This is a genomic window from Pseudomonas sp. NPDC078416, assembly GCF_050268485.1.
Lineage (GTDB): Bacteria > Pseudomonadota > Gammaproteobacteria > Pseudomonadales > Pseudomonadaceae > Aquipseudomonas.
Genome location: NZ_JBNNGV010000021.1, coordinates 1 through 57,671, shown reverse-complemented (window position 1 = coordinate 57,671; position 57,671 = coordinate 1). Strand labels below are relative to the sequence as shown.

Here is a 57,671-nt window from a genome sequence, read left to right as displayed (position 1 = left end):
TCAAGCGCCTCGATGTCCTGCGCGGCGCCGACTCGAATGGCTAGCGCTGGCTGATAACGCAGCTCTTTTACCTGCTGTTCCAGGCGCTTGAGCTGGGCGTCGAAGTTGCTGTGCAGGGTTTCGTCTTGCGCCAGAAAACTGCGGCTGACGATCAGCGAAGTGCCCAGCGCGGGAAACTTGAGGATGTTGATCGAGGCGTCCTGCAACGCGCTATCCGGCAGGGCGAACTGGAATTCGTTGATGCGGTACTTCATAACGGCGATTTCTCTCGAATAAGGTGTTTACTGGCCGGATTTCGGCTCGGGGAACATGGCTTTGACGGCTGCGTCGATACTGCCTTTTTCGCCTTGGCCGTCAGGCGTGGCACCCGGCCCGCCGCCGATGTTCAGGTGCAGATGGCCGCCCGTGTTGATCTCGGCGCTGCCCTCGGTGTTGAAGTTGAACTGCACGCCAGTGAGGTTGATCTGCCCGCTGGCATTGAGCTCAAGCACGCTCTTGCCGCAGACCAGACGCAGGTTTTCGCCGACCTCGATCAGGTAGCTGCGGCTAATGCTGTCGGTCTTGCTCGAACCCACCAGCAAAACATCGTCGTGCTGCACGGCGCGCAGTCGGTCGAGCCCAATCGTCACCGTCTCGGTGTTGCCGATGCTCTTGTTCCGGTCGTGCCCCACCGAGTGGCTTTCGTCCACTTCGACGACGATGTCCTGATTACGCTCGGCGTGGATGTACAGCTGCTCACTCCCTCTTTTGTCCTCCATGCGGATTTCGTTGAAGTTCGCAGGCGTGCCGCCCTTGCTTGACCGGCTTTTCATCCCGCTTTGCGTGGCATTGGCGGGTAGGTCGTAAGGCACGGTTTGTTCTGCGTTGTAAACGCGGCCGGTGATGATCGGGCGGTCGGGGTCGCCCTCGAGGAAGCTGACAATGACTTCCTGACCGATGCGCGGGATTTGCACCGAGCCCCAGTTCTTCCCCGCCCAGGCTTGCGATACACGAATCCAGCACGAGCTGTTTTCGTTGGACTGGTCGTGACGGTCCCAGTAGAAATGCACCTTCACCCGGCCAAACTGGTCGGTCCAGATTTCTTCGCCGCTGGGGCCGACCACCCGTGCGGTCTGCGGCCCTTTGACGATGGGGCGCACGGTCTTGGGCAGTGGCCGGAAGCTCTGTTGCGCGCTGATGCACGACATCGCGCTTTCGTACTGCAGGCCTGCGCCGCTGGTGCCGGTTTCCAGACTTTCCTGGCTGATCATGTAGCTGGCGGCAACGATCAGGTATTCGCGGTTTTGGTCCGGGCGGCTGAAGCCGGTCATGCTGAAAAGATGCCCCGATCCCAGTCCGCGTGTATTGCCGCTGAACTCGACGCGTTCGTGCAGGCTTTGAATCGCCTCGATGCGCGTGCGGGCGTAGTGCTCGCCGTCCTCGCTTTGCACGTACGTGCCGGGGTAGTCATACAGCGGATAATCGCCTGCCGCATGAGGTCGTGGCATGGCCGAGCGCACATCGATGCGAGCGCCGGGGCGCTGGAAGTCGTAGTCATTAAGCTCCAGAGAGCCCGGCTGGACTTCCTGCGCCAGCCGCCAGTCATTGAGGTGATCGCGCTCGCGGTGCTGACCGTCCGGTGGGTAGTAGGGAACAGACTCATAGCCAGGCGCCGGTTGATGCGCGCCATAAGCGTCAGCCAGGACCAATACGTGACGGTCTTTTTCATGACGGAAGAAATAGTAAATTCCTTCCTGTTCCATCAAGCGGCTGACAAAGTCGAAGCTGGTTTCCCGGTACTGAACGCAGTATTCCCACTCGCGATAGGGGCGGCTGAGGGCGTCTTCAAAGTCGGAGAAGCCCAGGTCGCGGAACACCTGTTTGATGATCTGCGGAATGCTCTGGTGCTGGAAAATCTTGCAGTCAGAGGTGCGCGTCAGCAACCACAGCCAAGGCCGCAGCGTGACCTGATAACTGGCGAACTGACCGGCATCGACGTTCTGGCTGCACCGCGCAACCAGCCCGTGGAAATAGCGCTCGTTGCCGTCAATCAGCTGCAGCGACAGGCTCATGGGCTTGCCCAGCAACTGGTTCAGGTCAATGGCCGCGTCGTTCGATGTCAGCTGCAATTCGTAATCGAACAAACGCCCCAGCTCATCGCCGCCGCTCATGTGTTTGAGCAGCAAAACGTCGGGCCCCAGCGGGCTGCTGACTTGGGCGAGGCGTGTGAGTTGCGTGAATTGCATGGGTTATCTCAATGACTTTATGGCCGTTGTAGGAGCGCGCCTGCCCGCGAATGCGCTGGGTCAGCGGATGCATTCATCTCATACCGATCGCATTCGCGGGCAAGCGCGCTCCTACATGGGTTAATAACGCTCAACCGACATCGCTGAACTGATAACCCAGTTGCTGATCGCGAACACCGATTCGTACCGCCGCCATTGGCTTGCCGTCGAGCATGCGCGTGAGGAACTCACGGCTCATGTCCGGCAGCAGGGTGTTGGTCACAATGGTGTCGATCATCCGCCCGCCGCTTTCGGTTTCGGTGCAGCGAGAAACGATCAAATCGACCACAGCGTCGTCGTACTCAAAGGCCACATTGTGCGTGCTTTCCACGCGCTTCTTGATGCGCTCCAGTTGCAGGCGGGTGATGGCCTTGAGCATGGTGTCGCTGAGCGGGTAATACGGGATGGTCACCAAGCGTCCGAGCAGCGCCGGCGGGAAAATCTCCAGCAGAGGCTTGCGCAGTGCGGTGGCGATGTCGTCCGGGTTCGGCACGTTGAGTGGATCTTTGCACAGGCGTGAAATCAGCTCTGTGCCCGCGTTGGTCGTGAGCAGAATCAAGGTGTTCTTGAAGTCGATCACGCGGCCTTCGCCGTCTTCCATTACGCCTTTGTCGAAGACCTGGAAGAACATCTCGTGCACGTCCGGGTGCGCTTTTTCCACCTCGTCCAGCAGCACCACGCTATAGGGTTTGCGCCTTACTGCTTCGGTCAGCACGCCACCTTCGCCATAGCCGACATAGCCGGGCGGTGCACCCTTGAGGGTGGAAACGGTGTGCGCTTCCTGGAACTCGCTCATGTTGATGGTGATGACGTTCTGCTCACCGCCGTACATGGCTTCGGCGAGCGCCAGCGCGGTTTCGGTCTTGCCGACACCCGAGGTACCGGCCAGCATGAACACGCCGATCGGTTTGCTTGGGTTGTCCAGGCCTGCGCGCGAGGTCTGGATGCGCTTGGCGATCATTTGCAGCGCGTGGTCCTGACCGATGATGCGTTTGCTCAGGTGCTGGTCGAGCTTGAGCACGGTTTCCAGTTCATTGCGCGCCATGCGCCCAACGGGGATCCCGGTCCAGTCGGCAACCACCGAGGCGACGGCCTGGTAGTCCACGGTTGGCAATATGAGCGGGCTTTCGCCTTGCAGGGCACTGAGGCGTGTTTGCAGGTCAACCAGTTTTTCACGCAAGGCATCGCCCTGTTCAGAACCGGTATCACTGTCCACCACACCAGCGCCTTCTCGCAGTTCGGCGCGGGTGGCGAGGAGTTCGTCTACCAGCGTTTTCTCTTCGCTCCAGCGGCCTTCCAGTTCGGCAAGGCGCTCGCGCTCAGTGTTCAGCAACGTTTCGCTGTGGCTGCGTCGTGTCCCGGTGGCGATGCCAATGGCGTGTTCACGAGCAATGATTTGCAACTCGGTTTCCAGCGCTTCAATGCGCCGACGGCTGTCATCGACCTGCGCAGGCACGGCATGCAAGCTCACGGCAACCCGTGCGCAGGCGGTATCGAGCAGGCTGACGGATTTATCCGGCAACTGCCGCGCAGGAATGTAGCGATGGGACAGCTTGACCGACGCCTGCAGCGCTTCGTCCAGAATCTGCACCTTGTGATGCTGCTCCATGGTCGAGGCCACGCCGCGCATCATCAGCAATGCTTTGTCTTCAGAAGGTTCTGCGACTTGCACCACCTGGAAGCGGCGGGTCAGGGCCGGGTCTTTCTCGATGTGTTTCTTGTACTCAGCCCAGGTGGTAGCGGCCACGGTGCGCAGGGTGCCGCGAGCCAGCGCAGGCTTGAGCAGGTTGGCGGCGTCGCCGGTGCCTGCCGCGCCGCCAGCACCCACCAGCGTGTGGGCTTCGTCGATGAACAGGATGATCGGCTTGGGCGAGGCCTGAACGTCTTCAATGACCTGACGCAGGCGCTGTTCGAATTCACCTTTCATGCTCGCGCCGGCCTGCAGCAGGCCGACATCCAGGCTGCGCAGCTCAACGTCCTTGAGTGCGGGCGGCACGTCACCGGCCACGATGCGCAGCGCGAACCCTTCGACCACCGCTGTTTTACCTACGCCCGCTTCACCGGTGAGAATCGGGTTGTTCTGCCGACGGCGCATGAGGATGTCGACCATCTGCCGAATCTCATCGTCGCGGCCAACGATCGGGTCAAGCTTGCCGCTGCGGGCCTGCTCGGTCATGTCGACGGTGAAGCGTTTGAGCGCTTCCTGCTTGCCCATGGCGCTAGGGGCGATGGCACCACTGGCTTCGCCCGGTGTTGCACCTGCCATAAAACCATCGTTTGCACTCAGGGCGTTTTCCGGGGAGTCACCGACGTACTCGTCAAAGCGCTCGCTCAAGGTCTCGGCCTTGAGCTTGCCGAACTCGGCCGACAAGGCCAGCAGCGCATTGCGCAGGCTCGGGGTTTTGAGAATGCCCAGCAGCAGGTAGCCCGTGCGCACTTGGCTTTCGCCGAACATCAGGCTGCCATACACCCAGCCGCGTTCGACGGCCTCTTCGACATGCGAAGACAAGTCGGTGATCGACGTCGAGCCACGCGGGAGTCGGTCCAGCGCTTCAGTCAGGTCGCGGGCCAGGCGCGCGGGCTCGACGTTGAACTGACGGATGATCCGGTGCAGGTCCGAGTCCTGCAATTGCAGCAACTGATGAAACCAGTGCGCCAGCTCTACATACGGGTTGCCCCGCAGCTTGCAGAACACGGTTGCGGCTTCGATGGCCTTGTAGCCGACGCTGTTCAGTTTGCCAAAAAGCGCTGCCCGACTGATTTCACCCATGTGCTGTGCTTCCTGCGTAAGAGTCTGAAGAGTGGGCCGACAGCGGCTGCGCGCAGCGCGTCAGGTCGGCGTAATGGCGGGCCAGAATCAGGTCCCGTGGGTCTCGTGCTGGCTGGCCCAGCCACGTGTTGAAACCCAGGCGAAACTGGCCGTTGAGTTGCAATTTGGGCACTTGGGGTTGTTCAAGAATGAGGTTCAGGTCCCAGTCCAGTTCATGCCCCAGGTATTCCGCAACCCAGGCGACCAAGTGTTTAAACGGTTCGCCATCGGGCAACATGCCCATGTATTGATCGAGCTTGAGCGGACCGACGCGGATACGGAATTTGTGTTGGCGGTCCCACACGTGGCTGCCCAGACAAAAATCGACACCCAACTGATTGGCGCTGACGGAGACGCGGCTGCGTTCGGGCAGCTCCAGCCATTGGCCCACATACTCCTCGATCTCCACCGGTAGACCAAAGTACGACTCAAGAATGGCTTTCAAGCCGTCGGGGTAGCGAGTCTGAGCCGCCAGATGCCCGCTGAAGTGCAGCTTGGCCGTATCAGGGATAAGCCCTTTGCGCAGCAGGCTCGGCATGCCGCGACCACTGAGCGCCGCCAGTCGCGCCAACCAGTAATCGTCGTCTGGCCGGTCGTGGCTAACGGTTGGCCTGGCTTCGGCCCACGCTCGGTAAAACAAACTCAGCAAGCGGTGATGGAACACGTCCAGAAAACGTTTGCTGGTGCTGTCAGCGTTATTGCGCTGACGATCGCGCACATACTCGGTCAGGTGCAGCGGCAGCGGACCGTTTGGCCCACCAAGGCCAAAGAAAAACTGCTCCAGGCGCGCGGCCTTGCCGTCTTCGGCAGGCGTCAGCGCCGCCAGTGTCGAGGGTGCAAACGCACACTCGGGCTGCTGTCCCAGCCGCAAAGGGTCATCGGCCAGTCGCACAGAATGGCCAAAGCGTGGCAGGTGCGGTGACTCACACTCGATCCGCCGCATTGCCTGGAAGAAGTCGTACTTCCACGGCGCATCGTGCATGTCCGTGAGCGTACTCACAGGGTCGGACGACGGCCGGGATTGGCTTTCCATCGCATGATCTCGCCGCGTTCGCTGGTACGAATCACGGTCTCGGTAAAGCTGTTGATGGACACATAGCGCGCCAGAAAGCGCTCAAAAACGGCGCCTAGGACAAACACGCCGGTGCCGCGGAAGGCGTTCTCGTCGAACTCCAGCGTGATCTCAAGACCACGCCCGAACACAATCGGCCCAGGCATCGGCAGACGGCGTGTGCAGGCTTTGCTGCGTACCTCGCGCAGGCCTTCTATCTGTAATTGCAGGGCGCTGTCGTTGCTGTCGCCGTACAGCCGCAGCAGTTCGCGCAGGGCTGCTGCGCCTTGGCCTTCTTCACTGAGCGACAGGTAGTTAAGCGACAACTGACTGATCAGGCGCCAGGCTTTCTGGTCGTGGGCATGGCTGGCACGCGGACGACTGGGTCCGGCCAGGCAGCGAATCGACGTCACCGGGGCGCTGTCGGCCAGCGTGAAGTCGGTCATGCCACCGCCCACGTTCATGAACAGCGGCAGGTCGCGGTTGGTGCACAAGGCTGTCACGCCGAGCTGGCGCAGGTCATGGCGATACGGCGCTTGCTGGGGGTCCACCAGGCTCACAAATGTTTCACTGCCGACGTAGTTGGAGCGCGTCCCATTGCGCCGCTGCTCGCTGGACAACACGCGCGGCTCGCGGCGCAGGGTGTAATAGGCCTGGTTGCGGCCATAGCGTGACGGGTCACGCACCGCGTAAAACGGCAGAAACGGTTGCTCGGGTCCCGTGCCGTGGCCGGTGATACTGGTCAACGAATGAATCTCGAAATCCATCGGCCTGGTGCGGTCGGCAATCACATGGTGCTCGCTGACCCGGTCTGACAAGTGAATCCGGTCGACTCGGCGTGAAAACAGGTTGATTGCAGGCGTGCAGAACGGCACAAATTGCTGCGGGCCAACGCTGCCTTCCAGACTTTGATCGAGGCGATCAAACAGCACGATCAACTCCAGCTCCTGGCCCGTGCAGCGTTGGACGGCGCGCCCCAGATGCGTGAAATCAACGAACAGGTAGCGCTGGGGCAGTGCGAAATATTCCTGCAGCAACCGATAGCCTTGAAACGCCTGCGCCACGACAGGCATGGCTGCTTCACGGTCATCGAAACCGCACGACTTAATAGCCTCGCCTGGCAGGCGTTCGACCCAGTCGGCACCGGGCTGGCGGGCATACACGGCGCAGGCATTGCCCAGTAACTGCTCGTAGAGGCGAAACGGCTGCTCATCGGCGCCGTTCAAGTACAGCGGCAGGTTTTCCAGGGTCAGGCTGTTGAACGGCGTTTCGGCGCCGCTGCGCAGGACAATGCGCAACCCGGCCTTGGCCTTGGGTTCGGCCGCCGCCAAGCGGCCCAATACGGTTGCGGGGTTGCCGAAGTATTCAGCCTGGCTGACTTTCAGCGGCCACAGGGTGACGTTGTGGGCACTGCGGTATTCGCATGGCGTCTGCGAGTCGCGACCCAGTGTGGCGCGCAGGACACTGCCACGTGGCAAGTTGAAGCCGCTGTTGAGCGAGCCCTCATCGGGATCGATCTGCATCTGCACCACGGTCATCGACGGCGTGGGCGCCAGGTAGTGCGGGTAGGCGATTTCCAGCAGGTTGTGCGTGAAGGTCGGGTACTCGGCGTCCAGCTTGAGCTGCACGCGGGCGGTCAGGTACGCAAAGCCTTCCAGGAGGCGCTCGACATAAGGGTCGGCGCAGTCGATACCTGACAGCGTCAGGCGCCCGGCAATCTTGGGGTATTCCTTGGCAAACTCTGCCGCGCTTTCGCGCACGTGTTGCAGTTCCTGGTTGTAGAGTTCCAGCAGGCGCGGATTCATGTGCGCCTCCGTTGCTGGGCAGGCACGACCTGAACATGCCCTGATTCCAGGTCCAGATCAGTGCGCAGTAACAGGGGCAAGGCCACAGGCTGGGCCCACAGATCGCCTTCAATCTCGAAGCTCAGCGCGTTGTGGTTCATTTGATCCGGCAAGGTCTGTGCTCGTACACGCAAGGTATTGCGCAAAATGCGCGGTTCATAAGTGGCAATGGCTTGGTAGATCAGGCCTTCCAGAACGCTCACGTCGATGCTCGACGCGGTGTTACCCGCCAGCGCAGGCAGGCCGTAATTGATCACTGACGTGCCCGCGGGCGTATTCAGTGTGGTGTCAGCGTCCAGCAATGACGTGCTGTTGAGCAGCCAGGTCAGATCACGCATGACCGACGCTTTCAGCTGGCTCAGCGACAAAACGCGCTTGTCGGTGCCTTCCTGAAGGTTGCCGGGCTCATCGTCCGTCAGCCGGTCGAGCAGCGAAGGTTGCAGGCGCTCGCGCAGGGTCAGGTCGTTCACCAGTCGAAATCCCAGATCAGAGCTTTCTGATCCCAATAGCCGGGTCCGCACGCAGCGATTTGACTCACGGGCGCAACTTCCACCCTGCCCTTGAAATAACGAATGGCTTGCAGATCTGTCGCACAGTCCTTGCTGGGTGGAGGTAGGTGCTCGCTACGTTCTACCATCAGCACTTGCGCTTGGCGGTAGGATTCCACTCGCACGTTTTTCTGTCGGTCTTCGCTGAATCGGCAGGGCCATATCATATCCAGCGCAATGGATTGCGCGGCGGAAAGGCTCAGAGCACAACGCCCGTTGTCGTTAATCAAACTCACGTTTTTTCCAGCGAAGCTCGCGTGAACAAGGCCTGGGCTGTCAGAGGGCGCGGGATCGGCGCAGGCTGCAATGCTGAATATGCCCAAGGCAAACAACGCACTCTTTTTCATCATGGCAGTTCCCAGAACCTTGCCCCGCCATCCCTGGCAGGGCGCGTGCGTCATATCAGCGTTTGGTGTTCGAACGGATGTTCCAGCCAAACTTGATCGGGCCGCCTTGTTTGGAACCGTCAGCTTTCTGCTCTTGGTACTCGACCATGACCTGAGCGAAGTTCAGGGTCACGTTCTCGGTCAGACGGTCGTCCGAGCCTGAGCCGCCGGTGTGCAGGGAGGTGATCAGCACTTCTTCCAGGTCGATTTTCATGTACTCGACCTGGCTTTCACCGCCGGCCTTGCGCACCACCAAAGTGACCTTGTCGACGTGCTTGCCGCTGGCGCAGTGCATCATCAGGTTTGGCGAGGATTTATCGACATACTTGGTGATGGTCAGGTCTTGAATATTGACCTTGCCAGCACCACCGCCACCGCCGACGTGCATGTTGCCGGACTGGGACATGCCCCAGCTCCAGTTCAACACATCGATTTCTTCCTTGTGGGCTTTGTCCATGGACTCGCCCTTGATGTCGCCGATCTTGATGAAGATATCAACAGCCATGTTTTCTCCTGAAGTGGCGGCTGCCACTGTTTGGGGTGCCGGGCTGCCTCGTCGTCGAGATCAGCCCGTTGAGCAAAGTGGATCTTTATGAGCGCGAGCCAGTCAGTGCCCACGATGAAAAGGTGATCAGGCGCCTTTAGCGGACGGCAGCTTGGAGACCAAACGCAACGACACCGTCAGGCCTTCAAGCTGATAGTGCGGCTTCAGGTAAAACTTCGACGTGTAATAACCCGGGTTACCTTCAACGTCCTCAACTACCACTTCCGCGGACGCCAGCGGGTGCTGGGCTTTGGTGGTTTCGGTGGAGTGCGCAGGGTCACCGTCGACGTAGTTCAGAATCCAGTCTTGCAGCCAGCGCTGCATTTCATCGCGGCCTTTGAACGAGCCGACTTTGTCCCGCACGATGCACTTGAGGTAGTGAGCGAAGCGGCAGGTGGCGAACAGGTACGGCAGGCGAGCGGCCAGATTGGCGTTGGCGGTGGCGTCCGGGTCGTCGTATTCGGCCGGCTTCTGCAACGACTGAGCACCGATGAATGCGGCAAAGTCTGTGTTCTTCTTGTGCAGCAGCGGCATGAAACCGTTTTTGGCCAGTTCCGCTTCGCGACGATCCGAGATCGCGATTTCGGTCGGGCACTTCATGTCCACGCCGCCGTCGTCGGTCGGGAAACTGTGCGCGGGCAGGTTCTCAACTTCGCCGCCGGACTCCACGCCACGAATCCGCGAGCACCAGCCATAGTGTTTGAACGAGCGGTTGATGTTGACGGCCATCGCATAGGCTGCGTTGGCCCAGGTGTACTTGGCGCTGTCGGCGCCGTCGGTGTCTTCTTCGAAGGCGAAGGCCTCAACCGGATCGGTCTTGGCGCCATAAGGCAGACGGGCCAGGAAGCGCGGCATGGTCAGGCCGATGTAACGCGAATCCTCGGACTCACGCAGCGAGCGCCAGCCTGCGTATTCAGGCGTCGTGAAAATCTTGGTGAGGTCACGCGGATTGGACAGCTCCTGCCACGAGCTCATGCCCATCACGGTCGGCGAGGCCGCAGCAATGAACGGCGCGTGCATGGCTGCGCACGTCTTGGACAGCTCGCCCAGCAGTTCCACGTCCTGTGGCGACTGGTCGAAGTAGTAGTCGCCTACCAGACAGCCGTAAGGTTCGCCACCAAACTGTCCGTACTCTTCCTCGTACATCTTTTTGAACAGCGGGCTTTGATCCCACGCCGTGCCCTTGAATTTCTTCAGGGTCTTGTGCAGCTCCGGCTTGGCGATGTTCAGCACGCGGATTTTCAGCTGCTCATCGCTTTCAGTGTTGTTGACCAGGTAGTGCAAGCCACGCCAAGCGCTTTCCAACTGCTGGAATTCGGGGTGGTGAATGACCTGATTGACCTGAGCGGTGAGCTTGGCGTCGATGGCGGCGATGATCGCTTCGATCGAGGTGATGGCGTCGTCGGAGACCAGATCGGTCTGTGCCAAGGCCTGCTCAGCCAAAGTGCGAACAGCCGTCTCGACGGCTTCGCGCGCACGGTCGGTCTTGGGTTTAAACTCTTGCAGCAGCAGCGAGGCGAACTCGTTGGCTTCTTCGGTACGGCCTGACTGGGCCTGATTATCACGCAGTGATTCGGTCATGATCGTTCGTCCTGATTAGGCTTTCGGCTCGGAGTCCTGGGGTTTTGGCGCACTGGCCAACGCCTTGAGCAGGGCCGGATCCTTGATCGCTTTCATGATGATTTCTTCTGCGCCGGTCTTGCCATCCATGTAGGTCAGCAAGTTGGCCAACTGAGTGCGCGCTTCGAGCAACTGCCTGAGCGAGTCGACCTTGCGCGCCACGGCGGCAGGGCTAAAGTCGTCCATGCTTTCGAAGGTGATGTCCAGGCTCAGATTGCCTTCGCCGGTCAGCTCGTTGGGCACGTGAAACGCGACTCGCGGTTGCATCGCCTTGAGGCGTGAGTCGAAATTGTCGACGTCGATTTCCAGAAACTTACGGTCCGCTACAGCGGCCAAAGGCTCGGCAGGCTTGCCGGCAAGATCCGCCATGACACCCATCACGAAAGGCAGCTGGACCTTTTTCTCTGCGCCGTACAGCTCAACGTCGTATTCGATCTGAACCCGCGGTGCGCGGTTGCGCGCAATGAATTTCTGAGAACTGGTGTTCGCCACGTTGCTCCTCCTGGTCGCTGCTGCGACGTAATTGGCGTCATCGGTATTGGCCGGTAACGGGGTTGCGGGGTCCTGGCCGGGGCGGGCTCGCGATGCAGGCGAGCAGCGTTACTCGGCGTCGGGCCCTCGCAGGTTTTCGAACTGGGACATACCGTCGGGAATCAGGTTGCGCACGATCGCTTCAAAGTCAGCGTTGACCAGCTGTTTGGCGCGGCCAAGCAACATCGGCAAGGGGCTTGAAGGCTCATGACGTGCGTAGTAGGCAAGGATGCGATCAAGGCTGCGCACGACATCGTCGCGGTTACCGATCTCTGCATTGCCCCGCGCAGCGACGGGGGCTGCTGCCGTTTGGGCCTCAGGCTGAGCGTCGATAGTCTCTGGGGAAGGTGAGTGGCCTTCAGCAAAGGCCGGTGCGTATTCACTCAGAATATGCAACGCCTGTTTAAGCGGCTGCTTGAGGGGGGAAAGATCCACGCCTTGTGCCGAGCCCACTTGTTGCGAGACGTACTGTTCGATGGCATCTGCAGCGTCGTGAGCTTCCTGCAACGCTGCGCGAAGGGCGCTCAGTTGCTCGGGGTCACTGTCACGCAGCGCGCCGGCCAGCTCTTCGGGTTTGAGGTGCTCGTCACTGAAGGTCTGCAAACCACTGGCATTCAGGGCTGCGCGCAGTCTGATCGAACCGAAGGTGCGTGAACGGACCAGCAGGCTCTCGCGCAGCAACCGAACGTTGGCTTCGCAAGCGATACCCGCCAGCGCATTGATGCGCACGGTGGGATCGTTATCGTCTTGGGCGTCGAGTTGCGGATGCAGGGTGGCCCAGTATTGGCCGAGCAGATCATTGATCAGGGTCAGTACGTTGGCCAGCCCGGCAAAGCCGTCCAGGGCCAAAGCGCTCTGTAGCAGGAAATGAGTGACGCGAAGGTCTTTGCTGCGCTGAAGAAGGGTGGTGCTGGACTGTTCGATCAGTCGCCAGTTCGGCGGCTCTGCCTGTTGCACGGCGTCGCCCATGGAGCGCTCAGGCTTCCCTTGAGCGTCGCGTTCCAATTGCAGGAAATCAGCGTCGTATTCCAGGTCCTCGCCACAGGGAGAGTCCGCAGACACAGCGGCGAGCAACAACGGAACATCCACCAAAATCGATCTCCTTATCGGTCGCATGCACATCAGAGCAATAAAAATTTTAATTAGAGCAAGGGGGGAGCAAATGCGGCGTTGTAAAACCAGTGATGCCACATAGGCATCATCTGTCTTTAAACGGATGTCATTTTTGGTGTGGAACTTACCCTTTGTCAAGGTAAGCTATACGACCTTTGGATCGTATGTGATACAGACCGCAGGATGGATGAACGCAAGGTCGACCTGTGGACGACTGTCATTCAACTGTGTCTAAAATTGCGAAAAAGCCAGAAACTGGTCTTTATTTCACTTTTATTGAGCGTCTTCTCACAATATTCGGTCCTGGGTCTTAGGGAGCTGGGCCTCGAACCGTGGTCCGAAGTGTAAGCAAGGAGGCGCAGTGTTGCTCTGTCTGACTATTACCAGCTATCACAAAATAACCCCCGGACAACTCCCCGAGAAGTCGATGGACAAAGGGGTCATTTCGATTGGCCGTAGTCTGGAAAACGACTGGGTACTGCCTGACCCTGAGCGCTTGGTGTCTGCCAAACATTGCGTTATTCAGTTCAAAGACGGTCGGTACTATTTGACCGACCACAGCACTAATGGTGTCGAGTTGGTCAAGGCCGGTATTCGACTGCGTCGCGGCAATAGCGAATGGCTTGAAGACGGCGAAGTTATCCGTATCGGCGACTACGAAATTGGCGCGCGTATTGATGCTGATTTGACGCTGGCCGACTCCAACCCCTTCGGCCTTGAGGCCTCCAGCAGCTTTGACGCGCTGATGGGGCGCCAGAACAGCCCAGCCCCCATCAGCAACGCCCCCCCTGCTGCGGCCCACTTTAAAGGCGGTGCTGCGCAGGACACGTTTCCCGATCTGTTCGATTTTCTGACCCCGGCCAGTGTTCCACCTGCGACCCAATCGGATCACGTCCCGGTCGAGCGTCATGATTTTCGCCCCCCTATCCCTCAGGCACCTAGTGCGCCCCTTATCACGCCCGCGTCGGCGTCGAGTGTCATCCCTGAGGATTGGGACTTATTGTCCGACGTCGCCGCGCAGCCGCAGCCGCAGCCGAAGCCGCAGCTACCGCCGTTGGCCGTTGCGCCTGTGGTGCCGGTCGTGCCTGTTGACGTGCCCCCGGTGTTCACCGTTGAACCAGATCCGGTGCAGTTGCCTGCTGTCGAGCGCGTTGAGCCCTTGGTGCCGCCCGCGATCGGCGGTGGTGCAGACCTTCTTCGCGCTTTTTTGCGCGGGGCAGGGCTCGACCAGTTGCGCATCGACCCGGCGCAAGCCCAGGCCCAGATGGAGTCGATCGGTCGCAGCTATCGGTTGATGGTGGAAGGCTTGATCGATGTGTTGCGTGCCCGCAGCAGCCTTAAAGGCGAGTTCCGGATGCAGCAGACCATGATCAGCCCGGTGGAAAACAACCCGCTCAAGTTTGCGCCGAATGTTGATGAGGCACTGCTGTTGCTGCTGCGCCACGGCAATCATGCGTTTATGTCGCCGGACCTCGCCATTGCTGACAGCTTTGATGATCTGCGTGCGCACCAGTTGGCGGTGATGGCAGGTGTGGAGGCGGCGATCAACGCGCTGCTCAAACGTTTCGAACCCTCCCAGCTTGAGGCGCGTATGGGCAAGCCCGGCGCCCTGTCGAACCTGTTCGGTTCGCGTCACGCGCAGAATTGGCAGCAGTTCACCGAACTGTATGCGCAGATCTCCCGCGAAGCAGAAGAAGACTTTCAAGACCTGTTCGGACGTGAGTTCAGCCGCGCCTACGAAGAGCACAGCACCCGACAGCGGCGATCCTGAAGCGCAGCGGCACCCGGAAAAAACGGAAATACAGTCAGCACGTCATGAGGACGCAGGATGTTTGGAAAAGTGGTAATGGCAGCGTCCATCGCGTTGTTGTTGGCAGGTTGCGCCAAAAACGGGCAGACGCCACCGTCCGCCGACGCGCCTGAGAAGGCAGCGGATGCGGCAACCGTCGAGCTGCACTTCAACGCCGTCGCTGGACTCAATCCTGGCGCCAACGGCCAGCCGGCGCCTGTGCGCGTGCGTATCTTTGAATTGAAAAACACGGCCAGTTTCTTGCGCGCCGATTATTTCGCGTTGGCCGAGCGTGCCCAGGCAACGCTGGGTGCCGACCTGATTGATCAGGACGAAGTGCTGGTCCAGCCGGGGCAGCAGCTGACCCTTTCTCGCGACCTCAACAGCACCACGCGCCAGATCGGACTGGTGGTCGGCTACCGCGAGATCGATCAGGCCCAGTGGCGCACGGTTGTCACTGTCGCACCACGCAAGGTCGGTGCGTTTCAGATCGGTCTTGATGCCCGCGCTGTGACCAGCGCTCCGGCCGCCACCCCAACTCGTCCCGCCCAATAGGCAATCGGAGAACCCATGTCCTGGAACAATCGTGTGGTCTGGTCGGAAGGCATGTTCATTGGAACACAGCATTTTCAGCAGCATGACCGCTATCTGGAGAACCTCATTGATGCGCGCAGCCGTCCGCTGTCGGCCGGGGCCTGGGGGCTTTCCGAGCTGTTGCTGGACCAGGGACTTTTGGCACAGGGCAAGTTGGCGATTGTCTCGGCGCGCGGCTTGTTGCCCGATGGTACCCCGTTCAACATTCCCCACGATGACCTGGCGCCCAGCCCCCTGAACATCGACGACAACCTGCGTGATGGTCTGGTTTATCTGGCGTTGCCGCTCAAGCGCGCTGGCCAGCGTGACACGGTTGATGAAGGCGAAGCACTGGCGGGTGCGCGCTTTGTCAGCCAGGTGCGCGAAGTGCGCGACGACAATGCGCCGTTTGAAAATCGCGCGCCGGTAGCGGTTGGTGCGAGGGCCTTGCGTCTGGTCACTGAGCGTGACGGCTTGAGCGACTATGCAGCGATCGGCCTGGCGCTGGTAAAAGAAAAACGAGCTGACCGGGCGTTGGTCCTTGATGAGGCCTACATCCCGCCCGTGCTTGACGTCGCGGCGTCCAGGTTGCTCGCGGCTTTTCTGGGTGAGTTGTGTGGCCTCCTCCATCAGCGCGGTGAAGCGCTTGCCGGCCGGGTGGTCGCATCGGGTGCCGGTGGCGCTTCGGAAATTGCGGACTTCTTGCTGCTGCAGCTGGTCAATCGCGCGCAGCCGTTGATCAATCACCTGAGCCAACTGACACCGCTGCACCCTGAGCGCTTATACAGCGAGCTGGTGAGCCTGGCGGGCGACTTTGCAACCTTTTCCAATGCAGGGCGTCGCCCGCAAGCCTTTGTCCGCTACCAGCATGATGACCTGGCCCTAAGTTTTGCGCCGGTGATGCTGGCATTGCGTGAGGCACTGTCGATGTTGATCGACAGCAAGGCCACACCGATTCCGATCGTTGAAAAAGCCTACGGCATTCATGTGGCCATGCTCGCCGACCGTAACCTGATCGACAGCGCCAGCTTCATCCTGGTGGTGCGGGCCGACATGCCCAGCGAAGCGTTGCGCGGGCGTTTCGGCCAGCAGAGCAAAGTTGGCTCGGTGGAGCACATCCGCGACATGGTCAATTTGCAGTTGCCAGGCATTGGTCTTCTGCCTCTGCCGGTGGCGCCACGGCAGATTCCGTTCCACGCGGGGTCCACGTATTACGAACTCGACCGGGGCAGCGAGCACTGGAAAGAGCTGATGAATTCGGGTGGTTTCGCGTTCCATGTGGCCGGTGAATTCCCGGGCCTGAACCTGGCTTTTTGGGCGATCCGAGGATAAACCGCGATGTCTTCCAACGATGACCCTTTTGGCCCTGGCACGCCGGCCAACGACCGCACGCAGTTCATGCCGCGCCCCGGTGGCCGCGATCCGCAACCTGCAGAGCGCAGTGAGCCGCCGCCCCCGCTTTCTGTAGCGGCGGCCCCTCTGCCAACTGGCAAGTCGCAGGGCCTGAACCCACTGGAGGCCGCAGCCGGTCCGCTGCTGGCATTGCTCACGCGCTTGCGCAGCACCATTGCCCACCCGGCCCCGGCCAGTTTGCGCGCGCAACTGCTGGCGTACCTGCGCCAGTTTGAGGAGCGTGCGCAGGCGGCCGAGGTGGCGCGCAACGACATCCTGCTGGCGCGTTATGCGTTGTGCACCGCGCTGGATGAAGCCGTGCTGAGCACACCGTGGGGCAGCGCCAGTGAGTGGGGCAAACAGAGCCTGTTGATCACCGTGCACAACGAAGCCTGGGGCGGTGAGAAGGTCTTTCAGTTGCTGGAGCATTGCTTGCAGACGCCCCGCGAGCGTTTGTATCTGCTGGAGCTGTTGTACCTGTGCATGTGCCTGGGCTTTGAAGGCCGCTACCGCGTGATGAAGGATGGCCGTAGCCAGCTTGATGCCTTGCGCGAGCGCACCAGTGCAGCGATTCGTACGGCGCGCGGTGAGATCGAGCGCGAGTTATCGCCGCATTGGCGAGGCGTGACCGTGGCGCGTGATCGCCTGTCGCAGTTCATGCCGCCCTGGGTCGCTGCCGCCATCGGCGTGGCCCTGTTGCTGCTGCTGTTGTTCGGCTTGCGCCTCAAGCTTGCGTCGGATGCAGAGCCGGTCTTCAAAAATATTCATGCACTGGGCGAGATCCCCGTGCAGGCCATCACCCCGGCCGTGGTGCAGCCTAAAGTCATAGAGCGCCCGCGCCTGGCGGGCTTTTTGGCTGAGGACATCAAGGCTAATCGCGTGGCGGTGGAAGATGCGGTGGATCGTTCGGTGGTGACCATCCGCGGCGACGAATTATTTGCCTCGGCAAGCTCAACCATTGTCGACGACTACCAGCCTCTGATGCTGCGCATTGCTGATGCCATTCGCAAAGTCAAAGGCCAGGTGCGAGTCACCGGGCACAGCGACAATCGGCCTATTGCCACGTTGCGCTTCCCGTCCAACTGGGCGCTGTCTCAGGCCCGTGCCGAGCAAGTGCTGCAAATCCTGGCAGCCAAAACAGGCCAGCCTGAGCGCTTCTCCGCCGAAGGTCGCAGCGACACCGCGCCGGTGGCGCCCAATGCAACAGCCGAAGGACGGGCGAAGAATCGCCGCGTTGAAATCACTGTGTTGGCGGAGGGGGTTGAGTGAAGGCGTTTCTCGGTTTTATCGTTCGCTGGGTCGTGCCTGTTCTGGGTCTGATTGCCCTCAGCCTGATCATTTGGTTTGTTGGACCGCTGCTTGACGTACTGATGTCCGAAGGACGGCGCTGGACACTGATCATTGTGCTGTTCGCCGTCTGGATCGCCTGGCGAGTGTTTCGCATCATCCAGGCGCGTCGCCATGCCGCGCAGGTGATGCAAAGCCTGGCCGCTGAAACGGCGCCGGACCCTGCCAGCGTCGCCACCGCCGAAGAGCTGGCCACGCTACGCCAACGCATGGATGAGGCGCTAAAGCTGCTCAAGCACGCACGCTTGGGTGGCGATGAGCGGCGCAACCTGTATGAGCTGCCGTGGTACGTGATCATTGGTCCACCCGGTGCGGGCAAGACTACGGCTCTGGTTAATTCCGGGATGCATTTTCCGCTGGCAGCGCAGATGGGCGCCGGTGCGATTCGTGGCGTGGGCGGTACGCGCAACTGCGACTGGTGGTTTACCGACCAAGCCGTGCTGTTGGACACAGCAGGCCGTTACACCACCCAGGACAGTCACGCACAGGTCGACAAGGCCGCGTGGCTGGGCTTCCTCGACCTGCTGAAAAAGCAGCGCTCACGCCGCCCCATCGATGGTGCGTTCATTGCGATCAGTCTGTCTGATCTGCTGCTGGGCAGCGAAGCCGAGCGTGCGGCTCACGCGGCAGCCATTCGCCTGCGTATTCAGGAGCTGTATAGCCAGTTGGGCGTGCGCTTCCCGATCTACGTGATGCTGACCAAACTCGACCTGGTGCCGGGCTTCATGGAGTTCTTCGATGCCTTGAGCAAAGAGGAGCGCGCGCAGGTGTGGGGCATGACCTTCGCACTGGACAATCCCAAAAACGCAGAGGGGCCGATCGGGCATTTTCTTGACGAGTTCGCCTTGCTTGAGCAGCGCCTGAACGCGCGTCTGGTCGAGCGCTTGCAGCAAGAGCGTGATCCGGCACGGCGTGACCTGATCTACGGTTTTCCGCAGCAGTTCGGGGCCCTCAAAGACACCCTGCAAGCGTTCCTCGACGGTGTGTTCAAACCCAACGCGTTTGAAGAGCGTGCATTGCTGCGCGGGGTGTATTTCACCAGCGGTACGCAGGAAGGCAGCCCGATTGACCGACTGATCGGAGCCATGGCCCAGAGCATGAGCCTGGACCGTCAGCACTTGGCGCGACAGACCGGCACCGGTCGCAGCTACTTCATTGAAAAGCTGTTCACGGCGGTTGCGTTCGCCGAGCGTGGGCTGGTGGGTGTAAACCCCAAGGTCGAACGTCGGCGCAAATGGCTGGCCCGAGCTGCATTGGCCGCCACCGTTGCGGTGGTGGTATTGGTCAGCACGCTGTGGGTGATCAGTTACCGCGCCAACCAGGCCTATATCGCCCAGGTCGATCAGAAGGTCGCGCCACTGGGACAAAGCGTACAAAGCCTGAGCCCCGCGCAGCGCGATGTGTTGGCGGTGTTGCCACTGCTCAATGCGGTGCGCAACCTGGCAGGCGATGCCCCTGGCATGTCGCAGGGATTGGGTTTGTATCAGGGCGACATGCTGCAGGCTGAATCCGGCAGCGTGTACCGCAAGCTGCTGATTGCGGTCTTCGCGCCGAGACTGGTCACCCGGCTTGAAGAGCAACTGCACAGCGGCGGCAGCTCGGACTTTCTCTACGAAGGGCTCAAGGCGTATCTGATGCTCGCCGACAGCGAGCATTACGATCCGGACTTCATCAAGGCCTGGGTCACTCTGGACTGGGACCAAAGCCTGCCGCGTGACCTGCCGCCCGATCAGCGCCAGGCACTGGGCGAGCATTTGCAGGCCTTGTTTGAGCGTCATCCACCCAATGCGCGACTGGACCAGCGGCTGATCGACGACTTGCGCCGTCAGTTGCAACAACTGCCCGTGGCGCAACGCGTTTATGACCGGGTCAAGCGCCAGAAGCTGCCGGACGGCGTCACCGACTTCCGTGTGAGCGAAGCCGCCGGGCGCGATGCCGTGCTTGTGTTCGCCCGCAAGAGCGGCAAGCCGTTGAGCGCGCCACTGAGCGGCTTTTTTACGGCCAAGGGTTATCGCGATGCGTTCCTGGCGACCAGCTTGAGCCAAGCCGGGACGCTGGCCGAAGAGCAATGGGTGCTGGGGCTGGAACGTGCTGATCAACAGAACGTCGCCAGCCTGGCCGCAGATGTGCGCCGTTTGTACTTTCAGGATTACCAGCGCGAGTGGGATGCGTTGCTTGCAGACCTCGACTTTGTGCCCATCACCAGTGTCGCTCAAGCCTCTGACGTCTTGCGGGTGATTTCCGGCCCCACCTCACCGCTGAAAAAACTGCTGGTGGCAGTGGCCAACGAAACCAACCTGCAACAAGGCGAGAAGCTCATCGCCGAGCAGGCCAGGAAGGTCGACGGTGGCGTCGATCAGCTTAAGCAGCGCCTCGGTTCGATGCTGGGCCGGGAGCAAGCCAGCAATGCCGTGGCCGCTGTCGTGGCAGAAGACCCGGTCAGCATCCATTTTGCCGAACTCAATGCGTTCGTCAGCAAGGGCGAGGGTGAGCCAGCCGCGATTGACGGCCTGTTGGCCGACATGAATGCGCTCTACGTACAGGTCAGCGCCATGGCGGGCGCCAGCGGTGAGGCCCTGCTGGGCGAAGCGAAAAACTCCGCCAGCGCCGCGGCAACGCGGGTCAATCTGACCGCGGATCGTGAGCCGCCGGTGGTCAAGGGACTGGTCAAATCGGTGGTCAGTTCCACCACTAACACCATGATGGGCGGGGTGCGCAATCAACTGAACGCTGCCTGGATCAGTGATGTGGTGAACGTGTATCGCCAGTCACTGAGCGGTCGCTATCCGTTGGCGCCGGGCAGTGTGCGCGATGCCACGCTGGATGACTTTGGTCAGTTCTTCGGGGTGGGCGGGGTGATGGATAACTATTTCCGCAAATACCTGCAGGACTACGTGGACACCTCGGCATCGGCTTGGCGCTGGCAGCCGGGCGCTGCTCAGAAACTGGGCATCAACGCGTCAGTGTTGCAAACCTTCCAGCGTGCTGCGGCGATTCGCGACGCATTCTTCCGCTCCGGTGGTGTGCAGCCTTCGGTGCGCTTCGAACTCAAACCGGTGGCGATGGACGCCTCGATCACCCAGTTCTTGCTTGATCTGGACGGCCAGCAAATCAGTTATGACCACGGCCCTAGCCGCGCCGTCGCGATGCAATGGCCCAACGCCGGCAGCATCGGCGTCGTGCGCCTGTCGATTTCTCCCCCGGCGGCCAGTGGTCGTTCCGGTATCACGCTGGACGGTCCGTGGGCGTGGTTCCGTCTGCTGGAACAGTCGGATCTGGTGTCAGCCGGTTCGCCCGACCGTTTCAACTTACGTTTGCGGGTCGACAGCGCCAGCATCTCGTATGAGCTGCGCGCCAACAGCGCCTTCAATCCGTTCAAGAGCCGAGTGTTGAGCGGCTTCAGCCTGCCGGAGCGGTTATGACCACGCCGGGCTTTTACGGCAAGCTGGCCAGCCGCGGCGACTTCGTCAGTCGTGGCCTGGCGCAGCATTTCATTCAGCCTTGGGATGCCTGGCTTTCGGCGGGGCTGCAGTTCAGCCAGCAGCAATTGGGCCAAGCGTGGCTTAACGCTTATTTGGTCAGCCCACTGTGGCGTTTTGTCGTGGCACCGGGTGTCTGTGGCCCTCAGGCTCTGGCCGGGGTGTTGATGCCCAGCATTGATCGGGTGGGGCGCTATTTTCCGCTCACCGTGGCGCAGGTGATCGAGCCAGGCCAGTCGTTGGCCGCGTTGGTGAGTGCGCCGCAGCAATGGTTTGATCACGTCGAAGCATTGATGTTGGCGACCCTGGAGCCTGATGCTGATTTTTCAGCCTTTGAGGACGGCCTTTCAGCCCTGGGATGCCTGCCGACGATCAGCGCCGAGCCAGTGAGCCACTTTGCCGGTCTGCAGCGGACCGACACCACCGACCCGCAAACCCGTCAGCGCGTGCTGGCTGAACTGGCGTGCACGCGGGCCAGCCTTTGGTGGGGCAACGGATCACAGCACATCGCGGCAGGACTCATGCGCTGTCAGGGCCTGCCTGAATCCAGGGAATTCGGCAGCTATCTGCTGGGACAAGGGGCGTTGATCTAGATGCCTGCATTCGCTCAACACATTCAATACCGCAGCGCCAGCTACAGCCATGTGGGCATGGTGCGGCAGATCAACGAAGACGCGTTTCTGGAGCTGCCTGAAAATGGCCTGTGGGCGGTCGCGGACGGTATGGGCGGGCACGCAGCGGGGGATTACGTTGCCAGCCTGATCGTCGACAGCTTGCGTCGTGCATCACCCTCGGACACGTTAGCGACGTACACCCTGGCGCTGCGCGCAGCGCTGGTCGAGGTCAATGCGGCCGTGCGCGAAGAAACCGTTCGGCGTGCGGTGAGCATGATGGGCAGCACGGTCGTTGCGCTGGCGGTGCAAGGCAGCAAGGGCGTTTGCCTGTGGGCCGGTGATAGCCGTCTTTACCGTCTGCGTGACGGTCAGTTGCAGGGTATTTCCCGCGACCACAGTTACGTCCAGGGCTTACAGGACAGCGGGTTGCTTAGCGAAGCCGAAGCCCGTGTACACCCGCGTGCCAACATCGTTACGCGCGCTATCGGTGTCGACGATGCGCTGGATCTGGCGATCACACATCTGGATATCTTGCCGGGCGACACCTTTTTGCTGTGCAGTGACGGCCTGAACAAGACCGCCGAAGACCACGAAATTCGCGATGTACTAGGCCACACCGACCCCTATCAGGTGGTTCGCAGCCTGGTGCATCTGGGACTGACCCGGGGCGCCCCCGACAACATCACGGCCATCGTCGTCAAAGCCTCTTGAAGACCCACCCATGGACATACTGATTTCCGGATTTGACATAGAGGGTGAGATTGGCGAGGGCGCCATGGCAACCGTCTATCTGGCCACGCAACGCTCGCTGGAGCGCAAGGTCGCGCTGAAGGTAATGGCCGCGTCCCTGGCGGCTGATCCGACTTTCTGCGAGCGCTTCCTGCGTGAAGGCAAGACGCTCGCGCGCCTGTCGCACCCGCATACCGTGACTATTCACGACATTGGCAATGTCGGCGACCTGTATTACATGGCCATGGAGTACCTGCCCAACGGCACGCTCAAAGAACGCGTGGCGGACGGAATCACGGCCGAGCAGGGCCTGACCTATATTCGCCACATTGCATCGGCACTGGGCTATGCCCATGCCCAAGGCCTGGTGCACCGCGATGTTAAACCGGCCAACATTCTGTTCCGCGCCAACGGCTCTGCCGTGCTCTCAGACTTCGGCATCGCCAAATCGCTCGACGACCGCACGCAATTCACTCAGGCAGGGCTGGCCGTCGGTACGCCCAGCTACATGAGCCCCGAGCAAGCGCGCGGGCAGGAAATCGACGGCCGCGCCGACCTTTATGCATTGGGCGTGGTGCTCTATGAAATCCTGGTGGGCAGGCTGCCTTACATCGGCATCGACGCCCTGTCCACGGCGCTGGCTCATCTGACTGAGCCGCTGCCGGAGTTGCCGATCCATCACGGGCGTTATCAGTTCATCCTTAGCAAACTGTTGGCCAAAGACCGTAACGAGCGCTTTGCCGATGCTGCCGAACTCATCGCAGCGCTGGATAATCTGCCACAGGACACTTCGGACGCCACCCAGATTCGCCCGCTGGCGCCGGTCGAGGTCAAGAGTGCGCCGGTTGCGAAGGATGACTTGGCGGGGCTTACGCCGGTGTCCATTGAGATTCCATCGGCCACGCCAAATAAGCCTGCCACGGCCCCGCGTCATGCTCCGCCGCTGCAGCCTTCAAGCCACTCCGAGCAACGCAAAGGCCCCGTGCTGGCCATGTTGGCGGTCGCAGTCGCGGCCGCCTTGGGCTTGGGCGGTGCGGCCTATTGGTGGCTGAGTGACGCGCCGAGGACTTCGGCAGTTGCCCCGCCTGCTTCGGCGGACAAAACGCCTGCTCGCACTGCCACGCCTGAAGGTCCTGCGTCCCAGAGCACGGGCACGACGCCGCCCACGAACCCTGCGAGCCCCCCGCCAGCCGTTGCCGCGCAACCTGTGCTCGGGGATGCCGACGGTGGCAATCGTCCGCTGTTGATGGTCGGCAAGAAAACCTTGTTTCAGCGCGTGTTGAGCAAGCCGGGTGCGCGTTTTGCCAACCAGGCAGGCGCCGCTGCGGATGACCCGTCACTGCCAGCTTTTTCGGTGCTGTACGTTTATCAACGTCAAAGCCTCAACGGCAGCCAGTGGTTGCGGGTGGGCGCTTCCAGCGACGGGCACAGCCAAGGCTGGTTGCCACTTGATCAGCTCAGCGACTGGAAACAGAGCCTGGTGCTCAAATTCACCGAGCGCTCCGGCCGTGCACCCGCGATGTTCATGCACGACGCCAGCCATCTGGAGCAGTTGCTGAATAACCCGGCGGCCGCCAAAACCCTGCTGCTCAATGCGCAAAAGAGCGCCGACGACACCCATCAAGTGTTGGCGCTGGAGCCTGCCGCCAGCGCCATTCCACAGAATCAGTTTTACCTGCTGCCGATCTTCGACTCCAAAGAGACCTTCGACCAGAACGGCCAGCCGGTTCAGATGCTCAATGTCGCGTCTATCGACCCCGGCAACACCCCTCAAAAGAACGAGGCGGGTGCTCAGGCGCAGGCACCTTTCACCCAGGACGGCTTCCGCACGGGCATCGTGCTGGTGGTGGACACCTCAGTGTCGATGCAGCCGTACATCGACCAAGTGCGCGACGTGGTCGCAGAACTGCAGAACCAGATTGCCAAGCGCGGCGAGTTGGATCACGTCAGCTTCGGCATGGTGGGGTTTCGCAATAACGTCAGCAAAACACCTGGCTTGGAATACCTCAGCAAGACACTCGTGACCTTGGATCAAGGGCGTGATCCGCAACGGTTCCTGGAGCTGGCGCGACAGGTCAAAGCCACCGATGTTTCGAGCCAGTCCTTTAACGAGGATGCTTTTGCCGGGATCATGCAGGCGGTCAACGGCATGGACTGGACGGGGTATGGAGGGCGCCTGATTCTGTTAGTCACGGATGCCGGATCCCTGCGCAAGAACGACCTCTACAGCAGCACCCAGATGAACGAGGCGGAGGTACGACAGGCCGCGCTGGGCAAGCAGATCAAAATCTACGCGCTGCACCTGAAAACCGATGCAGGCAAAAAGAACCATGCGTTCGCCGAGCAGCAATACCGCACGCTAACCGCCGACGCTAACCCGAAGATCGGTGACCTGTACGTGGGCGTGCCCGGCGGTGATGTGCAGAAGTTTGGCCAGCGCGTGTCTGAAATCGGCTCGGTGTTTGCCGACCTTGTGCATCAGGTACGCAACAACCAGGCGCCTTCAGCCCCTGCATTGCCTGCAGCACCTACCGTGGCTGATAAATCTGCGGCCATCGGATACGCCATGCGCATGGACTTCCTTGGTCATCAATCGGGCGTTCGCGCGCCGCAATTGGTCAGTGCCTGGACCACCGATCGCGACCTGACCAACCCTGCGCTGCCGCAGTTTCAAGTTTGCGTGATGCTCAGCAAGTTGCAGCTCAATGACCTGCAACAGTCGCTCAAGCTGGTCGTTGACGCGGCCCGCAAAACGCAAAGCTCGCCCAGGGACTTCTTCCAGGAAATCGCCAGTGCCAGCGCCTACATGAGCCGCGATCCATCCGCGTTGAACAAGGCTGGCAACCTGGCGCAGAGTGGTGTGCTGGGCGAGTACCTGGAGGGGCTGCCGTATCGCAGCAAGTCCCTGAGCATGACGCAGGACTTGTGGCTGTCGTTGAGTGTGGCCGAGCAGGAAGACTTCATTGATGAGCTGGATTCGAAAATCCGCCTCTACGAAACCTTCCACAACGACCTCGCCAACTGGGTTCGCTTCGGTGATGCCGAGCCGGGTGACGCGTTGTACCGCGTGCCGCTGTCGACACTGCCATGATGTTCAGCCTGCGAGAGGTGCGCAAAACGCGCGGCGAGGGCAGCCAGCGCTACAGCCTGGTGATCCCCCGTCTGGACTTGGCGGCGGGTCAGCAGTGGGCGTTGGTGGGGCCCAGCGGTTGTGGCAAAAGCACGCTGCTCGACCTGCTGGCGCTGGTGTTGTCGCCGGACTCGGCACAGCGCTTTGACTTCTCGAGCGAGCAGGGCGATGTCGACGTTGCCGGACTGTGGCGCGATGCACAGCACAACCGTCTCGCGGCGTTGCGCAGTCGGCAGATGGGTTATGTGCTGCAAACCGGTGGGCTGTTGGGTTATCTCGATGTGCGCGCCAATATTGGTTTGCCCCGGCAGCTGCTGGGGCTGGCAGACGATGGCAGCGTCGAGCAACTGGCAACGCAGTTAGAGGTCAGCGAGCAGTTGAGCAAGAAACCCGGTGCGCTGTCCGTGGGGCAACGTCAGCGCGTCAGTTTTGCGCGGGCGCTGGCGCACAACCCGCGTCTGCTGCTGGCCGATGAACCTACTGCGGCCCTCGACCCGCTCAACGCGCTGCGCGTGATGCAATTGTTGCTTGGGCGTGTCAGGGCGCAGGGGGCCTGTTGCGTGATCGCAACCCATGACCAAGCGCTGGCGCGTGACGCAGGCTTGCACGTGCTGCACATCCGTTGTGTGCGCGATGCCGATGGTGGTGTGACGGCCACGCTTGAGGAAGGTCGATGATGCGCGCTGCGCTGATAGCTTCTCTGGCCTGGCATGACTACCGCGCGGACGCGCGGCTTTCAGCCTGTGCGGTCTTGGCGCTGGTGGCGGTCATTGCACCGCTGTTGGTGTTGTTCGGACTCAAATTTGGGCTGGTGGGCAGCCTGACCGAACGCCTGGAGCGCGACCCGGCAGTGCGTGAGGTGATTCCCATGGGCGGCGGCCGGTTCAGCGCAGCGTTCATCGATGCATTGGCGCAAAGGCCCGACGTCGCATTCGCGTTGCCCCGTACCCGCCAGATCGCGGCCACCGCCGACCTATCTACGCCGGAGCGGGATCGAGCGGTAAACGTCGAGATGATTCCCAGTGGCGTGGGTGATCCGTTGCTGGGCAACGTACTGCCACCCACCGACCTGGACAGCATCATCCTCAGCGCGACCGCCGCTGAAAAACTAGGGGCTCAAGCGGGCGACTGGCTAGAGGCGTCTTTCAGCCGTCAGGTGGCGGGGCAACTTCAAGCGCAACACACGCGTCTGCACGTCACGGCGGTTTTGGGCATAGAAGCGTTTGGGCGCGATGCGATTTTCGCGCCACTGGCATTGCTCGCAGCGGTGGAAGACTACCGCGATGGCCTGGCGGTGCAGGCGTTTGGCTGGCCAGGCGATGCCCCAACTGCCGATGAGCAGCGCGTTTACCCCGCGTTTCGGCTGTACGCCCGTAACCTCAATGACGTTGAGCCGCTGCGGGTGTATTTCGCCGCCCGCAATCAGTTGGTTTCAACGCAGGCGCAGACCATCGCGCAAGTGCAATCGCTGAGCCGTAATCTCTCCATCGTTTTTTGGGTGATCGCAGCATTGGCCGTGGTCGGCGCCGCCGCAGCGATCTTCGCCGGGGCGTTGGCGGCGGTCGCGCGCAAGCGTCGAGAGCTTTCGGTGCTGCGTTTACTGGGGTTCAGCACCGGCGCGCTGTTGCTGTTCGTGGTACTGCAAGCGCTCTACAGCGGCGTGTTGGCGGTATTGATCAGCGTCCTGCTTTATAGCGTGGCCGAATCGGGTCTCAATCATTTGTTTGTGCAGGTGCCCGGCGAGCATGCCAGTCACCTGCTGTTGCGTCATTACGTCATCGCGCTGTCAGGTGTACTCGGTGCCAGTGTGTTGGCAGCGGCGCTCGGCGGCTGGCGTGTGGCGCGTATCGAAGCGTCGGAAGGAATCAGAGATGTATAAGTTGCGCAGGGCCATCCTGGCGTTGACCCTTGCCACCTTGTGCGCGCCGTTGGGCGTGCCTTCGTGGGTACAGGCAGCCGAGGTTGATGCGCCGGACGACTCGCTCGACAACCCCAAGCCCTTGCCTGACGACGTGGTGTTGCCACTGCCGTGCGAAGGGGAGATGGTGTTTCGTTATGTCTACGTGCTGGCCCAGGGCACCCTGGACGATCGTGAAGTAAGCCTGGGCTATCCATTTGCCGAGGGTGAGCCGGGCTACAAGCAATCCTTCATTTCCGGCTACCGCCGGGACTTCATCAACGGGCAGTTCACTCTTGGTGACCTGCCCGGTGACTGGCGTAAAACCATCAGCCCGTTGCTGCCTAAAACCGATGCGGGCACCCCGCTCAAACCCATGATGTATTTCATCGGTAAATACGAGGTCACTGCCCGCCAGTACGCAGCGGTCATGGCGCAGGCGCAGGCACTGGCCAGCGGTGAGCCTGCTCCGGCCTGCGGCGTCCCTCAGGGCATGGCCGGGCGCTTGCCCAAGGTCAAGCTGTCGCGCTATGAGGCCGAACGCTTCTCGGCGATCTACAGCGCCTGGCTGATGAAGTATCACCGTGAGCTGCTGCCCATCAGCGGGCGGGGCAGAACAGAAGACGACGGCGGCGTCGGTTTCGTACGACTGCCCACCGAAGTCGAGTGGGAATATGCCGCCCGTGGGGGGCAGGCCGTCAGCCGTCAGGAGCTTGAGGGGCGACTGTTTCCGCGCCACACAGAGGGCAGTGAAGAAGACGGCCCGTTGAGTGATTGGGCGGTGTTCAACCAAGTAGCGGGCGGCACCGGCCAAGCGGCGCGACTGATGCCCATCGGTACCAAGTTACCCAACCCCATCGGCCTGTTCGACGTGCTCGGCAATGCTGCTGAAATGGTTCAGGAATCATTCCAGCTGGTGCATGCCGGGCGTCTTCAGGGGGCTTACGGCGGCTTTGTCGCCAAGGGTGGCAATTACCTGGAAGGTGAGGGCACGCTATTCACCGGGATGCGCCGCGAGTACCCGCTTTTTGCTGCCGATGGCACTGAGCAGAGCAACGAAACCACTGGTTTTCGGGTGGCCATTGGTGCGCTTTCTGCGCCTCGCTCGCGTTACAAAGAGCTGTTCGAACAATGGCAGAAAGAGGGACGGCTGGCTTCGTTGACTGACGCGATCGACGACACTCAGGACCCGACCAAGCGCCTGGATACGATCATCTCCTCCAGCACTGACCCCAAGCTGCAAGCCGAGCTGGGACTGGTCAACGAAGAGCTTAAACGCAATGTGTCGTTAATCGCTCAGCAGCGCGAAGAAGCGGCAGGCGGCTTGATCCAGTCATCGGCCTTGGTAGCTGAAACAGTCAACAACTACAACATCCGCCTGACCAACCTCAGGAAAAGCCGACAGCAAGCGCTGGATGCGAAGGATGAGGCGAGTGCCAAGCTGTTTGCCATGGCCATCGAAAACGGCACCAGCGCGCTCGATGGCGCAGTGGCGATCTACATCGACAACCTTGCTACCGGTACGCGCTACACCGATGCGGTGATCCAGGCGCAGTTTCAACGGGTCAAGGAAGAGCTCAATCGAAAACCGGTCGTGGGCAAAAGTCTGGTGGCTCGCGCCACAGTATTTGTCCGCAACGTGGGCAGTTATCGTCAGCAAAAGCGCGCGGACCCGCAGGCGGTCCTCAAGGAATTGCTTGCACCGGCCACTGGGCCTTAACGGCCGGTGTCCAGCGAGTAAAAGGGAGTCCGGGCGGCCAGTGGCCGTACCGGCGTTGTAAAACCAAAACGAGAGCAAGAACATGCAGCTAAGCCGTAAACCCGTTGTATCGACCTCCAAATGCCGTGGGCTGCTATTGGCTGCCGTAGGCTTCAGCGCCGTACTGATGGCAGGCTGTGCCAGCTCGCCGGTCTCCAAAGTGGGTGCCAGCACCAAGGTTGAGTACTACCCAACCTGCTACGAGCCGGTCAAACACCTGCGTGAGACTGACGGTGACACCGCCAAGTCCGTATTCGGCGGTGCCGCTGTCGGCGCTCTGGGTGGCGCACTGGCCGGGGCAATGGTCGGTAGCTCCGAAGACCGTAAACGCAATATCGCCATCGGTGCAGCAGGCGGCGCCGTGGTTGGCGGTGCAGCGGGTTACTACACCGAGAAGCAGAAGCAGATTGCTGACGACAAACAGCGCATCGGCTCTTACGCAACCGACATCAACAAGAGCGTCGGCGACATGGACCGCAGCACGGCTTACGCCCAGGCTTCGCAGTCTTGCTACCAGAGCGAGTTCACCAAGTTGATCGCGGGCCGCAAAGCCAAGACCATCAACGACACCGAAGGCCGCAAGCGTCTGGCTGAAATCGTCGCGGGCCTCAAAGAGTCTAACGACCTGATCACCACCGTGAACGGTCGTACCGGTGAAAGCCTCAACAGCTACACCCAAGCGTACGAAAAAGACCTGCAAACCGTTGGCGTGCAGCGTGCCGACGTAGCCACTGTTGCAGCGGCAGACACCACATCTGTTACTCCGGCCAACAAGAAAAAAGCCGCCACGAAGAAAAAGCTGCCAACCGTACCTCAGGAAGCAGTGACCACCGAGAAGACCTTGCGGGACGCGAAAACCAAGCAGGCTGCAAGCCAGCAGGTTGCAGCGACCGGTCAATCGCAGGTTAACGCGATGTGCAAAAGCCCGGATCTGGGCGACTGGGCCCCCGTGCCTTGCCCAAATGCGTGATTGAACCTGTTTGAGCGTTAACAAAAACGGCCCTGCTCAATGAGCAGGGCCGTTTTTTTATGTCAGCTAGTAAGCGGCATCACGCCTAGCCGAGTCAGATTGTCGGGATCAGAACAACCCGCCCAAATAGATCGCCCCGCCAAAGCCTGCTTGCGCGCCCACATTATATCCAGTCATAAGCAGCGCCCCCTTGGCTGACTGCATCAACTGACGCTGTATCACCGTCATTCCAAAAAACGCGGTAGCCGGTGTTGTATTCATCGCCATTGAGAGTGCCAGCAGTTTCGGGTCCAGCCCGAACAGCATTGCCGTGCCCGAGCCGCCTGCAACCAAGCCGGCGTTAAGTTCCATGAACACGCAGGGACCGGTGATGTCATCGCGCTTTAAGTCCCGGTCTTTCAGCGCATCCGACACGAATACCCAGCCGTAGCTCGTAAAGGATTCCAATGCCCCCGCGCCGCCAACGTTTTTGCCCTTGATCTGCAGGTTAACCTTGCCGAAGCGCGGCAACTTGAAGCCTAACCCAATGCCTGCGCCAGCGCCTCCGTAGCGAAAGCTCTCTTCTTTGCCATCGGGTGTCTTTAGGGTGATTGATCCGCCCGTACCGGATACCAAACCAACACTGAGCCCGCCGCTACTCCCTGTGATGTACTCCCAACCGCTGACATTGACCGGCAGGGGAATGATCGATTCAGTCATCGTTTTAACGTCCTTTTAGCGGCGGTACGGCAGGTTGCTTCCTGCCACTGGAAAACTCAGACCTACAGCCCCAGATAAACGCCAGGCCCATAAAACTCAGTGACACCGGAATGCCCCACAACGCGCCTCGGTCTTCAATGACAGCCGTCATCTTCGGGTCTTCGGCAAGGTAGAGCACCTGAACCGGCTGACCAACTTCATAGCCGAAAATCACCCCGCCCTGCGGGTATGAGATGACTTGGTTGTCAGCACTGGTGAATTCGATTTCGGGGTGCGAACCGCCAGCGTTAAGTTTAGTCACTACACCAGGGGCTCGCTGCGCCTGAGACAAAAACTCGTAACGCCAGTAAGCCATAGAACCGGCAATGGCAAGCAGGACTACACCGGCCAAGCCAAAGATCAGGCTTCGTATGAGGTAGGTATAGGGGTTGGGAGGATTACTCATGTCTTTACTCAGGCGTCCTTGAAAAGTATCTGGGATCGGCTGTCAGCCCTGCGAGCTGCCGGCCGATGGTGATCTTTGGGAGTCAGCCCGCCACGACTCGCTGTTATAGGTCCACCGACTGAAACTAACAGGTAGCGGAATGATCGAGTGAGTCATGGTTTAACGTCCTTTAGCGCCGGTACGGCCGGTTTCTTTCTACCACTGGAAAATTCGGATCGAGCCACGAGCGCGAAGGCCAAACCCATCAACCCTAACAACGCCGAAGTGCCCCACAGCGCCCCCCGGTCGTTAACGACACCCGTCATCTCGGGGTCTTCGGCAAGGTAGAGCACCTGAACCGGTTGCCCGACTTCATAACCAGAAATCATCCCACCCTGTGGGTATGAGATGACTTGGTTGTCAGCACTGGTGAATTCGATTTCGGGGTGCGAACCGCCAGCGTTTAGCTTGGTAACTACGCCAGGCGCACGCTGCGCCTGAGGCAAAAACTCGTAACGCCAGTAAGCCATATAACCGGCAATCACCAGCAGGGACAGACCGACCAGGCCACAGATCACGCTTCGTATCAGGTAGATGTAGGGGTTGGGAGGATTACTCATGTCTTTAGTCAGGCGTCCTTAAGGAGTGTCTGAGAGTTAATCAGCCGACAGTCCAGCGAAGGCAACGGGTGCAACAACGGCCTTGATAGTTCCCAGCGATAGTTCCCGGCACCGGCGACGTCATGCCCATGCACGGGACGGCCGTGCTGTTGGGCAAGCGCGGAGGCGTGGCGAGGTGTGAAGCTGCGCCGGATTGGGGGCACGCAAGTGCGGCGGTATGAGCTTGCGTGGGGGACCCACGACGAGAAAACCATTGCATTGTCTCTCCCTGTTTCCCAGGCGGGCGCCTGAGACAAAGCTGAATTCCATATACTGGCGTGACCTTGTTCAAGGTGCATGACGCCAAGCGGATTTATACAGGTTTCCGTATTTCAGGCGCCAGAAAAATCAAAACAAGGTCACTGGCTGTGGCCGTTAAATGTCTGATGTTGAGACCCGTATCACTGTGCTTGCACCAACCCCTGAAAACATCGGCACCATTTCCGACTACGCGCCTTTGTGCTTCAGTGCGACTTAGGAGATGCAGCGATAATGAGTTGATGAAAGGCGGTGCCTACAGCCTCGACGCGAGAGACAAAGATGCCTCGGTCGATGGGGGTACGACATTCAGGACTAAAACAGGTATGGGGAGTAACGCTGACCCCCTGCGACGCAAAGGGAAGAAGATGGCGCACCTGACGGGATTCGAACCCATGACCCCTGCCTTCGGAGGGCAGTACTCTATCCAGCTGAGCTACAGGTGCAACGCGGGCGCCATAATACTCATCTGGCCTGCACGCGTCCATGCCGATGACCCGCCGTTAACAATTTAGTGAGACCAAGCCAAGCCGTATCGGCACCCCCGCACGACAACCACATACGAACGCTCCCAGCTACGCTCATCCGAATTCATCCCACCCCAAGCTCCAACCGTTCTTTTTTTCGAACGCACTATTGTCCTTTACCCCTGTTGTCCCTAGGATTCGTTTGAGATTTCAAACGCCCCGCCCGGCCTTTCTTCTATTCTTCATTCAGGGCCGGCGACAGTTATATCCGGCGGCGGCCTCGGTCGAGGCGCCCGCACACAACCATTCGCTCCGCCGCGCGCGGTGCTGTTCAGGAGGCCGCAATGCAGCTCAAAGACTCGAAGTTGTTCCGCCAGCAGGCGTACATCAATGGCGCCTGGGCGGATGCCGACAGTGGCCAGACCATCAAGGTCAATAACCCGTCGACCAATGAGATTCTCGGCACCGTGCCAAAGATGGGCGCTGCTGAAACCCGCCGCGCCATCGAGGCCGCTGACAAGGCGCTGCCGGCCTGGCGTGCGCTGACCGCCAAAGAGCGTGGCGCCAAGCTGCGTCGCTGGTTCGAGCTGATGATTGAAAACCAGGACGACCTCGGTCGCCTGATGACCCTTGAGCAGGGCAAGCCACTGGCCGAGGCCAAAGGCGAAATCACTTATGCCGCTTCCTTTATCGAGTGGTTCTCCGAAGAGGCCAAGCGCATCTATGGCGACGTGATTCCGGGCCATCAGCCGGACAAGCGCCTGATCGTCCTCAAGCAGCCGATCGGTGTTACCGCAGCGATCACGCCGTGGAACTTCCCCGCTGCGATGATCACCCGCAAGGCCGGCCCGGCGCTGGCGGCAGGCTGCACCATGGTGCTCAAGCCCGCTTCGCAAACGCCTTACTCTGCACTGGCACTGGCTGAATTGGCCGAGCGCGCGGGCATCCCGGCGGGCGTGTTCAGCGTGGTGACCGGCAGCGCCGGCGATATCGGCGGCGAGCTGACCAGCAACCCAATCGTACGCAAGCTGTCGTTCACCGGCTCGACCGAGATCGGTCGCCAGTTGATGGCTGAATGCGCTCACGACATCAAGAAGGTCTCGCTGGAACTGGGCGGCAACGCGCCGTTCATCGTGTTCGACGACGCTGACCTGGATAAGGCCGTTGAGGGCGCGATCATTTCCAAATACCGCAACAACGGCCAGACCTGCGTGTGCGCCAACCGCATCTATGTGCAGGATGCCGTCTACGACGCTTTCGCCGAGAAGCTGCAGGTTGCCGTCGCCAAGCTGAAAGTGGGTGATGGCCTGGCGGAAGGCACCACCACCGGTCCGCTGATCGACGAAAAAGCCGTGGCCAAGGTCAAGGAACACATCGCTGATGCCTTGAGCAAAGGCGCGAAAGTGCTGAGCGGCGGCAACAGCCTGGAAGGCAACTTCTTCGAACCGACTATCCTCGTCAACGTGCCGAAAAACGCAGCCGTGGCCAAGGAAGAAACCTTCGGCCCGCTGGCCCCGCTGTTCCGCTTCAAAGACGAAGCCGAAGTGATCGCCATGGCCAACGACACCGAGTTCGGGCTGGCGTCGTATTTCTACGCGCAGAACCTGAGCCGGGTGTTCCGTGTGGCGGAAGCGCTGGAGTACGGCATGGTGGGCATCAACACCGGTCTGATCTCCAACGAAGTCGCGCCGTTCGGTGGTATCAAGGCGTCCGGTCTTGGTCGCGAAGGCTCCAAGTACGGCATCGAAGATTATCTGGAAATCAAATACCTCTGCCTCAGCATCTGAACCCGCTGAGTGGCAGAGTGAAGTAACTGTTCTACAACCTGCGGGACGCGAGAGCGCCGTTTCGCAGGTTTCAGTGGCACCAACCTATTGGTGGCCGGGAGGCCGCGACAGTCGATCATCGTATGCTGTCGCTGTTGACCCCCGCTGCTTGATCCTTGAACCGCGCCGCCCGATGAGCGGCGAATGAGGAAATGATGAGCAAAACTAACGCATCCCTGATGAAACGCCGCGAAGCTGCAGTCCCACGCGGCGTTGGTCAAATTCACCCGATCTTCGCTGAGTCCGCGAAGAACGCCACCGTCACCGACGTCGAAGGCAACGAGTTCATCGACTTCGCGGGCGGCATTGCGGTACTGAACACCGGTCACCTGCACCCGAAAATCATCGCGGCCGTGCAAGAGCAACTGACCAAGCTGACCCACACCTGCTTCCAGGTGCTGGCGTACGAGCCTTACGTCGAGCTGTGCGAGAAGGTCAACGCCAAGGTGCCGGGCGACTTCGCCAAGAAAACCCTGTTGGTCACCACCGGTTCCGAAGCGGTTGAAAACGCCGTCAAGATCGCCCGCGCCGCAACCGGCCGTGCAGGCGTCATCGCCTTCACCGGCGCTTACCACGGCCGTACCATGATGACCCTGGGCCTGACCGGTAAAGTCGTGCCGTACTCGGCCGGCATGGGCCTGATGCCGGGCGGTATTTTCCGCGCCATCTACCCGAACGAACTGCACGGTGTCAGCGTTGACGATTCCATCGCCAGCATCGAGCGCATCTTCAAGAACGACGCCGAGCCTAAAGACATCGCCGCGATCATCATCGAGCCGGTGCAGGGCGAGGGCGGTTTCTACGTCGCGCCTAAGGCGTTCATGGCGCGTCTGCGTGAACTGTGCGACAAGCACGGCATTCTGCTGATCGCTGACGAAGTGCAGACCGGCGCTGGCCGTACCGGCACCTTCTTCGCCATGGAACAGATGGGCGTGAGCGCCGACCTGACCACCTTCGCCAAGTCCATCGCCGGTGGTTTCCCGCTGGCGGGCGTGTGCGGCAAGGCCGAATACATGGACGCCATCGCCCCGGGCGGTTTGGGCGGCACTTACGCCGGCAGCCCGGTCGCGTGTGCTGCTGCGCTCGCGGTGATGGAAGTGTTCGAAGAAGAGCACCTGCTGGATCGTTGCAAAGCCGTTGGCGAGCGTCTGGTCACTGGCCTGCGTGCCATCCAGGCCAAGTACCCGGTCATCGGTGAAGTCCGCGCGCTGGGCGCCATGATCGCCGTCGAGTGCTTCGAGAACGGCGACACCCACAAGCCTAACGCTGCTGCCGTCGCGCAAGTGATCGCAAAGGCCCGTGACAAGGGGCTGATCCTGCTGTCCTGCGGCACCTACGGCAACGTGTTGCGCGTGCTGGTCCCGCTGACCTCGCCGGACGAGCAGTTGGACAAAGGCCTGAAGATCATCGAAGAATGCTTCGCTGAAATTGCCTGACTTCATGCCGATGAGCCGCATGCACGCTTGGTAAAAGTGTGAGCGCTTGATCAGAAAAACCTGCTTCGGCAGGTTTTTTGTTTATTGACGCCAGAAAAATCGCTTTCGGTCTGTCTCCCTGCCCAGTCTTTGACTAAGGTAAAGGGACTGATGCCGGAGAGTCATGATGACCGTTGTAGAGGCGCTAGCCGTTCCCCGCGTGTTGATTGCTGAATCGGACCCCTGGGCCCGCGAGATGCTCAACGAATTGGTCCTCGACGTGCGTTGCGACGCGCAGCTGGACATCTGTTCCAACGGCCGGGAGGCCATCGAGCGGATGAGCGGGTATATCCCCGACCTGGTGATCGCTTCCCGCGAACTGCCGGGGGTCGATGGCCTGAGCTTGCTGCGCGGGCTGCGGCAGCTGCGCCGTCAGCCGCCGGTTCGTTTCATTTTGCTGAGCAGTCGCAGCGACAGCGTCAGTGTCCGCGAGGCCGTGCAGCTGGCGCCGACCGCCTATCTCACCAAACCCCTGAACATGGAAGGCCTGCGCCATCGGCTGGAAACGCTGCTGTTGCAGGACGGCGCGCAGGTCGCCTGTGCAGTGCCCGCGCTGGCGCCGGGTGTCGGGCTGGATGCGTTTCTGGAAAAACGCCGTGAGGTGGCTGACGGCGGGCCGCTGTTTGTTGACGTGACGGCAGCCGTGGCCAGCAGTCGTGGGGCGTCGGGTGTTGATCTGACGTTGCTGGAAAAGGCGCTGACCCACGATCCCCATGTCACCGCACTATTGATTGCCGCCGCCAACAGCGCGTCGCACCACCAGGGCAAGCCTGTGCAGACGTTGGGCCAGGCGCTCGCCGTATTGGGCGCCACCCAGAGCGTCAATCTGGTGCAAGGTCTGGCTCTCAAGCGCGGCGCGGTGCTCACGGATGCCGCGCTATTGCTGCACGCCACCGAAATCTGGGAGGTCTCGCAACGCACTGCCGACTGCGCGCGGACGTTGGCGCGTAAGCTGGATCTCGATCACGAGCGTTGCTACTGCGCCGGTTTGCTCAGGGGCTTGGGCGACTTGACGGTGTTGCGCTGTTTGCAGGACTGGCTGATCGCCGGCGGCGCGCTGGATGAGGCTACCATTCGCCGCGCGTTGGCGCAGTATTCGGCCTCGTTTGGCTCGGCATTGCGCACACGCTGGCGGCTGCCGCTGGAACTGCGTGAATTGATTGCGGCGGTGTACCAGTACAACACCGGCGTCTTCACTCGCGAGGTATTGGCGATGAACGTGGCGGGACAGATGGGCGCGCTCGGACTTGAAGACCCGCTGGAGGCACTGGCGAAAAGCAAGTCGGCGCGGCTGCTGAAGATCAGCGAGTCAGATCTGGAAGGGGTGCGCAGCAAGACGGTGGCTTAGCCGGGATGTTGATTTCAGAAGAGCAGGCTTACACCAGCACGATCTGATTCTTGCCCTGGCGCTTGGCCTGGTACATCGCAGCGTCAGAACGTGCGTAGAGCGCTTCGAGGCTCTGGTCCTGCTCGCCAAGGTTAGTCAGCCCCTGGCTGGCGGTGATGCCAAAGGTCTTGTCATTGCACTGGAAGCTCAGGCGCTGAATTTCCCGCTGCAACCGCTCGGCGATCTGCTGGGCCATTTCCGGCGCACAGCCCGGGAACACGGCGGCGAACTCTTCCCCGCCAATCCGCCCGAACAAATCACCACGACGCAGCGTCTTGCGCCCGCATTCGGCAATGCGTTGCAGCACCAGGTCGCCTTCCTGGTGGCCATAGGTGTCGTTGACCAGCTTGAAATCATCCACGTCCAGCAACAGGAACGCCATCGGCGTGCCCTGCAGACGCGCCTGCTCGAATTCGCGTTGAGCGCATTCGAAGAAGTGCCGGCGATTGCTGCTTTGGGTGAGCACGTCAGTGGTGGCCAGACGCTGCAGCTCGTCTTCGAGGTGCTTCTTCTCGGTGATGTCTTCGGCGATGCCGACCACGATCAGGCGCTGGCTGTGCTCGGCCTGATGACTGACAAAGCATTTATCACTGAGCCAGCGGACCTGGCCGTCGGCGCGAATGATGCGGTACTCGCGGTCTTCGATGGAGCCTTTCTCGAGCACTTCGCTGAGGCTGCGCTCGGCGTAGTCCAGATCGTCGGGGTAAATGCTGTCGCGCCACTCGCTGTAGTCCGCGAGCAACAAACCGGCGGAACGGCCGAAAATGCGCTCGTAGGCGGGGCTGACATAGATCATGCGTTGCGTCTGCCAGTCGAACGCCCACAACACGGCGTTGACGCTGACCAGCAGAGAACTGAACAGCTGCTCGCGCTCGCTGAGGCGCGCCACTTCCGCCTGGGCATGCATCAGCGCCAGAAGGGTTTCTGCTGCGGCGGGGGTCTCAACGTGGGGAGTCTGGTTGTCCATGAGCACTGCATCTCGGAATAAGGTGCGGCGCATGCCACAACATGTCACACAGCATAGTGCGAAGGTGTTAATGAGATAGGAGTAATGGCACTAAGTTCCGATCGGTGCCACCCGGACGAATGGTCACCGATCAACGGCATCAAGCGTGGTGAGGCCGCAACGAGTAGGTTTTCAGCTGATCGGCGAAGTCACGCAGCGACTGAATCCCGCTGGCTTCGGCCTCGTGGACCCAGTCTTTGATGGCCGCCAGCATGTCGTGACCATTGCTGCTGGTCTTCGCCCAGATCTGCTGCAGCGCCAGGCGTTTTTCGTAGATCACTTTCAGTGCCTGACTGTGTTCCAGCATGGTCTGGATGCGCGCTTGATGCTTGTCTTCAAGCAGGCTGGGCTCGCGGGAAAGCAGGCGTTTGGCGCGGCGGAACTGGTGACGTACGGAGGCATCGGCTTTCGCCAGTTCCTGTGCCACCAAAGGCGCGATCACCAGCTTGCGGTACTGAGCCATGATCTGGAATCGGTTGTTGAGGATGGCCATCGCCGTGTCCATGTCCAGATGACCCTTGCCTTCAACACGGTGCGCGATCGGCGCGACGCGCTGCACCTTCGCCAGGCGCAACCAGCTGAACACTTTGATCCACGCCCAGCCCATGTCGAACTCCCAGCGCTTGACCGACAGCTTGGCCGAGTTGGGATAGGTGTGGTGGTTGTTATGCAGCTCTTCGCCGCCGATCAAAATGCCCCAGGGCACCAGATTGGTGGCAGCGTCACGGCATTCGAAGTTGCGATAGCCGACTGCATGGCCGAGGCCATTGACCACGCCCGCCGCCCACACCGGAATCCACATCATCTGAATCGCCCAGACGGTGATGCCGATGACGCCGAACAGCGCCAGATCGATCACGCCCATGATCGCGACGCCCAGCAGGGGATAGCGCGAATACAGGTTGCGTTCGATCCAGTCTTCGGGGCAGTTTTTGCCGTAGATGCGCAGCGTCTCGGGGTTCTCCGCTTCGGCGCGGTACAGCTCGGCGCCTTTGCGCAAGACCGTCGAGAGACCCTTGATGACCGGGCTGTGCGGGTCATCGACGGTTTCGCATTTGGCATGGTGCTTGCGGTGGATAGCGGTCCACTCGCGGGTGTTCTGCGCCGTGGTGAGCCACAGCCAGAAACGGAAAAAGTGCTTGAGCCCGGCGTTGAGTTCCAGGGAGCGATGCGCTGAATAGCGATGGAGATAGACCGTGACGCCGACGATGGTGACATGTGTCATCGCCAGGGTGACTGCGACCAATTGCCAGACGGACAGGTCGAGCAGACCGTTGTTCCACATAGGCTGAGTTGCCCTCGGTTGTAACGCGTGCGATGTACGGATCCGCCTGAGCAGACCCTGAGACAGAAGCGCGCATTATCACTTAGCTCACAGATAAAACCACCCGCTGTTTCAGATAAGCGTCGCAAGATGTTTCTTGTTCTATAATTTCTACTTTCGCAAGGTTGTTTCTATCTATGTCGAGCACTACCCGAGATGCGCTACGCACCGCAACGTTGTACGGGGTTGTATCGATTGGGTGGTCCGCGGTCATGGACTATGTGCTGCCGCGGCTGATCGAGGACCCGACCCAGCTGGGGCGGGCGCAGCAGGCCGGCGGTTATGTCTGGCTGGCCTTCAGCGCGGTGCTGATCTACCTGGCTCGCTCGCGATTGCTCCGATTCACGGGCGTCACCGAGCTGGCGCGCCGGGATGAGGACATGCAGCGATTGCGACTGGCCGCGGCTGTGTTCGATACCACGCTGGAAGGCGTGCTGGTCACCGATGCCACGGGCGTGATCGTGCACGTGAACCGCGCCTTCAGCGAGATCACCGGCTATCAGCAGGATGAAGTGCTGGGTCTGCGGCCGAGCAAGTTCAAATCAGGGCGCCATGGCCCCGAGTTCTACGAACGCATGTTCAAGACCATCCACAGCGCAGGGCAGTGGAGTGGCGAGATCTGGAACCGTCGCAAAAGCGGCGAGATCTACCCGCAGTGGCAAAGCATTCGTCCGATCAGGGACGAGCACGGCGAAATCACCCAATTCGTCGCGGTGTTTTCCGACATTTCCTCGATCAAGCATTCCGAGCGCGAGCTGGCGCATCTGGCCCATTACGATCCGCTGACCGGCTTGCCCAACCGCTTGCTGTTCACAGACCGCGCCGAACAGGCGCATACCCACGCCCGTCGTAACAAGCGCAGCCTGGCGCTGTTGCTCGTCGACCTGGACCACTTCAAGCACATTAACGAAAGCCTCGGCCACAGCGCCGGGGACGAAGTGTTGAAAGCTGCCGCCGAGCGCCTTGAAAACCATCTGGAAAAGGGCGTCACGCTGGCGCGGCTGGGCGGCGACGAATTCGCGATTCTGCTCGAAAATGCCCAGCAGGTCGCGCAGTCCGCCGAACTGGCGCAAAGCATTCTGGAAGGGCTGCGGGAGCCTTTTCTGGTCAGCGGGCAATCGCTGTTTCTCACCGCCAGCGTCGGCATCAGCATCTTCCCCCACGATGCGCTGACCGCCGAGCAGTTGCTGCGCAATGCCGACGCCGCACTGTCACAGGCCAAGTATCAGGGCCGTGAAAGTTACGCGATGTATACCGCCGAACTGACCGCCCACGCCCAGCGCCGTGTCGAGTTGGCGGCCGAGTTGCGACAGGCCGTCGAGGAAAACGAGCTACGGGTGTTTTATCAGCCGATTCACAACCTTAACAGCCGCGGCATCGAAGGCGTCGAAGCGCTGGTGCGCTGGCAGCATCCGGTGCGGGGCATGGTTTCGCCGGGTGAATTCATCCCCATCGCCGAGCAAAGCGGGCTGATCGCCGACATCGATAACTGGGTGCTGACCCAAGCCTGCCGGCAGATGGGCGAGTGGCTGGCGGAGGGTGTGGATATCGCGTTCGTCGCGGTCAACGTGTCCAGCCGGCTGTTCGGTCGCGGCGATCTGGATCGTCGGGTGGCCAAGGTCCTGGCCGAAACCGGACTGGCGCCCCGGTTTCTGGAATTGGAGGTTACCGAAAGCGCGATCATGGACGACCCCGATCAAGCCATCGAACAGATGCACCGGCTGCGTGATCTGGGCTTGAAACTGTCCATCGACGATTTCGGCACCGGGTATTCGTCGCTGCTGCGGCTCAAGCGCATGCCGGTGCAGAAACTGAAAATCGATCAGGGGTTCGTTGCCGGTCTGCCGGACGACGATGACGACATCGCGATCGTCAACGCGATCATTGCCTTGGCTCGGGCCATGGATATGCGGGTGCTGGCGGAAGGTATCGAGCAGGCCAACCAGGCCGGCTTTCTGCTGAAACACAACTGCGAACTGGGCCAGGGCTATTGGTTCGCGCGGCCCATGCCGGCGGAGCAGATCAACTGGCAGCATGCGCCGGTGTTTGTCTCTGCCTGAGACGCTGGTGGCGCAAGTGATGCTTTTGTAGGCGCGGCGTCACACCTAAAATCCGGGTTGGACACCCATTCGTAGGGGCTGGCTTGCTGGCGAACGCGATGGGTCAGGCACATCATTGGCGGCTGACACACCCGGTTCGCCAGCAAGCCGGCTCCTACAGATGCGTAACTGCATGCGAACCCATTTCCCAAATGCCTTTTGGTTATATCTGCATTCTTAAATAGTATTTTTAAGAATATCTCTGCGTCTCTACTATCGCGCTCACGCCACAAGCAGCGGCCGCCCCCACGCTGCGGCAAATCTTTCAAGGAGCACGAACATGAGCGCATCTCTACGTAGCGTTGACGGCCAGGACGAAGCAAGCATTTTGCGTGAAATTCAAAGCGCGCTGCGTGACCTGCGCTTCGGCGCGGTTGAAATCACGGTGCACAACGCGCAGGTGGTCCAGATCGAGCGCAAGGAAAAATTCCGTCTGCAGAACCAGAGCAACAAGCAGGGCTGAGCCACGCTCCCGTATCACTAACGCTGCATGACCTAAAACTAGAAAAAGCCAACAGCACAGCATTTGTCCAGGAGCTTGATTCATGTCCATTCGTCGTTATGCGCTGGCCGCGCTCGCCAGTGCGGTGTTTGCCGGTTCTGCTGTCGCCAAGGATTTCACCCTGCTGAACGTGTCGTATGACCCTACGCGCGAGCTGTATCAGGACTACAACGCCGAATTCATCAACTACTGGAAAAAATCCCACCCGGGCGACACCGTGAAGATCAACCAGTCCCACGGTGGCTCAGGCAAACAGGGCCGCTCGGTGATCGACGGCTCGCCGGCTGACGTGGTGACCCTGGCCCTGGCCGGCGACATCGACGAAATCGCCAAGCTGGGCAAGACCATTCCTGCGGATTGGCAGACCAAGCTGCCGGACGCCAGCACCCCGTACACCTCGACCATTGTGTTCCTGGTGCGCAAGGGCAACCCGAAAGGCATCTATGACTGGGCCGACCTGATCAAGGACGGCGTGTCGGTGATCACGCCGAACCCGAAAACCTCGGGCGGCGCGCGCTGGAATTTCCTGGCGGCGTACGGCTACGGTCTGAAATCCAACGGCGGCGACGAAGCCAAGGCCAAGGAATACATCGGCAAGCTGTTCAAGCATGTGCCCGTGCTGGACACCGGCGCACGCGGCTCGACCATTACTTTCGTCAACAACGGTCAGGGTGATGTGTTGCTGGCGTGGGAAAACGAAGCGTTCCTGGCGCTGAAAGAAGACGGCGGCGCGGACAAGTTCGACATCGTCGTCCCTTCGCTGTCGATCCTGGCCGAGCCTCCCGTGGCCGTTGTCGAGAAGAACGCCGAGAAGCACGGCACCACCGAAATCGCCACTGAATACCTCAAGCACCTGTACAGCAAGGAAGGTCAGGAAATCGCGGCGAAAAACTTCTATCGTCCACGTGACAAGGAAGTGGCCGCCCAGTACGAGAAGCAGTTTCCGAAGCTGAACCTGCTGACCATCGACAAGGACTTCGGTGGCTGGAAATCGGCTCAGCCCAAGTTCTTCGATGACGGCGGTGTGTTCGATCAGATCTACATCCCGCAGTAAGAGGGTCGGCTGAGGGCCTGGCGCTCCTGTAGGAGCCGGCTTGCTGGCGAATGCGGCTCGCTCCGACGCTGCCTCGGTGACTGACACGCCGCTATCGCGAGCAAGCTCACTCCTACAGGGGATGCCGTGGCGGACAATAAATTATCTGATAGATGTTCCGCCGCGCGCCTGAATCGGAATAAATGGACCCGGACTCGTTCCGGGTAACGTGTGTAAACCAAGGACTTTTATGTCTCGACGCATATCCCCCGTCATACCCGGCTTCGGGCTGACGCTGGGCTACACATTGGTGTACCTCAGCCTGATTGTGCTGATACCGCTTGCGGTCATGTTCATCCACGCTTCCCAACTGAGCGCCGTGCAGTTCTGGAACGTCGTCACGGCGCCTCGCGTGCTTGCAGCACTCAAGCTGAGTTTCGGCACAGCGTTCTGCGCGGCGATCATCAACGGCATCATCGGCACGCTGCTGGCCTGGGTGCTGGTGCGTTACACCTTCCCCGGTCGCAAGATCATCGACGCGATGATCGATCTGCCCTTCGCACTGCCCACCGCCGTTGCCGGTATCGCGCTGACCGCGCTGTACACGCCGAACGGTTTCATCGGCCAGTTTGCCGCCGACCTGGGCATCAAGATCGCCTACACCCCGTTCGGCATCACCCTGGCGTTGACCTTTGTCACCATGCCCTTTGTGGTGCGCACGGTTCAGCCGGTGCTGGCGGACATTCCCCGCGAAGTCGAAGAAGCAGCGGCGTGCCTTGGCGCCAAGCCCCTTCAGGTGTTTCGTCACATCCTCGTGCCGGCCTTGTTGCCTGCCTGGCTGACCGGCTTCGCGCTGGCCTTTGCCCGGGGCGTGGGTGAGTACGGTTCGGTGATTTTCATCGCCGGCAACATGCCGATGAAGACCGAAATCCTGCCGTTGCTGATCATGGTCAAGCTCGACCAGTACGACTACACCGGCGCCACGGCGATTGGCGTGATGATGCTGCTGGTGTCGTTCGTGCTGTTGCTGCTGATCAATCTGTTGCAACGACGCATCGAAACCCCTAACTGAGGAGGCGCACGTATGTCTGGTTCATCGCTCATTGCTGCGTCCTCCGCCAATGCTGCCCGTCGTGGCAGCTCGGTGTCGCGGCGCATTCTGATCGGCCTTGGCTGGCTGGTCTTCGCGTTCTTCCTGTTGCTGCCGTTGGTGGTGGTGATCGGCCAGGGCTTGAGCAACGGCCTCGGCGGATTCTTCGCCGCCATCCTGGAGCCCGATGCGCTGTCGGCGCTCAAGCTCACCGTGTTCGCCGTGCTGATTTCGGTGCCGCTCAACGTCGTCTTCGGCGTCGCGGCAGCCTGGTGCGTGAGTAAATACTCGTTCCGCGGCAAGGCGATTCTGGTCACGCTGATCGATCTGCCGTTCTCGGTCTCGCCGGTCATCGCCGGTCTGATCTACGTGCTGATGTTCGGCGCCCGTGGCGTGTTCGGCCCCTGGCTGCAGGACCACGACATCCAGATCGTCTTCGCCCTGCCGGGCATCGTACTGGCGACCATCTTCGTGACGGTGCCGTTCGTGGCCCGCGAGCTGATCCCGCTGATGCAGGAGCAGGGCACGCAGGAAGAAGAGGCCGCGCGGTTGCTTGGTGCCAATGGCTGGCAGATGTTCTGGCACGTGACCGTCCCCAACATCAAATGGGGCCTGATCTACGGCGTGGTGCTGTGTACCGCGCGGGCCATGGGTGAGTTCGGCGCGGTGTCGGTGGTGTCGGGGCACATTCGCGGCGTGACCAACACCCTGCCGCTGCATGTCGAGATTCTCTACAACGAGTACAACCACGTGGCAGCATTTGCCGTGGCGAGCCTGTTATTGATCCTTGCGCTGTTCATCCTGCTGCTCAAGCAGTGGAGCGAAGCGCGCATTAGCCGTCTGCGCAAAAACGCGGCGGAGGAATAATTCATGTCGATCGAAGTCCGTAACGTCAGCAAGAATTTCAACGCCTTCAAGGCCCTCGACGGCATCAGTCTGGATATCCAGAGTGGCGAGCTCGTGGCGCTGTTGGGCCCGTCCGGCTGCGGCAAGACCACGCTGCTGCGCATCATTGCCGGGCTGGAAACCCCGGACAAAGGCAGCATTGTGTTCCACGGCGAAGATGTCTCCGGCCACGACGTGCGCGATCGCAACGTAGGGTTCGTGTTCCAGCATTACGCGCTGTTTCGCCACATGACCGTGTTCGACAACGTCGCGTTCGGCCTGCGCATGAAGCCGAAGAACCAGCGCCCGAACGAGAGCCAGATCGCCGTCAAAGTGCATGAGCTGCTGAATATGGTGCAGCTGGACTGGCTGTCGGATCGCTATCCGGAGCAACTGTCGGGCGGTCAGCGTCAGCGTATCGCGCTGGCCCGTGCCTTGGCCGTGGAACCCAAAGTGCTGCTGCTGGACGAGCCGTTCGGCGCGCTGGATGCCAAGGTGCGCAAGGAGCTGCGGCGCTGGCTTGCGCGGTTGCACGAAGACATCAACCTGACCTCGGTATTCGTGACCCACGACCAGGAAGAGGCCATGGAAGTCGCCGACCGCATCGTGGTGATGAACAAGGGTGTGATCGAGCAGATCGGCTCGCCCGGCGACGTCTACGAGAACCCGGCCAGCGATTTCGTGTACCACTTTCTGGGTGACTCGAACCGCCTGCACCTGGGCGAAGACAACCACGTGTTGTTCCGCCCCCACGAGGTGTCGTTGTCACGGCACGAAGTGGAAGGGCACCACGCGGCGGAAGTGCGGGACATCCGCCCGTTGGGCGCAACGACGCGCGTGACGCTGAAGGTCGAAGGGCAGCCCGATCTGATCGAAGCGGAAGTGGTGAAGGACCACGACAGCCTGACCGGACTGGCGCGGGGCGAGACGTTGTTCTTCAAGCCGAAAGTCTGGCAGAAAGTCGACAACCTCTAAGCGTACCCCTGTAGGAGCGTGGCTTGTCCCGCGATCTGCCTGGGACCGGCAGCAATCCTGATAATGCGGTCTGCCTGATGGACCGCATTATCCGGTTTGCGACGACTGCGTCGCCGATCGCGGGACAAGCCACGCTCCTACAGATTCGTGCGGTTTCTCACAATCCGGGCCGGACGCAAATCCGCTGTAGGAGCAATCGGAGGTTACGACGGTCGCGAAGCGCGCTCCTACAGCCGGTCTGAGCTTTAAACCGCAGCCTTCTTCAAATCCCGCCGGTGCGTCTTGCCCACTCGCGCCTCGATGACGTGCTGCAACTTCTTCCTCATTCCCAGCAAAAAAGCCGCTTCGGCGACGACAAACAACGGCCCGATGATCAGGCCTGTGAGGTCGTCGACAAACGCCGGCTTGCGGCCTTCGTAATAATGGCCCACAAACTGAATCGCCCAACCGAGCACAAACAACCCGACGCCGGCACTGAGCCAGAACAGGGTGGTCTGTTGCGCCAGGTTCGCGCCCAGCCACAGGCACAGCGCAAGCAGGACACCCATGAGCACACCGAAGAAGGCATCCAGCCGCAGGTAGAAGAACGTCGCCGCAAGACTCACCAGCAAGGCGGGAGACACCCAAATCCCGCCGAGTGACCAACTGGTCCAGCCGGGGCGTGAGAGCAGCACGGCCACCGCGATCACGATCAGCGGAATGCCAACGAAGTGGGTGACGATATTGCGGGTATCGCGGTGGTAGGCCGCGTACTGGCTAAGGTGATCGACGAGGTTTTTCATTGTTATTCCTCTATGGATACGTAGATCATGCCGCTGATTTTTTTCGGCTGAACCCGCTGGACGGATCAGCCTGCAACAAAACGCCGGCTATCAAAAGGAGATTCACATGACGAATGGAACCCAATGGCGCTCATGGTTTATCAACGACCGATGGTTCCGCGATCTGCCTGCGCTGTTGCAGGATAGCTTGCTGACCGGCATGCGTCAGCGCCGGGTGACGCCCGGCAAATCGATCTTCCAGCGCGGCGACCCGGCGCCCGGCCTGTACGCGCTGCTCACGGGCTCGTTACGCATCAATCCCCTCAAGCCGCAGCAAACGGACATGCCTCCGGCAGAAGGCTATCGGCCCTTCTGGTTCGGCGAAGCCTCGTTGTTCGACGATCTGCCCGCGACCCACAATGTGTTCGCCCAGGACGCGGTCATTCTCCTGCACATGCCCCACGCGCCACTCAAGCAACTGCTGGCCGAACACCCGGCCTTGTGGCGGCATTTCCGCGAGTTGCTGGGGCACAAGCTCGGCCTCGCCGTGCCTGCCGTCGAAGACATCACCCTGATGCCCACCGAAGAACGGGTGGCGTTTCGGCTGCTGATGCTGGCCGAAGCCTATGGCGAGATGGATCGCTCCGTGCGCAGCGTGCCCCTTGCCGACATGGCGTCCAGTCGCTGCCTCGGGCTGAGCGGTGAGGTGGTCGAGCGGGTGTTGGGGCAGTTCGCAGAACGGCAGATCGTGCGCCGCGATCACGACCTTATCGGCGTGCAGGACACGCAATGGTTGCGCGAGGCCGCCCTTCATCGCCTGACCGGCGCAGTCGCGTAATGGCGCCTCCCATCAGTGATTCATTCCTTCGCGGTACTGGCTGGGCGTCATCCCGGTCCAGCGCTTGAACGCGCGGCTGAAGCTGCTGGTGTCGGCGAAACCGAGCAGATACGCGACTTCGCTGAGCGAGCAACCCGGGTCGCGCATGTGTTGCAGCGCCAGATTCTGCCGGCACTGATTGAGCAGCAGGTCGTACCGGCAACCCTCGTCGGCCAGATGGCGCTGAAGGCTGCGCAGACTCAGGTGCAGTGTGTGGGCGATGTGCTCGGCGGACGGCTCGCCTTCCGGCAATTGAGCTTCGATGGCGCCACGCACCTTGCGCTCCCAGGTCAGCGCACTGAGCTGCTCGAGGGTGCGGTTGAGCACAGCCTCGTTGTGCACGGCCAACTCCGGATTGCCATCTTCCAGATGCCTGTCGAAATCCTCGCAGGCAAAACTCAGCAGATTCTCCGCCGCGCCGAAGAACAGCGGCGCGCGGAAGACGTCATGCCACGGCTGCGGGTCTACCGGCTGCGGCCGCATCAGGTGCACGGCCAGCGGCGCGTAATGACGGCCCAGGCGGTTGCGGCAGGTGCGCACGTAGATCACGGCGAAGGCGTCCATGGCCTCATTGGCCGGCATCGGACTGCCGTCGGGCACGCGGAAACGAAACTCGTAACGCTCGGCCACATGCTCGAAGCTCATGACCAGCGCGTCGCTCACCACCGGGTGATAACGCACGATGCGCTCGAACACCTCACGCAACGAGCCGCTGGCGACCAGCGCGTAACCGAGTGCGTGAAAGGTCGTCGGGCTGACGAACCGCGACACCCGCAAGCCCAGCGCCGGATCGCCGCTGGCCTGCACGGCCAGCTCCCAAAAACGGGTGGTCACCGCCACCGGGTATCGAGCGTTGGGATCATCCATCAGCTGCGGATCCAGGCCCGCAGCCTGGCTCAGCGCGAGGCTGTCGAGGCCGAGGGCATCGAGTTGCTTGCGCAAGGCGCGGGTCCAGCTGGCGAGGATGCTCGGCTCAGGCATACAGGTTGGCGCTTCCGGTCTACAGATTGGCGTTCACGGTCAGGCAGCATCCCGGCTTAAGCGGCACAGTGGTGCCACGCTTCTTCATCCTGAAACCGGAGAATGGAATCATGCACGACACTTCTGCAAGTGCTGCCGGACTGAATGCACAACAACGATCAGCGCATATTCGTGCGGTGGTTTCCGCCCACGGCGCCGCGCTGCGTGAGCGCTATCCGCTGCTGCTGCATCAGGACGCCATCGGCGCAGGCATCCTGTGCTTCGCGCTCGCCGGCATGATCGGCAGCGCGGCCCTCTATATCGGGGGTTATCTGGCCTGGTGGGCGTGCCTGCTGCTGAATGCGTTCTTCGCCTCGCTGACCCACGAGCTTGAACACGACCTGATCCACAGCATGTATTTCCGCAAGCAGCGCGTGCCCCATAACGTGATGCTGGCATTGGTCTGGCTGGCGCGGCCGAGCACGATCAATCCCTGGATTCGCCGGCACCTGCACCTCAATCATCACAAGGTCTCCGGCACCGAGGCGGACATGGAGGAGCGCGCCATCACCAATGGCGAGCCGTGGGGCGTGGCACGGTTGCTGATGGTGGGCGATAACGTCATGTCGTCGCTGATCCGCATGCTGCGGGCGAAAACCCGGGCGCATAAATTCAGCATTCTCAAGCGCACCCTTCGCGTTTATGCGCCGCTGGCGCTGCTCAATTGGGGCGCGTGGTACGTGTTTCTCGGCTTCCATGCCGCCAATGGCATTGCCGGTCTGACGGGCAGCCCGGTTGACTGGTCGGCGAACACGCTGGCGGTCATGCACGTCATCGACATCGCTGTCGTGGTGCTGGTCGGTCCGAACGTGCTGCGTACCTTCTGCCTGCATTTTGTCAGTTCGAACATGCATTACTACGGCGACGTCGAGATGGGCAATGTCATGCAGCAGACCCAAGTGCTCAATCCGTGGTGGATGTGGCCGCTGCAGGCGTTCTGCTTCAACTTCGGCAGCACCCACGGCATTCATCACTTCGTGGTGAAGGAGCCGTTTTACATACGCCAGATGACGGCGCCCGTTGCGCACAAGGTGATGGCCGAGATGGGCGTGCGGTTCAATGATTTCGGCACCTTCGGGCGGGCCAACCGGTTTGAACGGGTGACTGAAAACGACACGGTGCTTAAGCCTGCGCGCGGTTGATACCGGCCTGGCTGTTGCGCCAATGACGCCGGTTTTCAGAAATTTTTCTGGATAAAGATTTCTGTAACAACCGCCCCTTAATCTCTGCTCATCCCCGGCGAGCTGGGGGCAGACAGCGTGATTCTAAGGGCCACCCCTTTAAGGCAGGGGGTGGCCCTCTTTTTTTGCGCCATTCCCCGACGCTATCGCATATATTTTCGAGCTATTAATAAATAGCTTCTTATTCTTTTTCGAATATATGTCGGATCCCTATACTCGCCCCCATGAACGCACCCTGCAGGAGGCGAAGGCCATGCATAACGAATCGATCCGTTACTTGATCGTGCCAGGCTGGCAAGGATCTGCCGACGACCATTGGCAAACTCACTGGCAGAACAGCCTGCCCAACAGCGTGCGTGTGGAGCAGGCCGACTGGCTCAAGCCGCGCCGGGAAGATTGGGTGGGTGAGCTGCAACGCGCCATTGCCTCTGACAGCACACCGGTGATTCTCATCGCCCACAGCCTGGGTTGCGTCACCGTCGCCCATTGGGCGCAGCTGGCGCCAATGGCGAGTCTGCGTCAGGTGCGAGGGGCATTGCTGGTGGCTCCCGCCGACGTCGAACGCCCCAATTGCCCGCCGGCGATCCGCAATTTCGCGCCCATTCCCGAGCACCTGCTGCCGTTCCCGACCCAAGTGGTCAGCTCGGACAACGATTCAGCCGTCAGCGCGTTGCGTGCGATGGAAATGGCCCGCAATTGGGGCGCTGAAATCGGCATCCTCAGCGGCGCGGGTCATATCAACGTGAAGTCCGGCCACCAGCGTTGGGAGCAGGGTTTCGCGTACCTGTACCGGCTGCAAGGGCGCATTGAGCATTTCAACCGCCGCCGCGCATGACCAGCGCATTCGCAACGGTCGTTGCGCTTGAGCCCACTTTTCTCACGATCATTTTCGCCGCAGTGAACCGACAGGTGCTGCGGCTTTTTTTTCAACGCCCGGGTCCATGAATGGCCGGGGCGGGAGCCTGCCATGAGCCTTTCCGACATTTCGAGCCACCCGTTGCTGACCTTTCCTGATGCTGAAAAAAGTCCGCTGAGCATCCGCGCCAAGGCCTTGGTGTTCATCGATCCACGATCGCGGCAGTTGCGCGAAGAGATGGAGCTGCTGGCGCCACTGGACCTGCCGGTGCTGATCCGCGGCGAGTCCGGCACGGGCAAGGAATTGCTGGCGCGTCATATTCACCGTGGCAGCGACCGGGCCGGGTTGTTCGTATCGGTCAACTGCGGGGCCATCAGCTCGACCTACGCCGACGCCGAGCTGTTCGGTTACGCCGCCGGCGCCCACAGCGGCTCTGTCAGCAGTCGGGCAGGCTGGTTCGGCTCGGCAACCGGCGGCACGCTGTATCTGGATGAGATCGCCGACCTGCCGATGGCAATCCAGATCAAATTACTCGCGGCGCTGGAAAACCACGAAGTCACCCGCGTCGGCGCCACGCAGCCCAGCCAGGTCGACGTCAGGCTAGTCGCAGCGACCAGCATCGATCTGCGTCTTTCAGTCGCCGCCGGCAAATTCCACGAGCGGCTGTTTCACTACCTGAACGAAGGACGCCTCGACCTGCCGGCGTTGCGCGAGCAGCCGGGCAACATCCTGCCGTTGGCCGAGTACTTCCTGGGGATTTACAGCCAGCGCTTCGGTTTCGAGATGCCGCTGATCAGCGAAGACGCGCAGCGCGTGCTCGAAGCCCATTACTGGCCGGGCAATACGCGGGAGCTGGAGAACGTCATTCACTTCGCGCTGCTGGTCAGCAGTGGCGCGGAAATCCTGCCCGAGCATCTGAATCTGCCGGTTCGCTGACGGCTCTGGGGCTCGTGCATCCAACAGACGGATGGCGAAATGCCCACTGAGAACCAAAAAGCATAACCATCCGACTAAAAAGTATTGTCTCGGAATAAAAAATCTCGGTACTGTCCGCATCAGCCGCCACCCTGCCAAGGGTCGATCCCGCGGCAGACCGACGACAAAGTCGCCTAAGAGGCGATCCGATTTCTATTAAGGACATCGCATGAAGAAGACGTTTCTGTTCACCGCACTGGCGGCTGCTCTCTCTCTGGGCATCAGCGCTGCACAAGCTGCCGAGAAGCTCGTCGTGGGCGCCACGGCTGTTCCGCACGCCGAGATCCTCGAGCTGATCAAGCCTGAACTGGCCAAAGAAGGCGTGGACCTGCAGATCAAGGTCTTCACTGACTACGTGCAGCCGAACGTGCAACTGAACGAGAAGCGTCTGGACGCCAACTACTTCCAGACCAAGCCTTATCTGGACGGCTTCAACAAAGGCAAGGGCGCCACGCTGGTGACCGGCGTCGGCGTACACGTCGAACCGTTCGGTGGCTATTCGAAGAAGTGGAAGTCGATCGCCGAGTTGCCTGACGGCGCAACCGTTGCCATCCCTAACGAAGGCAGCAACGCAGGTCGCGCTCTGCTGTTGCTGCAGAAGAACGGTTTGATCACCCTGAAAGACCCGACCGACGCCCTGGCGACGCCGAAAGACATCGCCACCAACCCGAAGCACCTGAAGTTCCGCGAGCTGGAATCGGCGCTGCTGCCGCGCGCGCTGGATCAGGTTGACCTGGATCTGATCAACACCAACTACGCGCTGGAAGCCAAGCTCAGCCCTAAAAAGGATGCGCTGATTCTGGAAGGCTCCGACTCGCCGTACGTGAACTACCTGGTAACCCGCACCGACAACGCTCACACCGACGCGATCGAGAAGCTGTCCAAAGCGCTGACCAGTCAGCAAGTCAAAGACTTCATCAACAAGAAGTACGACGGCGCGGTTATCCCGGCGTTCTGATGAAGGTCTGAATGCGCGGTTGCAGCGCATTCATCTATACAAAACGCGCTTGCCCGCCGCTGCTCCCGCTCCGCTGACGCACCGTCATCGGCTGCAGGGAGTGGCGACGGGCAAGCGCGTTTTGCGTTTTGAGCTCAGCGCCTGCGCATTAGTCTGCTTTCAGCCGACTCGCACAAGGCGGTGATGGCCGAGGGCCGTGGCTAGGTCGTTCGGCGCTATGCATATGCTCTATCGATATTTAAAATTCCGTTCTTATAGCTTTAAAGTCCTCCCTCCTCAGCCACACCTTTTGGAGTCGGAGTTCTCATGCCAGCAGCCTCCCACGCTTCGTCCGCGCAAGCGCCCGGTCAGCAGTTCGATGTGCGTCCATTCGCCGAAAAGGTGGGCGCGGAAATCGTCGGTCTGGATCTGTCCCGTCCGCTCAACGACGCCGATTTTGCCCGGGTGCATCAAGCGCATCTCGATTATCACGTGGTCGTTTTCCGTGATCAGCACATCACCCCGCAGCAGCAGATCGATTTCAGCCGCCGTTTTGGCGTTCTGCAGATTCACGTGCTCAAGCAGTTCCTGCTCGCCAATCACCCCGAGATTTTGATCGTCTCCAATATCGTTGAGAACGGTCAGCCGGTGGGGCTGGGCGATGCGGGCAAATACTGGCACTCGGACCTTTCTTACAAAGAGCTGCCAAGCCTGGGTTCGATGCTCTACGCCCAGGAGCTGCCGAGCGAAGGCGGCGACACCCTGTTCGCCGACATGCACCTGGCCTGGGACACACTGCCCGAGCACTTGCGCACGGCCGTTGAGGGTCGCACCGCCGTGCACAGCTATACGTCCCGCTACAGCCATGGGCATAACGCCGACAACTGGCGCCCGACCCTCAGTGCTGAACAGCTGGCGCAGGTCGCGGTGGTCAGCCACCCGATCGTGCGCACCCACCCGGAAAACGGGCGCAAGGCGCTGTTCGTCAGCGAAGGCTTCACCACCCACATCGTCGGCCTGCCGGAAGACGAGAGTCAGGCAATTCTTACTGAGCTGTACGCCCACAGCGTTCGTCCGGAAGGCGTTTACCGCCACAAGTGGCAGGAGAACGACATGGTGTTCTGGGACAACCGTTCGCTGATTCACCTGGCCGGCGGCACGCCCGATCACCTGCGCCGTCGCTTGCACCGCACCACCATTCAGGGCGATGCGCCGTTCTGATTCAGGAGAGCTCCATGAATGCTGTTCTGCAAAGCCACACGGCTAGCGATCGCTTGAACGCGCACCAGGCCAATCAGCCCACCGCTGAAGCGCTGCTGCAAGTACAGGGCGTCAGCCTTGAATACCGCACGCCGGAACGCGTGGTGCGGGCCACCCATCAAGTCAGTTTTGAAATCGATCCTGCCGACCGCTTTGTCCTGCTCGGCCCGTCGGGCTGCGGCAAGTCAACGCTGCTCAAAGCCGTGGCCGGATTCATCCAGCCCAGCGAAGGGCAGATTCGTCTGGCCGGCCGGGAGGTAAAGGAGCCGGGGCCGGACCGGATTGTGGTGTTCCAGGAATTCGACCAGTTGCCGCCGTGGAAGACGGTGATTCAGAACGTCATGTTTCCGCTGCTGGCCTCGCGCACCCTCAAGCGGCGCGAAGCCGAGGAGCGTGCGCGGTATTACCTGGAAAAGGTCGGCTTGAGCGCCTTCGCCGACGCGTATCCGCACACCTTGTCCGGCGGCATGAAAGCGCGCGTGGCGATTGCCCGGGCGCTGGCGATGCAGCCCAAAATCCTGCTGATGGACGAGCCCTTCGCCGCTCTTGATGCGCTGACCCGCCGCAAGATGCAGGAAGAGCTGCTGGAGTTGTGGGAAGAGGTGCGCTTCACGCTGCTGTTCGTGACCCACTCCATCGAGGAAGCGTTGGTGGTGGGCAACCGGATTCTGCTGCTGTCGCCCCATCCGGGCCGCGTGCGCGCCGAGATCAACAGCCATCAGTACAACTTGAGAAGCCTCGGCGGCGTCGAGTTTCAGGCGTCTGCGCAGCGGATTCACCGGTTGCTGTTCGACGAAGGCGCAGCGCCTGCAGTCGAGCCGGATCTGCGGTTTCAGGATGTTCGTATTGCCTATTAACAGCGCTGCCGGTGGGACCCTCTACCGGCTGCATGAACTGAGCGTATCTCTGTAGGAGCTGGCTTGCTGGCGAACGCGTTAGGTCTGACACCGTTTTGGTGGATGGCAGATGGTTCGCCAGCAAGCCGGCTCCTACAGGGCGCGTCGTCTTGAGAGACATACCCATGAGCCTTTCACCCCCACTGCGGGAAGAATACGAAGTCGTGCTGGAGCCTTTCACTCAGGAAGACCTGGCCCGGGACATTCCCCTTGCGCATCGCGTCTGGCAGGTCAGCTGGGTGCGTAAAGCCGTCATCCTGGTGGCCCTGGCGATCATCTGGGAAATCGCCGCGCGCATTCAGGGCAACGATCTGCTGCTGCCGAGCTTTCTGCAAACCGCTTCGGCGTTTATCGACGGCATCGCCAGCGGCGAATTGCTGACCAAGGTGTGGATTTCCCTGACGGTCTTGGTCAAGGGCTACCTGATCGGCATCGTCCTGGCGTTCGGCCTGACCACGTTGGCCGTGTCCACTCAACTGGGTCGCGACCTGCTGGGCACGCTGACGGCGATGTTCAACCCGTTGCCGGCCATCGCGCTGCTGCCGCTGTCGCTGTTGTGGTTCGGCCTGGGTGAAAACAGCCTGATCTTCGTGCTGGTGCATTCCGTGCTCTGGGCACTGGCCTTGAATACCTACGCGGGGTTCCTCGGCGTCTCTGAAACCCAGCGCATGGCCGGGCGCAATTACGGCCTCAAAGGGCTGCGGTTCGTCTGGTACATCCTGATCCCCGCAGCGCTGCCGTCGATTCTCGCGGGCCTGAAAATCGGCTGGGCCTTTGCCTGGCGAACCCTCATCGCCGCAGAGCTGGTGTTTGGCGCGTCTTCGGGCAAAGGCGGTCTGGGCTGGTACATCTTCCAGAACCGCAATGAGCTGTACACCGACAAGGTATTCGCGGGCTTGGCGGCGGTGATCATCATCGGTCTGCTGGTGGAAAACCTGCTGTTCAGCAACGTCGAGCGCCTGACCGTGAAGCGGTGGGGCATGCAGCGCTGATCTGTTTTTTTCAAACGAACGCTCCGCCTCGTGGCCGCTGGATGGGCAGCGAGGCTGCAATCCCTTTCGCCTTCATCGTGAGAACTGTATGGATTTTTCGAAGACAGCTGCACCGTCCAAGCGCCCGACACTGACCACGCTCGCCGCCGCATTGGGGCTGGCTGGCGCATTGTTGAGCAGCGGCGCCAACGCTGAAGGCAAGATCAGCATCGCCCAGCAGTTCGGCATCGGTTATTTGATTCTGGACGTCGTTCAGCAGCAGAAGCTGATCGAGAAGCACGGCAAGGAGCAGGGCCTGGACATCAAGGTCGACTGGAACAGCATTTCCGGCGCCACCGCGATGAATGAGGCCCTGCTGGCTGGCGCGCTGGACGTGGTGTCGGCGGGCGTGCCGCCGATGCTGACCATCTGGGACCGCACCAAGGGCAAGCAGAACGTCAAGGCAATCGCCTCGCTGGGCTCGATGCCCAATTACCTGCTCAGCAACAATCCGAACGTGAAAACCCTCAATGACTTCACCGAAAAGGACCGCATCGCGGTGCCGGCGGCGGGCGTGGGTTTCCAGTCGCGTACCTTGCAGATCGAAACCGCCAAGCTGTTCGGGAACGACAATTTCAAGAAATTCGACAACATCTCGGTCAGCCTGCCGCATCCGGACGCCACGTCGGCGCTGATTGCCGGCGGGTCGGAGATCAGCGCGCACTTCTCCAGTCCGCCTTTTCAGTATCAGGAGCTGGAAAATCCCAAGGTGCATAAAGTGCTGAGTTCGTACGATGTGCTGGGCGGCCAGGCGACGTTCAACGTGCTCTACACCACTCAGAAATTCCACGACGAAAACCCGAAGACCTATAAGGCGTTCTACGACGCCCTGGCCGAGGCCGAGAAGATCATCAAGGCCGACAAACCTGCGGCGGCCAAGACCTACATCGACGTCGAGAAATCGAAACTGCCGTTGCCGCTGGTGGAGAAGATCGTCTCCGACCCTGAAATCGACTTTACCGTCGTGCCCCAGCGCACGTTCATCTACGCCGAAAAACTGCACGAGCTGGGTGTGCTGAAGAACAAGGCCGACAGCTGGAAGGATTTCTTCTTCGAAGAAGCCCACGGTGGCGCGGGGAGTTGATCCTCGATATCTGATCGGGCTTTCTAGATAGGCCAGCGAGGGAAGGCGGTGTGTCAGTCACGCCGCCTTCGCGACCGTCGTGACCTCCGATTGCTCCTACAGGGGAATTTGCGTCCGGTGCAGACGTCAGGCGCGGGCGCAAAACTGATCTATGTCCGGCGCGGGATGTCTGGCGTATGAAATATCGGTAGGAGCGTGGCTGAACTGGTCAAGTAATTCTGGACACCCGTTTAGGTTTTCAAGCAGCCGCTCCCTCTGCAGCCACAGGCGACCTGTAGCCGTTGTAGCTGTGGGG

Annotated in this window: 47 protein-coding genes, 1 tRNA gene and 1 pseudogene (1 of these 49 running past the window's edge); 30 read left to right on the top strand and 19 right to left on the bottom strand. The window is 60.8% G+C overall.

All coding sequences use genetic code 11. The annotated features are described in order from the left end of the window. The 11 genes from ACQKEN_RS18025 to tssA all read right to left on the bottom strand — a co-directional run. Positions 1 to 254 carry the 5' portion of a DcrB-related protein gene (locus ACQKEN_RS18025; protein ID WP_205485870.1) on the bottom strand. The gene continues 178 nt to the left of window position 1, outside the view, so only the first 254 of its 432 coding nucleotides appear in the window; its start codon is at positions 252 to 254; its stop codon lies off the left edge, out of view. 27 nt (positions 255 to 281) lie between these two features. After that, positions 282 to 2,225, bottom strand: coding sequence for a type VI secretion system tip protein VgrG (locus ACQKEN_RS18020; protein ID WP_427687549.1), 1,944 nt, complete (start codon positions 2,223 to 2,225; stop codon positions 282 to 284). A 130-nt stretch (positions 2,226 to 2,355) separates the two neighbouring features. Beyond that, positions 2,356 to 5,034, bottom strand: coding sequence for a type VI secretion system ATPase TssH (gene tssH, locus ACQKEN_RS18015; RefSeq protein ID WP_427687547.1), 2,679 nt, complete (start codon positions 5,032 to 5,034; stop codon positions 2,356 to 2,358). Next, positions 5,027 to 6,106, bottom strand: a complete 1,080-nt coding sequence (tssG, locus tag ACQKEN_RS18010) for a type VI secretion system baseplate subunit TssG (protein ID WP_427687545.1) — start codon at positions 6,104 to 6,106, stop codon at positions 5,027 to 5,029. Before tssG ends, tssH begins: the two co-directional genes overlap by 8 nt. Continuing rightward, positions 6,070 to 7,929 (bottom strand): type VI secretion system baseplate subunit TssF, encoded by a 1,860-nt coding sequence (gene tssF / locus ACQKEN_RS18005; RefSeq protein ID WP_427687544.1) that lies wholly within the window; start codon positions 7,927 to 7,929, stop codon positions 6,070 to 6,072. Before tssF ends, tssG begins: the two co-directional genes overlap by 37 nt. After that, positions 7,926 to 8,438, bottom strand: a complete 513-nt coding sequence (tssE, locus tag ACQKEN_RS18000; protein WP_427687542.1) for a type VI secretion system baseplate subunit TssE — start codon at positions 8,436 to 8,438, stop codon at positions 7,926 to 7,928. The genes tssF and tssE overlap by 4 nt, the downstream gene beginning before the upstream one ends. Then, a complete protein-coding gene (locus ACQKEN_RS17995; RefSeq protein WP_240356820.1) occupies positions 8,435 to 8,866 on the bottom strand; it encodes a hypothetical protein in 432 nt (143 codons plus the stop codon). Before ACQKEN_RS17995 ends, tssE begins: the two co-directional genes overlap by 4 nt. Positions 8,867 to 8,918: 52 nt before the next feature. Next, entirely contained in the window at positions 8,919 to 9,407 is a 489-nt protein-coding gene (locus ACQKEN_RS17990) for an Hcp family type VI secretion system effector (RefSeq protein ID WP_205485900.1), read from the bottom strand. Positions 9,408 to 9,533: 126 nt separating this feature from the next. Next, on the bottom strand, positions 9,534 to 11,027 hold the full coding sequence (gene tssC / locus ACQKEN_RS17985) for a type VI secretion system contractile sheath large subunit (RefSeq protein WP_205485909.1): 1,494 nt from the start codon (positions 11,025 to 11,027) through the stop codon (positions 9,534 to 9,536). 15 nt (positions 11,028 to 11,042) lie between these two features. Then, the gene (gene tssB, locus ACQKEN_RS17980; protein WP_205485926.1) at positions 11,043 to 11,558 is read right to left on the bottom strand and encodes a type VI secretion system contractile sheath small subunit; all 516 of its coding nucleotides are present in this window, start codon (positions 11,556 to 11,558) and stop codon (positions 11,043 to 11,045) included. A 108-nt stretch (positions 11,559 to 11,666) separates the two neighbouring features. Further along, positions 11,667 to 12,686 (bottom strand): type VI secretion system protein TssA, encoded by a 1,020-nt coding sequence (gene tssA, locus ACQKEN_RS17975; RefSeq protein ID WP_427687538.1) that lies wholly within the window; start codon positions 12,684 to 12,686, stop codon positions 11,667 to 11,669. Positions 12,687 to 13,071: 385 nt separating this feature from the next. On the opposite strand from tssA, the gene tagH reads away from it, so the two are divergent. From tagH to tagQ, 12 genes are all read left to right on the top strand, one after another. Beyond that, entirely contained in the window at positions 13,072 to 14,481 is a 1,410-nt protein-coding gene (gene tagH, locus ACQKEN_RS17970; protein ID WP_427687536.1) for a type VI secretion system-associated FHA domain protein TagH, read from the top strand. Between the two features lie 57 nt (positions 14,482 to 14,538). Then, positions 14,539 to 15,054, top strand: a complete 516-nt coding sequence (gene tssJ / locus ACQKEN_RS17965; RefSeq protein WP_205485935.1) for a type VI secretion system lipoprotein TssJ — start codon at positions 14,539 to 14,541, stop codon at positions 15,052 to 15,054. A gap of 15 nt (positions 15,055 to 15,069) precedes the next feature. Beyond that, positions 15,070 to 16,404, top strand: a complete 1,335-nt coding sequence (gene tssK, locus ACQKEN_RS17960; RefSeq protein WP_427687534.1) for a type VI secretion system baseplate subunit TssK — start codon at positions 15,070 to 15,072, stop codon at positions 16,402 to 16,404. Between the two features lie 6 nt (positions 16,405 to 16,410). Continuing rightward, positions 16,411 to 17,733, top strand: coding sequence for a DotU family type VI secretion system protein (locus ACQKEN_RS17955; protein WP_427687532.1), 1,323 nt, complete (start codon positions 16,411 to 16,413; stop codon positions 17,731 to 17,733). Next, positions 17,730 to 21,233, top strand: coding sequence for a type VI secretion system membrane subunit TssM (gene tssM, locus ACQKEN_RS17950; RefSeq protein ID WP_427687530.1), 3,504 nt, complete (start codon positions 17,730 to 17,732; stop codon positions 21,231 to 21,233). Before ACQKEN_RS17955 ends, tssM begins: the two co-directional genes overlap by 4 nt. Further along, complete coding sequence (gene tagF / locus ACQKEN_RS17945; protein WP_427687528.1) at positions 21,230 to 21,883, top strand: type VI secretion system-associated protein TagF; 654 nt, start codon at positions 21,230 to 21,232, stop codon at positions 21,881 to 21,883. Before tssM ends, tagF begins: the two co-directional genes overlap by 4 nt. Then, entirely contained in the window at positions 21,884 to 22,615 is a 732-nt protein-coding gene (locus ACQKEN_RS17940; RefSeq protein ID WP_205485943.1) for a PP2C family protein-serine/threonine phosphatase, read from the top strand. 10 nt (positions 22,616 to 22,625) lie between these two features. Beyond that, positions 22,626 to 25,724 (top strand): serine/threonine-protein kinase, encoded by a 3,099-nt coding sequence (locus ACQKEN_RS17935; protein WP_427687525.1) that lies wholly within the window; start codon positions 22,626 to 22,628, stop codon positions 25,722 to 25,724. Then, positions 25,724 to 26,440: an ABC transporter ATP-binding protein gene (locus ACQKEN_RS17930; RefSeq protein WP_427687597.1), complete on the top strand. Its 717-nt coding sequence runs from the start codon at positions 25,724 to 25,726 to the stop codon at positions 26,438 to 26,440. Before ACQKEN_RS17935 ends, ACQKEN_RS17930 begins: the two co-directional genes overlap by 1 nt. Beyond that, positions 26,440 to 27,642: an ABC transporter permease gene (locus ACQKEN_RS17925; RefSeq protein ID WP_427687595.1), complete on the top strand. Its 1,203-nt coding sequence runs from the start codon at positions 26,440 to 26,442 to the stop codon at positions 27,640 to 27,642. Before ACQKEN_RS17930 ends, ACQKEN_RS17925 begins: the two co-directional genes overlap by 1 nt. Continuing rightward, positions 27,635 to 29,380: a formylglycine-generating enzyme family protein gene (locus tag ACQKEN_RS17920; RefSeq protein WP_427687523.1), complete on the top strand. Its 1,746-nt coding sequence runs from the start codon at positions 27,635 to 27,637 to the stop codon at positions 29,378 to 29,380. Before ACQKEN_RS17925 ends, ACQKEN_RS17920 begins: the two co-directional genes overlap by 8 nt. An 82-nt stretch (positions 29,381 to 29,462) precedes the next feature. Next, entirely contained in the window at positions 29,463 to 30,389 is a 927-nt protein-coding gene (gene tagQ, locus ACQKEN_RS17915; RefSeq protein ID WP_427687521.1) for a type VI secretion system-associated lipoprotein TagQ, read from the top strand. A 108-nt stretch (positions 30,390 to 30,497) separates the two neighbouring features. On the opposite strand, the gene ACQKEN_RS17910 is transcribed toward tagQ, so the two are convergent. From ACQKEN_RS17910 to ACQKEN_RS17895, 4 genes are all read right to left on the bottom strand, one after another. Next, entirely contained in the window at positions 30,498 to 31,088 is a 591-nt protein-coding gene (locus tag ACQKEN_RS17910; RefSeq protein WP_427687519.1) for a hypothetical protein, read from the bottom strand. Positions 31,089 to 31,092: 4 nt separating this feature from the next. After that, on the bottom strand, positions 31,093 to 31,533 hold the full coding sequence (locus ACQKEN_RS17905; RefSeq protein ID WP_205485959.1) for a DUF3592 domain-containing protein: 441 nt from the start codon (positions 31,531 to 31,533) through the stop codon (positions 31,093 to 31,095). Between the two features lie 152 nt (positions 31,534 to 31,685). Beyond that, on the bottom strand, positions 31,686 to 32,132 hold the full coding sequence (locus tag ACQKEN_RS17900; protein ID WP_427687517.1) for a DUF3592 domain-containing protein: 447 nt from the start codon (positions 32,130 to 32,132) through the stop codon (positions 31,686 to 31,688). 666 nt (positions 32,133 to 32,798) lie between these two features. Next, a tRNA-Arg gene (locus ACQKEN_RS17895) sits at positions 32,799 to 32,875 on the bottom strand. A 365-nt stretch (positions 32,876 to 33,240) separates the two neighbouring features. Here ACQKEN_RS17895 and gabD point away from each other — a divergent pair. From gabD to ACQKEN_RS17880, 3 genes are all read left to right on the top strand, one after another. Then, positions 33,241 to 34,683, top strand: a complete 1,443-nt coding sequence (gene gabD, locus ACQKEN_RS17890; protein WP_427687515.1) for an NADP-dependent succinate-semialdehyde dehydrogenase — start codon at positions 33,241 to 33,243, stop codon at positions 34,681 to 34,683. A gap of 194 nt (positions 34,684 to 34,877) precedes the next feature. Continuing rightward, positions 34,878 to 36,158 (top strand): 4-aminobutyrate--2-oxoglutarate transaminase, encoded by a 1,281-nt coding sequence (gene gabT, locus ACQKEN_RS17885; RefSeq protein WP_427687513.1) that lies wholly within the window; start codon positions 34,878 to 34,880, stop codon positions 36,156 to 36,158. Between the two features lie 163 nt (positions 36,159 to 36,321). After that, a complete protein-coding gene (locus tag ACQKEN_RS17880) occupies positions 36,322 to 37,545 on the top strand; it encodes an HDOD domain-containing protein (protein ID WP_427687511.1) in 1,224 nt (407 codons plus the stop codon). Positions 37,546 to 37,573: 28 nt separating this feature from the next. On the opposite strand, the gene ACQKEN_RS17875 is transcribed toward ACQKEN_RS17880, so the two are convergent. Together ACQKEN_RS17875 and desA are read right to left on the bottom strand one after the other, a co-directional pair. Further along, positions 37,574 to 38,551: a GGDEF domain-containing protein gene (locus ACQKEN_RS17875; protein ID WP_133775676.1), complete on the bottom strand. Its 978-nt coding sequence runs from the start codon at positions 38,549 to 38,551 to the stop codon at positions 37,574 to 37,576. Between the two features lie 139 nt (positions 38,552 to 38,690). Then, a complete protein-coding gene (desA, locus tag ACQKEN_RS17870; RefSeq protein WP_427687509.1) occupies positions 38,691 to 39,875 on the bottom strand; it encodes a delta-9 fatty acid desaturase DesA in 1,185 nt (394 codons plus the stop codon). 176 nt (positions 39,876 to 40,051) lie between these two features. Between desA and dibA the strand changes: the two genes are divergently transcribed. The 6 genes from dibA (at position 40,052) to ACQKEN_RS17840 (ending at position 46,498) form a co-directional block, all read left to right on the top strand. Next, a complete protein-coding gene (dibA, locus tag ACQKEN_RS17865) occupies positions 40,052 to 41,974 on the top strand; it encodes a phosphodiesterase DibA (RefSeq protein WP_427687507.1) in 1,923 nt (640 codons plus the stop codon). 319 nt (positions 41,975 to 42,293) lie between these two features. After that, positions 42,294 to 42,476, top strand: coding sequence for a sulfur starvation response protein OscA (gene oscA, locus ACQKEN_RS17860; RefSeq protein WP_427687505.1), 183 nt, complete (start codon positions 42,294 to 42,296; stop codon positions 42,474 to 42,476). 82 nt (positions 42,477 to 42,558) lie between these two features. Further along, on the top strand, positions 42,559 to 43,569 hold the full coding sequence (locus ACQKEN_RS17855; protein ID WP_427687503.1) for a sulfate ABC transporter substrate-binding protein: 1,011 nt from the start codon (positions 42,559 to 42,561) through the stop codon (positions 43,567 to 43,569). 229 nt (positions 43,570 to 43,798) lie between these two features. Further along, positions 43,799 to 44,620, top strand: coding sequence for a sulfate ABC transporter permease subunit CysT (gene cysT / locus ACQKEN_RS17850; RefSeq protein ID WP_427687501.1), 822 nt, complete (start codon positions 43,799 to 43,801; stop codon positions 44,618 to 44,620). A gap of 12 nt (positions 44,621 to 44,632) precedes the next feature. Next, positions 44,633 to 45,505, top strand: coding sequence for a sulfate ABC transporter permease subunit CysW (gene cysW, locus ACQKEN_RS17845; protein WP_427687499.1), 873 nt, complete (start codon positions 44,633 to 44,635; stop codon positions 45,503 to 45,505). 3 nt (positions 45,506 to 45,508) lie between these two features. Further along, on the top strand, positions 45,509 to 46,498 hold the full coding sequence (locus ACQKEN_RS17840; RefSeq protein ID WP_427687497.1) for a sulfate/molybdate ABC transporter ATP-binding protein: 990 nt from the start codon (positions 45,509 to 45,511) through the stop codon (positions 46,496 to 46,498). A 245-nt stretch (positions 46,499 to 46,743) separates the two neighbouring features. Here ACQKEN_RS17840 and ACQKEN_RS17835 read toward each other — a convergent pair whose 3' ends face one another. Further along, a complete protein-coding gene (locus ACQKEN_RS17835; RefSeq protein WP_427687495.1) occupies positions 46,744 to 47,280 on the bottom strand; it encodes a DUF962 domain-containing protein in 537 nt (178 codons plus the stop codon). Between the two features lie 106 nt (positions 47,281 to 47,386). Here ACQKEN_RS17835 and ACQKEN_RS17830 point away from each other — a divergent pair, with 106 nt between their 5' ends. Continuing rightward, positions 47,387 to 48,097 (top strand): Crp/Fnr family transcriptional regulator, encoded by a 711-nt coding sequence (locus tag ACQKEN_RS17830; RefSeq protein ID WP_427687493.1) that lies wholly within the window; start codon positions 47,387 to 47,389, stop codon positions 48,095 to 48,097. A 12-nt stretch (positions 48,098 to 48,109) separates the two neighbouring features. Here ACQKEN_RS17830 and ACQKEN_RS17825 read toward each other — a convergent pair whose 3' ends face one another. Beyond that, the gene (locus tag ACQKEN_RS17825; protein WP_427687491.1) at positions 48,110 to 49,117 is read right to left on the bottom strand and encodes an AraC family transcriptional regulator; all 1,008 of its coding nucleotides are present in this window, start codon (positions 49,115 to 49,117) and stop codon (positions 48,110 to 48,112) included. A 110-nt stretch (positions 49,118 to 49,227) separates the two neighbouring features. Between ACQKEN_RS17825 and ACQKEN_RS17820 the strand changes: the two genes are divergently transcribed. From ACQKEN_RS17820 to ACQKEN_RS17785, 8 genes and pseudogenes are all read left to right on the top strand, one after another. After that, positions 49,228 to 50,298, top strand: coding sequence for a fatty acid desaturase (locus tag ACQKEN_RS17820; protein ID WP_427687489.1), 1,071 nt, complete (start codon positions 49,228 to 49,230; stop codon positions 50,296 to 50,298). 292 nt (positions 50,299 to 50,590) lie between these two features. Then, positions 50,591 to 51,172, top strand: a complete 582-nt coding sequence (locus ACQKEN_RS17815) for an alpha/beta hydrolase (protein ID WP_427687487.1) — start codon at positions 50,591 to 50,593, stop codon at positions 51,170 to 51,172. A 132-nt stretch (positions 51,173 to 51,304) separates the two neighbouring features. Then, positions 51,305 to 52,120: pseudogene (locus ACQKEN_RS17810) on the top strand (sigma 54-interacting transcriptional regulator); the annotation flags it as partial. 217 nt (positions 52,121 to 52,337) lie between these two features. Further along, positions 52,338 to 53,126 carry a MetQ/NlpA family ABC transporter substrate-binding protein gene (locus tag ACQKEN_RS17805; RefSeq protein WP_427687485.1) on the top strand — a complete coding sequence of 263 codons (789 nt, stop codon included), beginning with the start codon at positions 52,338 to 52,340 and terminating at the stop codon, positions 53,124 to 53,126. Positions 53,127 to 53,432: 306 nt separating this feature from the next. Next, positions 53,433 to 54,326 carry a TauD/TfdA dioxygenase family protein gene (locus ACQKEN_RS17800; protein ID WP_427687483.1) on the top strand — a complete coding sequence of 298 codons (894 nt, stop codon included), beginning with the start codon at positions 53,433 to 53,435 and terminating at the stop codon, positions 54,324 to 54,326. A 14-nt stretch (positions 54,327 to 54,340) separates the two neighbouring features. Then, the gene (locus tag ACQKEN_RS17795; protein ID WP_427687481.1) at positions 54,341 to 55,222 is read left to right on the top strand and encodes an ABC transporter ATP-binding protein; all 882 of its coding nucleotides are present in this window, start codon (positions 54,341 to 54,343) and stop codon (positions 55,220 to 55,222) included. Between the two features lie 164 nt (positions 55,223 to 55,386). Further along, positions 55,387 to 56,253, top strand: a complete 867-nt coding sequence (locus ACQKEN_RS17790) for an ABC transporter permease (protein WP_427687479.1) — start codon at positions 55,387 to 55,389, stop codon at positions 56,251 to 56,253. An 88-nt stretch (positions 56,254 to 56,341) separates the two neighbouring features. Then, positions 56,342 to 57,376: an ABC transporter substrate-binding protein gene (locus ACQKEN_RS17785; protein WP_427687477.1), complete on the top strand. Its 1,035-nt coding sequence runs from the start codon at positions 56,342 to 56,344 to the stop codon at positions 57,374 to 57,376. Positions 57,377 to 57,671 lie beyond the last annotated feature (295 nt).

Coding starts and splice junctions, on each gene's coding strand:
- ACQKEN_RS18020 (WP_427687549.1), bottom strand. CDS start 2,225: ATGCAATTCACGCAACTCACACGCCTCGCCCAAGTCAGCAGCCCGCTG.
- tssH (WP_427687547.1), bottom strand. CDS start 5,034: ATGGGTGAAATCAGTCGGGCAGCGCTTTTTGGCAAACTGAACAGCGTC.
- tssG (WP_427687545.1), bottom strand. CDS start 6,106: ATGGAAAGCCAATCCCGGCCGTCGTCCGACCCTGTGAGTACGCTCACG.
- tssF (WP_427687544.1), bottom strand. CDS start 7,929: ATGAATCCGCGCCTGCTGGAACTCTACAACCAGGAACTGCAACACGTG.
- ACQKEN_RS17995 (WP_240356820.1), bottom strand. CDS start 8,866: ATGATGAAAAAGAGTGCGTTGTTTGCCTTGGGCATATTCAGCATTGCA.
- ACQKEN_RS17990 (WP_205485900.1), bottom strand. CDS start 9,407: ATGGCTGTTGATATCTTCATCAAGATCGGCGACATCAAGGGCGAGTCC.
- tssC (WP_205485909.1), bottom strand. CDS start 11,027: ATGACCGAATCACTGCGTGATAATCAGGCCCAGTCAGGCCGTACCGAA.
- tssJ (WP_205485935.1), top strand. CDS start 14,539: ATGTTTGGAAAAGTGGTAATGGCAGCGTCCATCGCGTTGTTGTTGGCA.
- tssK (WP_427687534.1), top strand. CDS start 15,070: ATGTCCTGGAACAATCGTGTGGTCTGGTCGGAAGGCATGTTCATTGGA.
- ACQKEN_RS17955 (WP_427687532.1), top strand. CDS start 16,411: ATGTCTTCCAACGATGACCCTTTTGGCCCTGGCACGCCGGCCAACGAC.
- tagF (WP_427687528.1), top strand. CDS start 21,230: ATGACCACGCCGGGCTTTTACGGCAAGCTGGCCAGCCGCGGCGACTTC.
- ACQKEN_RS17940 (WP_205485943.1), top strand. CDS start 21,884: ATGCCTGCATTCGCTCAACACATTCAATACCGCAGCGCCAGCTACAGC.
- ACQKEN_RS17935 (WP_427687525.1), top strand. CDS start 22,626: ATGGACATACTGATTTCCGGATTTGACATAGAGGGTGAGATTGGCGAG.
- ACQKEN_RS17930 (WP_427687597.1), top strand. CDS start 25,724: ATGTTCAGCCTGCGAGAGGTGCGCAAAACGCGCGGCGAGGGCAGCCAG.
- ACQKEN_RS17925 (WP_427687595.1), top strand. CDS start 26,440: ATGCGCGCTGCGCTGATAGCTTCTCTGGCCTGGCATGACTACCGCGCG.
- ACQKEN_RS17920 (WP_427687523.1), top strand. CDS start 27,635: ATGTATAAGTTGCGCAGGGCCATCCTGGCGTTGACCCTTGCCACCTTG.
- tagQ (WP_427687521.1), top strand. CDS start 29,463: ATGCAGCTAAGCCGTAAACCCGTTGTATCGACCTCCAAATGCCGTGGG.
- ACQKEN_RS17910 (WP_427687519.1), bottom strand. CDS start 31,088: ATGACTGAATCGATCATTCCCCTGCCGGTCAATGTCAGCGGTTGGGAG.
- ACQKEN_RS17905 (WP_205485959.1), bottom strand. CDS start 31,533: ATGAGTAATCCTCCCAACCCCTATACCTACCTCATACGAAGCCTGATC.
- ACQKEN_RS17900 (WP_427687517.1), bottom strand. CDS start 32,132: ATGAGTAATCCTCCCAACCCCTACATCTACCTGATACGAAGCGTGATC.
- gabD (WP_427687515.1), top strand. CDS start 33,241: ATGCAGCTCAAAGACTCGAAGTTGTTCCGCCAGCAGGCGTACATCAAT.
- gabT (WP_427687513.1), top strand. CDS start 34,878: ATGAGCAAAACTAACGCATCCCTGATGAAACGCCGCGAAGCTGCAGTC.
- ACQKEN_RS17880 (WP_427687511.1), top strand. CDS start 36,322: ATGATGACCGTTGTAGAGGCGCTAGCCGTTCCCCGCGTGTTGATTGCT.
- ACQKEN_RS17875 (WP_133775676.1), bottom strand. CDS start 38,551: ATGGACAACCAGACTCCCCACGTTGAGACCCCCGCCGCAGCAGAAACC.
- desA (WP_427687509.1), bottom strand. CDS start 39,875: ATGTGGAACAACGGTCTGCTCGACCTGTCCGTCTGGCAATTGGTCGCA.
- dibA (WP_427687507.1), top strand. CDS start 40,052: ATGTCGAGCACTACCCGAGATGCGCTACGCACCGCAACGTTGTACGGG.
- oscA (WP_427687505.1), top strand. CDS start 42,294: ATGAGCGCATCTCTACGTAGCGTTGACGGCCAGGACGAAGCAAGCATT.
- ACQKEN_RS17855 (WP_427687503.1), top strand. CDS start 42,559: ATGTCCATTCGTCGTTATGCGCTGGCCGCGCTCGCCAGTGCGGTGTTT.
- cysT (WP_427687501.1), top strand. CDS start 43,799: ATGTCTCGACGCATATCCCCCGTCATACCCGGCTTCGGGCTGACGCTG.
- cysW (WP_427687499.1), top strand. CDS start 44,633: ATGTCTGGTTCATCGCTCATTGCTGCGTCCTCCGCCAATGCTGCCCGT.
- ACQKEN_RS17840 (WP_427687497.1), top strand. CDS start 45,509: ATGTCGATCGAAGTCCGTAACGTCAGCAAGAATTTCAACGCCTTCAAG.
- ACQKEN_RS17835 (WP_427687495.1), bottom strand. CDS start 47,280: ATGAAAAACCTCGTCGATCACCTTAGCCAGTACGCGGCCTACCACCGC.
- ACQKEN_RS17830 (WP_427687493.1), top strand. CDS start 47,387: ATGACGAATGGAACCCAATGGCGCTCATGGTTTATCAACGACCGATGG.
- ACQKEN_RS17825 (WP_427687491.1), bottom strand. CDS start 49,117: ATGCCTGAGCCGAGCATCCTCGCCAGCTGGACCCGCGCCTTGCGCAAG.
- ACQKEN_RS17820 (WP_427687489.1), top strand. CDS start 49,228: ATGCACGACACTTCTGCAAGTGCTGCCGGACTGAATGCACAACAACGA.
- ACQKEN_RS17815 (WP_427687487.1), top strand. CDS start 50,591: ATGCATAACGAATCGATCCGTTACTTGATCGTGCCAGGCTGGCAAGGA.
- ACQKEN_RS17805 (WP_427687485.1), top strand. CDS start 52,338: ATGAAGAAGACGTTTCTGTTCACCGCACTGGCGGCTGCTCTCTCTCTG.
- ACQKEN_RS17800 (WP_427687483.1), top strand. CDS start 53,433: ATGCCAGCAGCCTCCCACGCTTCGTCCGCGCAAGCGCCCGGTCAGCAG.
- ACQKEN_RS17795 (WP_427687481.1), top strand. CDS start 54,341: ATGAATGCTGTTCTGCAAAGCCACACGGCTAGCGATCGCTTGAACGCG.
- ACQKEN_RS17790 (WP_427687479.1), top strand. CDS start 55,387: ATGAGCCTTTCACCCCCACTGCGGGAAGAATACGAAGTCGTGCTGGAG.
- ACQKEN_RS17785 (WP_427687477.1), top strand. CDS start 56,342: ATGGATTTTTCGAAGACAGCTGCACCGTCCAAGCGCCCGACACTGACC.